54 protein-coding genes (2 of these 54 only partly in view) are annotated in these 55,908 nt (G+C 72.5%); 29 read left to right on the plus strand and 25 right to left on the minus strand.

Features of this window, described 5'->3' with window-relative positions; genetic code table 11:
- The 3 genes from OG435_RS30175 to OG435_RS30185 all read right to left on the minus strand — a co-directional run.
- Positions 1-520, minus strand: the 5' portion of a protein-coding gene (locus OG435_RS30175) for an N-acetylmuramoyl-L-alanine amidase (protein WP_266881079.1). 71 nt of this gene lie to the left of the window's left edge; the window shows 520 of its 591 coding nt (coding positions 1-520); its start codon is at positions 518-520; its stop codon lies beyond the left edge, outside the window.
- A 92-nt stretch (positions 521-612) separates the two neighbouring features.
- Positions 613-1,809, minus strand: a complete 1,197-nt coding sequence (locus tag OG435_RS30180; protein WP_266881080.1) for a globin domain-containing protein — start codon at positions 1,807-1,809, stop codon at positions 613-615.
- Positions 1,810-1,974: 165 nt separating this feature from the next.
- Positions 1,975-2,430 (minus strand): RrF2 family transcriptional regulator, encoded by a 456-nt coding sequence (locus OG435_RS30185; RefSeq protein WP_266881081.1) that lies wholly within the window; start codon positions 2,428-2,430, stop codon positions 1,975-1,977.
- 227 nt (positions 2,431-2,657) lie between these two features.
- Here OG435_RS30185 and OG435_RS30190 point away from each other — a divergent pair, with 227 nt between their 5' ends.
- The 5 genes from OG435_RS30190 (at position 2,658) to OG435_RS30210 (ending at position 6,895) form a co-directional block, all read left to right on the plus strand.
- Positions 2,658-4,064, plus strand: coding sequence for a family 2B encapsulin nanocompartment shell protein (locus OG435_RS30190; RefSeq protein ID WP_266881082.1), 1,407 nt, complete (start codon positions 2,658-2,660; stop codon positions 4,062-4,064).
- A gap of 78 nt (positions 4,065-4,142) precedes the next feature.
- A complete protein-coding gene (locus tag OG435_RS30195; RefSeq protein WP_266881083.1) occupies positions 4,143-5,189 on the plus strand; it encodes a family 2 encapsulin nanocompartment cargo protein polyprenyl transferase in 1,047 nt (348 codons plus the stop codon).
- A gap of 147 nt (positions 5,190-5,336) precedes the next feature.
- On the plus strand, positions 5,337-5,936 hold the full coding sequence (locus tag OG435_RS30200; protein WP_266881084.1) for a GNAT family N-acetyltransferase: 600 nt from the start codon (positions 5,337-5,339) through the stop codon (positions 5,934-5,936).
- Positions 5,937-6,048: 112 nt separating this feature from the next.
- Positions 6,049-6,633, plus strand: a complete 585-nt coding sequence (locus OG435_RS30205; RefSeq protein ID WP_266881085.1) for a dihydrofolate reductase family protein — start codon at positions 6,049-6,051, stop codon at positions 6,631-6,633.
- A 37-nt stretch (positions 6,634-6,670) separates the two neighbouring features.
- On the plus strand, positions 6,671-6,895 hold the full coding sequence (locus OG435_RS30210; protein ID WP_266882325.1) for a hypothetical protein: 225 nt from the start codon (positions 6,671-6,673) through the stop codon (positions 6,893-6,895).
- Here the strand turns inward: OG435_RS30210 and snpA are convergent.
- Positions 6,892-7,551, minus strand: coding sequence for a snapalysin (gene snpA / locus OG435_RS30215; protein WP_266881086.1), 660 nt, complete (start codon positions 7,549-7,551; stop codon positions 6,892-6,894). The genes OG435_RS30210 and snpA overlap by 4 nt on opposite strands.
- A 204-nt stretch (positions 7,552-7,755) precedes the next feature.
- Here snpA and OG435_RS30220 point away from each other — a divergent pair, with 204 nt between their 5' ends.
- Entirely contained in the window at positions 7,756-8,700 is a 945-nt protein-coding gene (locus OG435_RS30220; RefSeq protein ID WP_266881087.1) for a LysR family transcriptional regulator, read from the plus strand.
- A 9-nt stretch (positions 8,701-8,709) separates the two neighbouring features.
- On the opposite strand, the gene OG435_RS30225 is transcribed toward OG435_RS30220, so the two are convergent.
- Positions 8,710-9,519: a hypothetical protein gene (locus tag OG435_RS30225; protein ID WP_266882206.1), complete on the minus strand. Its 810-nt coding sequence runs from the start codon at positions 9,517-9,519 to the stop codon at positions 8,710-8,712.
- 146 nt (positions 9,520-9,665) lie between these two features.
- On the opposite strand from OG435_RS30225, the gene OG435_RS30230 reads away from it, so the two are divergent.
- Together OG435_RS30230 and OG435_RS30235 are read left to right on the plus strand one after the other, a co-directional pair.
- Entirely contained in the window at positions 9,666-10,625 is a 960-nt protein-coding gene (locus OG435_RS30230; protein WP_266881088.1) for a DUF4097 family beta strand repeat-containing protein, read from the plus strand.
- 1 nt (position 10,626) lies between these two features.
- On the plus strand, positions 10,627-11,550 hold the full coding sequence (locus OG435_RS30235) for a PadR family transcriptional regulator (protein WP_266881089.1): 924 nt from the start codon (positions 10,627-10,629) through the stop codon (positions 11,548-11,550).
- Between the two features lie 81 nt (positions 11,551-11,631).
- Here OG435_RS30235 and OG435_RS30240 read toward each other — a convergent pair whose 3' ends face one another.
- From OG435_RS30240 to OG435_RS30260, 5 genes are all read right to left on the minus strand, one after another.
- Positions 11,632-12,651 carry an ALF repeat-containing protein gene (locus OG435_RS30240; RefSeq protein WP_266881090.1) on the minus strand — a complete coding sequence of 340 codons (1,020 nt, stop codon included), beginning with the start codon at positions 12,649-12,651 and terminating at the stop codon, positions 11,632-11,634.
- Between the two features lie 97 nt (positions 12,652-12,748).
- The gene (locus OG435_RS30245; protein WP_266881091.1) at positions 12,749-13,261 is read right to left on the minus strand and encodes a Clp protease N-terminal domain-containing protein; all 513 of its coding nucleotides are present in this window, start codon (positions 13,259-13,261) and stop codon (positions 12,749-12,751) included.
- Entirely contained in the window at positions 13,261-13,470 is a 210-nt protein-coding gene (locus OG435_RS30250) for a helix-turn-helix domain-containing protein (protein ID WP_266881092.1), read from the minus strand. The genes OG435_RS30245 and OG435_RS30250 overlap by 1 nt, the downstream gene beginning before the upstream one ends.
- Before the next feature lie 76 nt (positions 13,471-13,546).
- A complete protein-coding gene (locus OG435_RS30255; protein WP_266881093.1) occupies positions 13,547-14,509 on the minus strand; it encodes a zinc-binding dehydrogenase in 963 nt (320 codons plus the stop codon).
- A gap of 163 nt (positions 14,510-14,672) precedes the next feature.
- Positions 14,673-15,875, minus strand: a complete 1,203-nt coding sequence (locus OG435_RS30260; protein ID WP_266881094.1) for an NAD(P)-dependent malic enzyme — start codon at positions 15,873-15,875, stop codon at positions 14,673-14,675.
- Positions 15,876-16,399: 524 nt separating this feature from the next.
- Here OG435_RS30260 and OG435_RS30265 point away from each other — a divergent pair.
- The 3 genes from OG435_RS30265 to OG435_RS30275 are packed head-to-tail and all read left to right on the plus strand — an operon-like array spanning position 16,400 to position 19,107.
- Complete coding sequence (locus OG435_RS30265; RefSeq protein WP_266881095.1) at positions 16,400-17,359, plus strand: ABC transporter substrate-binding protein; 960 nt, start codon at positions 16,400-16,402, stop codon at positions 17,357-17,359.
- 39 nt (positions 17,360-17,398) lie between these two features.
- Complete coding sequence (locus OG435_RS30270; RefSeq protein WP_430625714.1) at positions 17,399-18,340, plus strand: ABC transporter permease subunit; 942 nt, start codon at positions 17,399-17,401, stop codon at positions 18,338-18,340.
- Complete coding sequence (locus OG435_RS30275; RefSeq protein ID WP_323187925.1) at positions 18,340-19,107, plus strand: amino acid ABC transporter ATP-binding protein; 768 nt, start codon at positions 18,340-18,342, stop codon at positions 19,105-19,107. The genes OG435_RS30270 and OG435_RS30275 overlap by 1 nt, the downstream gene beginning before the upstream one ends.
- 89 nt (positions 19,108-19,196) lie before the next feature.
- On the opposite strand, the gene OG435_RS30280 is transcribed toward OG435_RS30275, so the two are convergent.
- A complete protein-coding gene (locus OG435_RS30280; RefSeq protein ID WP_266881096.1) occupies positions 19,197-19,985 on the minus strand; it encodes a class I SAM-dependent methyltransferase in 789 nt (262 codons plus the stop codon).
- Positions 19,986-20,052: 67 nt separating this feature from the next.
- On the opposite strand from OG435_RS30280, the gene OG435_RS30285 reads away from it, so the two are divergent.
- Positions 20,053-20,682, plus strand: coding sequence for a CGNR zinc finger domain-containing protein (locus tag OG435_RS30285; RefSeq protein ID WP_266881097.1), 630 nt, complete (start codon positions 20,053-20,055; stop codon positions 20,680-20,682).
- On the opposite strand, the gene sodX is transcribed toward OG435_RS30285, so the two are convergent.
- Entirely contained in the window at positions 20,586-21,053 is a 468-nt protein-coding gene (gene sodX, locus OG435_RS30290) for a nickel-type superoxide dismutase maturation protease (protein ID WP_266881098.1), read from the minus strand. The genes OG435_RS30285 and sodX overlap by 97 nt on opposite strands.
- A gap of 193 nt (positions 21,054-21,246) precedes the next feature.
- Here sodX and sodN point away from each other — a divergent pair, with 193 nt between their 5' ends.
- On the plus strand, positions 21,247-21,642 hold the full coding sequence (gene sodN, locus OG435_RS30295; RefSeq protein ID WP_030009413.1) for a superoxide dismutase, Ni: 396 nt from the start codon (positions 21,247-21,249) through the stop codon (positions 21,640-21,642).
- 101 nt (positions 21,643-21,743) lie between these two features.
- On the opposite strand, the gene OG435_RS30300 is transcribed toward sodN, so the two are convergent.
- Entirely contained in the window at positions 21,744-21,929 is a 186-nt protein-coding gene (locus OG435_RS30300; protein WP_007266501.1) for a DUF6104 family protein, read from the minus strand.
- A gap of 144 nt (positions 21,930-22,073) precedes the next feature.
- On the opposite strand from OG435_RS30300, the gene OG435_RS30305 reads away from it, so the two are divergent.
- The gene (locus OG435_RS30305; protein WP_266881099.1) at positions 22,074-23,300 is read left to right on the plus strand and encodes an aKG-HExxH-type peptide beta-hydroxylase; all 1,227 of its coding nucleotides are present in this window, start codon (positions 22,074-22,076) and stop codon (positions 23,298-23,300) included.
- Positions 23,301-23,454: 154 nt separating this feature from the next.
- On the opposite strand, the gene OG435_RS30310 is transcribed toward OG435_RS30305, so the two are convergent.
- From OG435_RS30310 to OG435_RS30330, 5 genes are all read right to left on the minus strand, one after another.
- Positions 23,455-27,369, minus strand: coding sequence for a multifunctional oxoglutarate decarboxylase/oxoglutarate dehydrogenase thiamine pyrophosphate-binding subunit/dihydrolipoyllysine-residue succinyltransferase subunit (locus OG435_RS30310; RefSeq protein WP_266881100.1), 3,915 nt, complete (start codon positions 27,367-27,369; stop codon positions 23,455-23,457).
- 257 nt (positions 27,370-27,626) lie between these two features.
- Positions 27,627-28,721, minus strand: coding sequence for a HAMP domain-containing sensor histidine kinase (locus OG435_RS30315; protein ID WP_430625715.1), 1,095 nt, complete (start codon positions 28,719-28,721; stop codon positions 27,627-27,629).
- Positions 28,718-29,461 carry a response regulator transcription factor gene (locus OG435_RS30320; RefSeq protein ID WP_266881101.1) on the minus strand — a complete coding sequence of 248 codons (744 nt, stop codon included), beginning with the start codon at positions 29,459-29,461 and terminating at the stop codon, positions 28,718-28,720. Before OG435_RS30320 ends, OG435_RS30315 begins: the two co-directional genes overlap by 4 nt.
- A 339-nt stretch (positions 29,462-29,800) precedes the next feature.
- Positions 29,801-31,594, minus strand: coding sequence for a glycoside hydrolase family 3 protein (locus OG435_RS30325; RefSeq protein WP_266881102.1), 1,794 nt, complete (start codon positions 31,592-31,594; stop codon positions 29,801-29,803).
- Positions 31,595-31,758: 164 nt separating this feature from the next.
- Entirely contained in the window at positions 31,759-33,102 is a 1,344-nt protein-coding gene (locus OG435_RS30330) for an MFS transporter (protein ID WP_266881103.1), read from the minus strand.
- A gap of 148 nt (positions 33,103-33,250) precedes the next feature.
- Between OG435_RS30330 and OG435_RS30335 the strand changes: the two genes are divergently transcribed.
- Positions 33,251-33,910: a TetR/AcrR family transcriptional regulator gene (locus OG435_RS30335; RefSeq protein WP_266881104.1), complete on the plus strand. Its 660-nt coding sequence runs from the start codon at positions 33,251-33,253 to the stop codon at positions 33,908-33,910.
- 51 nt (positions 33,911-33,961) lie between these two features.
- On the opposite strand, the gene OG435_RS30340 is transcribed toward OG435_RS30335, so the two are convergent.
- Positions 33,962-34,597, minus strand: coding sequence for a hypothetical protein (locus tag OG435_RS30340; protein WP_266881105.1), 636 nt, complete (start codon positions 34,595-34,597; stop codon positions 33,962-33,964).
- Between the two features lie 293 nt (positions 34,598-34,890).
- Between OG435_RS30340 and OG435_RS30345 the strand changes: the two genes are divergently transcribed.
- The 3 genes from OG435_RS30345 to OG435_RS30355 all read left to right on the plus strand — a co-directional run bounded on the left by OG435_RS30345 (position 34,891) and on the right by OG435_RS30355 (position 38,380).
- Positions 34,891-36,198: a hypothetical protein gene (locus tag OG435_RS30345; protein ID WP_266881106.1), complete on the plus strand. Its 1,308-nt coding sequence runs from the start codon at positions 34,891-34,893 to the stop codon at positions 36,196-36,198.
- A gap of 287 nt (positions 36,199-36,485) precedes the next feature.
- Entirely contained in the window at positions 36,486-37,355 is an 870-nt protein-coding gene (locus OG435_RS30350; RefSeq protein ID WP_266881107.1) for a sulfurtransferase, read from the plus strand.
- A gap of 239 nt (positions 37,356-37,594) precedes the next feature.
- Positions 37,595-38,380, plus strand: a complete 786-nt coding sequence (locus OG435_RS30355) for a DUF4097 family beta strand repeat-containing protein (protein WP_266881108.1) — start codon at positions 37,595-37,597, stop codon at positions 38,378-38,380.
- A 400-nt stretch (positions 38,381-38,780) separates the two neighbouring features.
- Here OG435_RS30355 and OG435_RS30360 read toward each other — a convergent pair whose 3' ends face one another.
- Positions 38,781-39,347: a DUF6817 domain-containing protein gene (locus tag OG435_RS30360; RefSeq protein ID WP_266881109.1), complete on the minus strand. Its 567-nt coding sequence runs from the start codon at positions 39,345-39,347 to the stop codon at positions 38,781-38,783.
- A 166-nt stretch (positions 39,348-39,513) separates the two neighbouring features.
- Here OG435_RS30360 and lon point away from each other — a divergent pair, with 166 nt between their 5' ends.
- Both lon and OG435_RS30370 read left to right on the plus strand, forming a co-directional pair.
- Positions 39,514-41,910, plus strand: coding sequence for an endopeptidase La (gene lon, locus OG435_RS30365; protein WP_266881110.1), 2,397 nt, complete (start codon positions 39,514-39,516; stop codon positions 41,908-41,910).
- A gap of 118 nt (positions 41,911-42,028) precedes the next feature.
- Positions 42,029-42,469, plus strand: a complete 441-nt coding sequence (locus OG435_RS30370) for a MarR family winged helix-turn-helix transcriptional regulator (RefSeq protein WP_243336175.1) — start codon at positions 42,029-42,031, stop codon at positions 42,467-42,469.
- A gap of 24 nt (positions 42,470-42,493) precedes the next feature.
- Here OG435_RS30370 and OG435_RS30375 read toward each other — a convergent pair whose 3' ends face one another.
- Positions 42,494-43,267, minus strand: a complete 774-nt coding sequence (locus tag OG435_RS30375) for a protein phosphatase 2C domain-containing protein (protein WP_266881111.1) — start codon at positions 43,265-43,267, stop codon at positions 42,494-42,496.
- 396 nt (positions 43,268-43,663) lie between these two features.
- On the opposite strand from OG435_RS30375, the gene OG435_RS30380 reads away from it, so the two are divergent.
- The 5 genes from OG435_RS30380 to OG435_RS30400 are packed head-to-tail and all read left to right on the plus strand — an operon-like array spanning position 43,664 to position 49,358.
- The gene (locus tag OG435_RS30380; RefSeq protein WP_266881112.1) at positions 43,664-46,597 is read left to right on the plus strand and encodes a sensor histidine kinase; all 2,934 of its coding nucleotides are present in this window, start codon (positions 43,664-43,666) and stop codon (positions 46,595-46,597) included.
- On the plus strand, positions 46,594-47,085 hold the full coding sequence (locus tag OG435_RS30385; protein ID WP_266881113.1) for a roadblock/LC7 domain-containing protein: 492 nt from the start codon (positions 46,594-46,596) through the stop codon (positions 47,083-47,085). Before OG435_RS30380 ends, OG435_RS30385 begins: the two co-directional genes overlap by 4 nt.
- Positions 47,082-47,471 carry a DUF742 domain-containing protein gene (locus tag OG435_RS30390; protein WP_266881114.1) on the plus strand — a complete coding sequence of 130 codons (390 nt, stop codon included), beginning with the start codon at positions 47,082-47,084 and terminating at the stop codon, positions 47,469-47,471. The genes OG435_RS30385 and OG435_RS30390 overlap by 4 nt, the downstream gene beginning before the upstream one ends.
- On the plus strand, positions 47,452-48,099 hold the full coding sequence (locus tag OG435_RS30395; protein WP_430625716.1) for a GTP-binding protein: 648 nt from the start codon (positions 47,452-47,454) through the stop codon (positions 48,097-48,099). The genes OG435_RS30390 and OG435_RS30395 overlap by 20 nt, the downstream gene beginning before the upstream one ends.
- An 11-nt stretch (positions 48,100-48,110) precedes the next feature.
- Entirely contained in the window at positions 48,111-49,358 is a 1,248-nt protein-coding gene (locus tag OG435_RS30400) for a styrene monooxygenase/indole monooxygenase family protein (protein ID WP_266881116.1), read from the plus strand.
- A gap of 13 nt (positions 49,359-49,371) precedes the next feature.
- On the opposite strand, the gene OG435_RS30405 is transcribed toward OG435_RS30400, so the two are convergent.
- On the minus strand, positions 49,372-50,598 hold the full coding sequence (locus tag OG435_RS30405) for a C40 family peptidase (RefSeq protein ID WP_266881117.1): 1,227 nt from the start codon (positions 50,596-50,598) through the stop codon (positions 49,372-49,374).
- A 188-nt stretch (positions 50,599-50,786) separates the two neighbouring features.
- Here OG435_RS30405 and OG435_RS30410 point away from each other — a divergent pair, with 188 nt between their 5' ends.
- Together OG435_RS30410 and OG435_RS30415 are read left to right on the plus strand one after the other, a co-directional pair.
- A complete protein-coding gene (locus OG435_RS30410; RefSeq protein ID WP_266881118.1) occupies positions 50,787-51,506 on the plus strand; it encodes an RNA polymerase sigma factor in 720 nt (239 codons plus the stop codon).
- Positions 51,503-51,748: a hypothetical protein gene (locus OG435_RS30415; protein ID WP_266881119.1), complete on the plus strand. Its 246-nt coding sequence runs from the start codon at positions 51,503-51,505 to the stop codon at positions 51,746-51,748. Before OG435_RS30410 ends, OG435_RS30415 begins: the two co-directional genes overlap by 4 nt.
- 72 nt (positions 51,749-51,820) lie before the next feature.
- Here OG435_RS30415 and OG435_RS30420 read toward each other — a convergent pair whose 3' ends face one another.
- Positions 51,821-52,243 carry an SHOCT domain-containing protein gene (locus OG435_RS30420; protein WP_266881120.1) on the minus strand — a complete coding sequence of 141 codons (423 nt, stop codon included), beginning with the start codon at positions 52,241-52,243 and terminating at the stop codon, positions 51,821-51,823.
- Positions 52,243-52,632, minus strand: a complete 390-nt coding sequence (locus tag OG435_RS30425; protein WP_266881121.1) for a DUF6325 family protein — start codon at positions 52,630-52,632, stop codon at positions 52,243-52,245. Before OG435_RS30425 ends, OG435_RS30420 begins: the two co-directional genes overlap by 1 nt.
- A 109-nt stretch (positions 52,633-52,741) precedes the next feature.
- Between OG435_RS30425 and OG435_RS30430 the strand changes: the two genes are divergently transcribed.
- A complete protein-coding gene (locus OG435_RS30430) occupies positions 52,742-54,112 on the plus strand; it encodes an FtsW/RodA/SpoVE family cell cycle protein (RefSeq protein ID WP_266881122.1) in 1,371 nt (456 codons plus the stop codon).
- On the plus strand, positions 54,109-55,569 hold the full coding sequence (locus tag OG435_RS30435; protein WP_266881123.1) for a penicillin-binding transpeptidase domain-containing protein: 1,461 nt from the start codon (positions 54,109-54,111) through the stop codon (positions 55,567-55,569). The genes OG435_RS30430 and OG435_RS30435 overlap by 4 nt, the downstream gene beginning before the upstream one ends.
- 184 nt (positions 55,570-55,753) lie before the next feature.
- Here OG435_RS30435 and OG435_RS30440 read toward each other — a convergent pair whose 3' ends face one another.
- Positions 55,754-55,908: the 3' end of a ferritin-like domain-containing protein gene (locus tag OG435_RS30440; RefSeq protein WP_266881124.1), read on the minus strand. The gene runs 952 nt beyond the window's last position; 155 of the gene's 1,107 nt are visible here — the last part of the coding sequence; its start codon lies off the right edge, out of view — the gene reads right to left on this strand; it ends in the stop codon at positions 55,754-55,756.

Genomic DNA, 55,908 nt, shown 5'->3' on the forward strand with positions numbered 1-55,908 from the left:
GACGCCATTCGAGGTGGCCGATCACCGAGCGGGCGGTCCAGCCGTGGGCGCGGCACAGGGCGGCCGACGCGCGGGCCATCGCGTCGAGTTGGGCGGCCGGCCAGGGGTCCTCGCCGTCGCCGAGGTTCTCGCACTCGAAGCCGTAGAAGTGGCGGTTGCCGTCGGTGTCCGCGTGCTGGTCGGGTGGGAGGCGCTTCTCCGCGATCACCGCCGCCAGGACGCCGGAGTCGCCCGCGCCGGCGTGGTTGGCGCGGCCGTGGCCGACCAGGTGGACCCGGCCGTCCTTGGTGATCACGCCGTGGCAGAGCGGGCCGGGGAGGTCCGCGTGGCCGTCGCGGCAGAGCTGGACGGTGTACGCGGTCCCGTGCGTGACGGTGTGGTGCAGCATCACCCCGTGCACCGGCCCCCAGGGGTCCTTGTGGTCGCGGTTGCGGGTGCGCCAGCCGCCGACTTCGACGACGGTGAGGCCCTCGGCCCGCAGGGCGCCGATGAACCGGTTCGCGGACAGGGGTACGGACATGACCGCCTCCTTGGCTGTGAGTAGCCGGATGATTACTCAACGTGTAGTGGAGGTGGTCATTCCGTCGCAAGGGCGCGCACCCGGCGCACGGTTCACGCCGAGGCGAGCCACAGGTCGGGGCCGAAGACCTCGTAGGTGATGTCCGCGGGCGCCACGCCCTTGGCGATCAGCTGCTCGCGCGCCGCCCGCATGAAGGGGAGCGGGCCGCAGAGGTAGGCCTTCGTGCCGGGGGCGACCGGGACGGAGGTGAGGTCGAGGCGGCCTTCGAGGTCGCCGGGTTCGGCGTCGGCCTCGTACCAGAAGTGCGCGGTGGCGTCGGGGAGCTTGCCGGTCAGGGTCCGGTGGCCGGCGCGCAGGGCGTGGTCGGCGGGGGAGCGGTCGGCGTGCAGGACGGTGACCGGAGCCGCGTGCGCGGTGTCGGCGAGGTGCTCCAGCATCGAGAGCATCGGGGTGCAGCCGATGCCGGCCGAGGCCAGGATCACCGGCGCGGCGGAGTCTTGGAGCACGAGGTCGCCGTAGGGGGTGGAGACGCGCAGGGCGTCGCCGGTGCGGACCCGTGCGTGCAGGTGGTTTGAGACCTCGCCGTCGGGGCCGGCGGCGGCCGGGCCGTGGACCCGCTTGACGGTGATGGAGCGGACCGGTGAGCCGGGGGCGCTGGAGAGGCTGTACTGGCGGATCTGGCGGGCCCCGTCGGGGAGTTCGACCTGGACGGAGACGTACTGGCCCGGCTTGAAGGAGGGGGCCGGGGCGCCGTCGGCCGGGGTCAGGTGGAAGGTGGTGCAGTCCGCGGTCTCCTCGACGCGGGCGGCGACCGTCCAGTCGCGCCAGACGTCACCGGCGAGGACCCGCTGCTCGGCGTAGAGGCGCTCCTCGATGGTGATGAGGGCGTTCGCCATGAGCCAGTAGACCTCGTCCCAGGCCGCGGCGACCTCGGGGGTGACGGCCTCGCCGAGGATCTCCACGATCGCCTCGAACAGGTGCTTGTGGACGACCGGGTACTGCTCGCGGGTGACGCCGAGGGAGGCGTGCTTGTGGGCGATGCGGCCGAGCATCACGTCGGGGCGGGTGTCGGGGTGTTCGACCAGGTGGGTGGCGAAGGCGGCTATGGAGCCGGCGAGGGCCTGCTTCTGGAGCCCGGCGTTCTGGTTGCCGCGGTTGAAGAGGTCGCGGATCAGTTCGGGGTGGGCCGCGAAGAGCTTTTTGTAGAAGAGCTCCGTGATGTCGCCGATGGCCGCGCCCACGGCGGGCAGGGTGGCTCGTACGGTCGCGGTCGACTTCTCGGAAAGCATCGGTGACTCCTCGGGTCGGGGTGGATCGCAGAACTGGAATGTTGGATGCGTATTTACGGGCAGAGGTCGCGGAGGTCTGCCGCGATACGGATTTGTGTTCGAAGTGTCGGTCGGGATCAGGCTATGCGGGTCCAGTGCCGGTGCGAATCGGCCATCCGGCCCCCGTCACGCAGGTCTTCCGGCCCCCGGCGATCCGCCCGAAATGCCCAGCAGGAGCGGCCCGGTCGGGGCTGCGACCAGGTCGTTCACCGTCAGCGGGTCCAGGGAGGAGAAAAAGGCCTCCTGGGCCCGGCGCAACGCCCCGCGCAGCACGCACGCGCTCCGCAGCGGGCACGGAACGGTGCCGTCGCAGTCCACGACGTCGCCGGCGCCCTCCAGCTCGCGGATCACCCCGCCCACCGAGGCGGCGCGCCCGGCGGAGGTCAGGGTGAGGCCGCCGCCGCGTCCGCGGCGCGCTTCGACCAGGCCGAGATGCTGCAGCTTGGCGACCACTTTGGCGGTGTGGGTGTACGGGACCTCCATGGTCGCCGCCACGTCGCGGGTGGTGGGGAGGTCCTCCTCCGCGACGGCCAGGCGCATCAGGACGCGCAGGGCGAGGTCGGTGAATCGGGTCAGCCGCATGGGGTCAGCGTAGAAAACTTGCATCTTCCGTGCAAATTTAACGGGGGTCCATCACCTGGGATGGCTGAAACAGGTGGGGTCCAAGTGCCGCATGGGGCGGGAGTTGAACTCAAGAGGGTGCCCAGCCACGAACGGAGTAGTCCCACCCTTTTGTGTAATGGTCTCACCACGCTCCGTGCTGAAAGGCTCCTCCCGCAGATTCATGGAGTGATCGAAGGGGAAAATTCATGTCGGTCCAGGCAGGTTCCGAATCCGAGACTCAGGCACCGCAGCGCAGTCTGGGGACATCGGCCGCGCGGAACTTGGCAACCACGACCAAGTCCGCGCCGCAGATGCAGGAGATCACCTCGCGGTGGCTCCTGAAGATGCTCCCCTGGGTGTCCGTCCAGGGCGGCACGTACCGCGTCAACCGGCGGCTGAGCTACTCGGTCGGCAACGGCATCGTGGAGTTCATCAAGACCGGCACGCAGGTGCAGGTGATTCCGGCGGAGCTGGGGGAGCTCCCGGTACTGCGCGACTACGACGACCCCGACGCGCTGGCCGAACTCGCCGCGCGCTGCCACCAGATCGACTTCGAGCCGGGCCAGGAGCTCACCTCCTTCGGCAGTCCCGCCGACAAGGTGTTCCTGCTCGCGCACGGGCGCATCGACCAGATCGGCCCCGGCCCGTACGGTGACGACGCCGTCCTGCAGACCGTCGCCGACGGGGCCTTCTTCGGCGAGGACGCCCTCGTCGACGAGGAGGCCATCTGGGAGTACACCGCCCGTGCCGCCACCGCTGGCACCGTGCTCGTCCTCTCCCGCCAGGACTTCCAGATCCTCGCCGACCGGGTCGACTCGCTGCGCGCGCACCTGGACTCCGTACGGGACCTGCCGGAGCAGCGCACCAACAAGTACGGCGAGGCCGCGATCGACCTCTCCGCCGGCCACCAGGGCGAGGCCGTACTGCCCGGCACCTTCGTGGACTACGAGGCCCGGCCGCGCGAGTACGAACTCTCCATCGCGCAAACGGTTCTGCGCGTGCACACCCGCGTCGCCGACCTGTACAACCAGCCGATGAACCAGACCGAGCAGCAGCTCAGGCTCACGGTCGAGGCGCTGCGCGAGCGCCAGGAGCACGAGATGCTCAACAACCGCGACTTCGGCCTCCTGCACAACGCCGACTACGACCAGCGCATCCAGTCCCACGACGGGGCGCCCAGCCCCGACGACATGGACCAGCTGCTCAGCATGCGGCGCGGCTCCAAGTTCTTCCTGGCCCACCCCAAGGCCATCGCCGCCTTCGGGCGCGAGTGCAACAAGCGGGGGCTGTACCCGGAGTCGGTCGAGATCGGCGGGCACCGGGTGCCGTCCTGGCGCGGGGTCCCGATGTTCCCGTCCAACAAGATCCCGATCAGTGACGCCCGTACGACCTCCATCCTCTGCATGCGCACCGGCGAGGACGAGTCGGGCGTGATCGGCCTGCACCAGCCCGGGATCCCGGACGAGATCGAGCCGAGCACCTCGGTGCGGTTCATGGGGATCAGCGAGCAGGCGATCATCTCGTACCTGGTCACCACCTACTTCTCCGCCGCGGTGCTGGTGCCGGACGCGCTCGGTGTCCTGGAGAACGTCGAGATCGCCCGCTGGCGCTGACCCGGCCGGCGCGGAAGCCGGCGCCGGAGCGAGGGCCACCAGGCAGGACGGGACAGGACGGGACGGAGCGCACACGCCATGTCGACCACTGAGGCGATGACCACCAGCGAGGGGCAGGAAGCCGCCGTCCTGCTGGAGCGGACGAGAGAAACGGTCAACCCGGAACTGCGCCGGACCGTCGAGAGCCTGCCAGGCTCGATGCGGAACGTGGCGATGTACCACTTCGGCTGGGAGCACGAGGACGGCACCCCGGCGGAGGGCGCCACGGGCAAGGCCATCCGGCCCGCCCTGGTGCTCGCCGCCGCCCAGGCCCTACGGGGGGACGGGGCGGCGGGGGAGGCCGTACGGGGGGCGGTGGCCGTGGAGCTGGCGCACAACTTCACGCTGCTGCACGACGACGTCATCGACAAGGACGTGCGCCGGCGCGGCCGGCCCACGGCCTGGACGGTCTTCGGGATCTCGGACGCGATCATCACGGGCGACGCCATGATGGCGCTCGCGCTGCGGCTGCTCGCCGAGGACCCGCATCCGGCCTCGGCGGCGGCCTCGGCGCGGCTCGCCGCTTGCATCGTCGAGCTGTGCGCGGGCCAGCAGGCGGACTGCGCGTTCGAGCAGCGCCGCAGCGTCTCGCTCGACGAGTGCCTGACGATGGCCACGGCCAAGACCGGAGCCCTGCTGGGCTGCGCGTGCGCGCTCGGCGCGCTGTACGCGGGGGCCGGCCCGGACGAGGTCGACGCCATGGACGCCTTCGGCCGGGAGGCCGGGCTGGCGTTCCAGCTCATCGACGACCTGATCGGCATCTGGGGGGACCCCGGCCACACCGGCAAGCCCGCCGGAGCCGATCTGCTGGCCCGCAAGAAGTCCCTCCCGGTCGTGGCCGCCCTCACCTCGGGCACCTCGGCGGGGGAGGAACTGGCCGAGCTGTACGCGGGTCCCATGACCGGGGACGACGTGGGCAGGGCGGCCGCGGCGGTGGAGCGGGCCGGCGGGCGGGACTGGGCGCAGGCCCATGCCGCCGACCGGATGGGGCGGGCGGTGCAGCAGCTGTCGCGGGCCGTCCCGGACCTCGGGGCGGCGGGCGGGCTGCTGGCGCTGGCGGAGTTCGTGACGCGGCGCACGAAGTGACCGCGTAGGGGCGAGGGGGACCCCGTCGGCGAAGGGGAGGCCTGTTCCGGCACCGCACGGTGCCGGAACGGGCCTTTCTGCGTCGGTGGGGCAACTCTAGGATCGCTCACGGTTGTTGACGCGTGAGTGATGTGAAGGGTGTGACCCATGGGGCTTCAAATACGCCAGGCCGGACCGTCGGACCGGGACGCCGTGGCACGGCTGCTCGACGAGGCCTTCCGCACCGATCCCGTGAGCAGCTGGGTGTTCCCCGACCCGGAGCACCGGGCCGCGGTGCACGGGAAGTTCCTGGGCGTCTTCGTGGACGTGGCGCTGGCCGAGGGCCGGATCGACTACGCGGCGGACGGTTCGGCTGCGGCGCTGTGGCTGCGGATCCCGGAGGCCGACCCGGAGGCCGAACACGTCGAGGACGAGGTACCGGCGAAGATGCGGGCCGTCGCCGACCCGGACAACGAGCGGTGCGAGCTGGTGGGCCGGCTCACGGGCGAGGTGCACCCGATGGCGGAGGAGCACGAGTACCTGCTGATGATCGCGGTCGCCCCCGGACGGCAGGGTGAAGGGCTGGGCACCGAGCTGATCCGGCCGGTGCTGGAGCGCTGCGACCGCGAGGGCGTACCGGCGTACCTGGAGGCGAGCAGCGAGCGCAGCAAGGGGCTGTACGAGCGGCTGGGCTGGCAGTTCACGGGCGAGGCGGTGCGACTGCCGGACGGGCCGCTGATGTGGCCGATGTGGCGCAAGCCGCAGTGAGCGATCCCGGCCTCCGGCGATTCCCCGGGGACCCCTTGCGAGACCACTACGGCTGAAGTACTTTGATCGACGTGCCTCGATGGGGGCACACTGTCGAACGGAAGAGAGTCGCTTGCGCAAGCTCACGTACTTCATCGCCGCGACCGTGGACGGCTTCATCGGAGCCCCGGACGGCGATGCCGATTTCATCTACGGCTACCTCGACCCGGAGTTCATCGACCACCTCAAGGCCGAGTATCCGGAGACCATCTCCACCCCGGGGCGCGCCCAGCTCGGGATCGCGGACGCCGAACCCAAGCACTTCGACACGGTGCTCATGGGGCGCGGCACGTACGAGCCCGGCCTCAAGCAGGGCCTGACCAGCCCGTACGGGCACATGCGCGAGCAGTACGTCGTCTCGCGCTCGCTCACCGAGGCGCCGGACCCGGCGGTAGGGCTGATCGAGGGCGACCTGGTGGCCAAGGTCCGCGAGCTGAAGGCCCAGGACGGGCTCGGCATCTGGCTGTGCGGCGGAGCGGACCTCGCGGGGCAGCTGATCGACGAGATCGACGCGTTCGTCGTCAAGACGTACCCGGTCTTCGTCGGCACCGGCATGCCGATGTCGCGCGCCGGATTCGGGGCGCGCCCCCTGGAGCTGACCGGGTGCGAGGCCCTGGGCGGCGGCCAGGTCGTCACCTCGTACGCCGTCAAGCGCTGACCCCGCCGAACCGGCGAAACAGGCCTACCGTGGAGGTATGGCCGGTGAAGAGCGGGACCAGAGGGCGCACGGGACGGTCGCCCCGCGGGCCGGGCACGACCAGCAGTCGTGCCCGGCCTGCGGGAGCCCCGTCGACACGATGGTCGGACGGCGCAAATCCCTGGGGATCTTCGTCCCGGTGTGGACCCCCGGTCCCTGCCGGAACCGGGAGTGCACGGCGTACGAGCCCGCGTATGAGGAACCGGGGACCGGCGGGGACTAGCCCTTCGCGTCCAGCCCGGACGCGACGAGGCCGTTCGCCCAGAGCTGGTTGACGCGCGAGCGCTCGGCGGAGTTCGGGTTGGCGTTCTGGCAGGAGGTGCCGGGGCCGCCGCCCGACATCAGCTCGCTGCAGGGGCCCGAGTAGTGGTCCGGCAGTCCGAGCACGTGGCCGGTCTCGTGCGCGGTCACGCGGGTGGAGTTGTACTGCTGGTTCTGCCGGTAGTCCAGGAAGATGTAGCCCTGGCCGTGGCCGTTCGTGCTCGCGTACGAACCGCGCGAGTCGTTGCCCTCGTAGTACGAGAAGTTCCCGCCCGAGGACACCTCCTGCAGTTTGACGTTGGCCACCGAGCTGTTCCAGATCTGCGTGGAGCGCGCTATCTGGGTGCGGAAGCTCGGCGCGTTGCGGGTGTTGTAGGTGACGGTCACGGCCGCCAGGCCCGGGGCGGCGGCGCGCTGCTCGGCCACCGAGCGCTGCACGGCCTCGAAGAAGGCGCGGTTGGCGGCCTGGTTCTCCTTCGACTGCTCGTACGCGGCGTAGGTGCTCGGGCTGCCGGCGCCCGGGGAGGCCGAGGCGGAGGTGCCCGGGACGACGGCGCCGAGGACGGCGGCGACGCCGAGGCCGACGGCGGACAGAGTGGCCTTGCGGGAGTGACGCATGTGGGGGACTCCTGCTCATCCGGTGCGGTGGGGGGCGTTCGGTACCGGAGTCTGCGGGAGCGGGAGTGGCCGGCGGATGATGTCAGGACCCGATAGGGCCGGGTTATCGGGGGATTTCGGAAGTCCAACTCCCAGGAGAATGGCGGGATTCGAGGGGATACCGGTTACTGGTGCGGTCGGCTCGGCCAGGCCTACTCTCGGGGCATGGAGCTTGAGGTCAGGCACCTGCGCGCCCTGTGCGCCATCGCCGACGCCGGCAGCCTGCACAAGGCCGCCCGGCAGCTCGGCGTGAGCCAGCCCTCCTTGACGACCCAGCTGCGGCGCATCGAACGGGCCCTGGACGGGGAGCTGTTCCTGCGCGAGCGCACCGGATGCAGGCCGACTCCCTTCGGGCGCACCGTACTCGGGCGGGCGCGGCCGCTCCTGGCCGAGATGGCCGCCCTGGTCGCGGAGGCCCGGTCGCTGTCCCAGGGGCCCCGGCTGCGGATCGGCTCGACGGCCAGCCGCGCCCTGCCCGGCTGGCTGCGGCGGCTGCACCGGCGGCTGCCCGGCACGGAGACCGACCTGATGGTCGACGTGTCCGCCAACGCCCTGCTGCGGATGACGGCCTCGGGCCGGCTCGACGTGGCTTTCGTGCACGAGGTCGAGGGCAGCCCGCTGCGGGTGCCGGCCGGGCTGGAGTTACGGGTGCTGATGGAGCGGGAGCCGCAGTTCGTGTCCATGTCCCGGGACCATCCCGCGGCGGCGCGGGCCGTGGTGGAGCTGCGCGACCTCGCCGCCGACCGGTGGACCGTGGACCCGTCGGTGGACGGCGAGTGGGACGGTCTGCGCCGGGTCCTCGCGGGCGCCGGGCTCGACCCGCCGCTGCTGCACGCCGATTACCACACGGCCACCTCGCTGATCGTCTCCGGCGAGGCCGTCGCCCCCTGCCAGCCCACCTCGGGACCTCGCGAGGACATGGCGATCCGCCCGCTCTCGGGCGACCCGCTCGCCGTGCGTCTCCTCCTCGCGACCCGGCCCGGGGCGCAGCCGCAGATGTCCGAGGGGGTGTACGAGGACCTTCGCGCGGCCTACCGCGAAGCGGCGCTCGGGACCCCGCCCTACCGGGCCTGGCTGGCGCGCAACGCGAGCCCGCTGCTGGCGGCGTAAGGAGCCGCCCTACGCGCGGCGGCGGGCCCGGTCGTAGGCCAGGGCGGCCGCACCGTGGGTCACCAGGACGGCCCCCGCGGCCAGCCAGCCCGGGCTGCGGCGGCGGGCCGCCCACATCATCAGGGGGGCTCCCGCGGCTAGTTGGGCGGCTCCCGCCAGGCGTGCCTTGGGGCCCCGGAGCCACGGGCCCAGGGGGCTGTCCTCGACCACCGCGAGCTCCGCCCGCACCGTGTCGCGCCAGCCCGCCCACTCCACCCGCTCCGCCGCCGGGGCGACCCGGGCCGCCTCCCGCAGCCGGTCGGCCGGTTCCCCGGGGTGCAGGCCGGCCGGCAGCGCCAGCCCCGCGCGGGCCAGCAGCGCGACGACGCCGAGCAGCCGGGACTCGCCGTCGGCCGCCGCGTCGGGGCGGGTGAGGCGCTCCAGCTCCTCCAGGTCCAGCACCGGGTCCAGTCCGAGCCGCGCCGCGAGCACCCGCATGGTGTCGGGATCCGGCTCGCCGTGCGGACGGCCCGCCGCGTCCCACTCGTAGGCCGCGGACCGGCGGAATCCCGAGGACAGGACGAAGCCGGTCCGGCCCTCCTCCCACCACAGGCTCAGCACCGGCCAGTTGGAGCTCAGCGCGACCGCCGCGCCCCATCCCGCCAGGACCTCGGCCACGGATTCCGCGCCGCCGAGCCAGGGCTCGGCCTCGGGCACCAGCACGCTCCACTCGCCGGCGGGCGCCAGCAGCAGGCGTTCGCGCAGGATGTGCGCGGCGGGTCGGGCGGCGAGGGGTTCGGCGCGGCAGAGCAGCAGGCCGCCCGCCGTGGTCTGGGAGATCGACATGCCCACACGCTAAGCCAAACCTGCCCAAATCGATGATTTTGGATCATCCTGACGCGCTTGACTTCCCGCAACCGCGATATATCGTGTTGGTCAGAAGACGCGATATGTTGCGTGCAGGTACGCCGAGGAGGATCAGCACCATGGCAGAGGCAGCGCAGACTCCGCAGAGTCCGCCGAAGGTATGGTCGGTCGCCGCACCCCAGAAGCTCGCCTTCGAGGAGCCGGTGACCGAGGTCCGCGTCCGGATCTCCGGCGGCACGGTCAACGTCGTCGCCGACGACGCCGTCGCAGGCCTGGCCCGCCTGGAGGTGTCCGAGGTGGACGGGCCGCCCCTGCACGTGGTGCAGGAGGGCGGCACCCTCACCGTCTCCTACGAGGACCTCCCCTGGAACGGCTCCCAGGGGCTCAAGCAGTGGTTCGAGAGCAAGCCCTGGAAGGCCTGGTCCACCTCCGACTCCGGCCGCAAGGCCTGGGAGCGCAGCGCCGCCGTGACCCTCACGGTCCCGGCCGCCACCCGGGTGCAGCTGGCCACCGTCAGCGCCACCGTCTTCGTCTCCGGCATCGACGGCGGTACCGACATCCACGGGGTCTCCGGCGACACCACGCTCGTCGGCCTGTCCGGCCGGGTCAAGGCGCACACCGTCTCCGGCGGGGTCGAGGCCCAGTCGGTGACCGGCGAGCTCGGCTTCCACTCGGTGTCCGGCGGCCTGACGGTCGTCGACGGCGCCGTGGGCAACGTACGGGCCGACTCGGTCAGCGGCGACATGCTGATCGACCTGGCCCTCGACGACCGGCCCGCGCCCCGGCCGGTCGACATCTCCCTCAACTCCGTGTCCGGGCAGGTCGCCATCCGCCTTCCGCACCCGGCCGACGCCCGGGTCGAGGCCAACACCGCCGCCGGCGGCGTCTCCAACGCCTTCGAGGACCTGCGGGTCTCCGGCCAGATGGGCGCCAAGAGGATCACCGGCACCCTGGGCGCCGGCACCGGAACCCTGCGCGCCACCACCGTCTCCGGCTCCATCGCGCTGCTGCGCCGCCCGGCCGCAGACCCGGCCGGCGCCCCGGCCGCCCCGCTCGCGCTCGACAAGAAGGTGCTCTGACATGCCGCCCGTCTTCGCCCACGGCCGCCTCCGCCTCTACCTCCTCAAGCTGCTCGACGAGGCACCGCGCCACGGGTACGAGGTGATCAGGCTGCTGGAGGAGCGTTTCCAGGGGCTGTACGCACCCTCCGCGGGCACGGTGTACCCGCGCCTGGCCAAGCTGGAGACCGAGGGCCTGGTCACGCACGCGAGCGAGGGCGGGCGGAAGGTGTACTCGATCACCGACGCGGGCCGCGCCGAACTGGCCGACCGCGGCGGCGAACTGGCCGACCTGGAACTGGAGATCCGCGACTCGGTCTCCGAACTGGCCGCCGAGATCCGCGCCGACGTGAGCGGCGCGGCGGGCGATCTGCGGCGCGAACTGCGGGCCGCGGCCAGCGCTTCGGCCACGCAGGTGGAGGACGAGTCCTGGAAGGCGGCCAAGGAGGAGCTCCGCAAGGCCAAGGCCGAGTGGAAGGAACAGGCGCGCCGGGCGAAGGACGAGAGCCGCCGCGCCCGCGAGGAGGCCCAGCAGGCGCGGCGGCAGGCCAAGGAGGCGCAGGAGCGGGCCCGCGAGGAGGTCCAGCGCATCGCCGGCCAGCTGCAGGAGCAGTTCGCGAAGTCGGGCGGGGTCCTGGGCAGCCTGGCGGGAGCCTGGCTCGGCGTCTCCGGCCCGACGACGGCGCCGTCCGGTCCTTCGACGACCTCGGCGACCTCCGCTCAGGCGGCCGACCAGGCGCCCGCTCCCGACACGGACTGGGCGCGTGACGTACCGCAGACGGGGGAGCCGGCCCGCGACCTGGACCGGCTGCTGGACCGCTTCCGCGACGACATCCGCGACGCGGCCCGCGACCGGGGGATCGGCGAAGACCAGCTGGCGCAGGCCCGTACCCACCTGGCGGAGGCGGCCGCCCGCATCGCCGCTGCCCTCGGGCAGCGGAGCTAGACAAGATCAGGAGGGGCGGCGCGGACCGTCCCCACCGGATCCTCGCCGCGGCCGACCCCTGTACGGCCGCGGCGAGGTGGTTCAGCGCCCGGAGCCCGCGCGGCGCATCCGCGCGGCGAGCAGGAGCCCCGCGCCGGCGACGAGCGCGGCGCCCGCGCCGCCCGCGATCAGGGCGGAGTCACCGGCGCCGGTGGAGGCGAGGGGACCGCTGCCGCCCTGAGGGGTGACGGCGGTGTTGCCACCGCTGGTTCCGGATCCGGCAGACCCGGTGCCGGGGGTCGGCGTCGGAGTCGGGGTCGGGGTCGGGGTGACAGGCTGCTTCCCTTCCTCCTCCTTCTCCTTGTCCTTGGCGCGCGCCTCGTGCTGGCCCGTCTTCAGGAACTCGACGCGGTCGGCGGGAGTGCCGTTGAGCGCTGCGAGGCCCGCCTTGACCAGTTCCGGGCCCCCGCCGTCGATGATCTGCGCGATCTCGATCCGGTTGTCCTGGTCGCGCAGCAGGTGCTGGCCCGTCTTCAGGAATTCGACACGGTCGGCGGGCGTGCCCTTGAGCGCCTTCTTGGCGCCTTCCTTCAGGTTGGGCCCGGCTCCGTTGACCATCCTGGCGATGTCGACCCTGTTGTCGTCGTCGCGCAGCTCGTGCTGAGTGACCTCGTAGAAGTGGCGCAGCTTCTCCAGGTTCGACCCGTCGTTGCTGAGGACCTCGTTGATGCCTTCCTTCAGGCCGGGGCCGGCACCGTTCAGGAGGCGGAGGATCAGGATCCGGTAGTCGTCGAGACGGATCGCGTGCTGGTCGGTCTCGATGAACTTGCGCATGGCCGCGGGGCCTTCGGCGATGGCCTTGAGGCCCGCCTTCTTCATGTACTCGCTGGCCATCGGGTCAGCGATGATCTCGAGGATCGTCTTGCGGTCCCGCTCGGCCTGACTGCTCTCAGGCTGCTCGGCCGGCGGCTGCACCGCCGGGGGCTGGTCGGGCGCGGTCGGAGCCGTGGGACTGGCGGACGCGCCGGCTTCTCCGCCGGTGGCGAAGGCCGGGGACGACAGGAACACGGCGGGGGCCAGCGCGGAAACGGTGACCGCCGCGGCGATCCGGGACAACTTCACGGCAAAACCCCCAGGGGGAGGAACGTTCTTTCGCAGTGCAAGACTCACCGGCCGCGGTTGTACGGCGCACCGAAGAACCTGGGGGCATGACCGCGGCTCAGCCCGCCAGGGCCGCCTCGGCTCCCGCGTAGGTGACCCCGTGGTCGCCCAGGACCTCGGCGGGAGTGCCGGGGCGGGAGAGGAGGGAGAGGAGCAGGTGGAGGGTGGAGATGTGGCGGTCCTTGCGGCCCAGGGCGATGCGCAGGGACTGCTCGATGACCTTCTTGGCGCCCGGGGTGAAGCGGGTGCGGCCGGAGCGGCTGCGTGGGGCCGGGTCCGCCAGGGCGCCCTCGCCGTGGGTCTCCTCGACGCGGGAGACGATCTCCGTGAGGTCGATGCCGAGGTCCGCGAGGGCTTCCTCGTCCGCCTTCGACATGCCGCCCCGGCGGCGGGCCGCCGCCAGGTCGGCGGAGATCGCGGCCCGGTCGACGCCCAGCGGGTCGAGGGTGCCGAGGGCGAGCAGGGCGAGCAGCAGGTGCTCCTCGCCGACCCGCTGGGCTCCGGTGCGTTCGGCCTCGGCGACCGCGCCCGTCACGGTGGAGCGGGCGTCCTGGGTGAAGCGCTCGAACATCAGAGCCTCCCGTGCTTCTTGTGTACGGCCTGCCGGCTCACGCCCAGCTCGGCCGCGATCTCCTGCCAGGACCAGCCCTGTGCGCGGGCCCCGCGTACCTGTACGGCTTCCAGCTGCTCCAGCAGTCGCCGGAGGGCGGCCACGGCACGCAGGCCCACGCGCGGGTCACGGTCACCGGCGCGTGCGGCCAGATCGGTAGCTTCGGTCATGGGTGTCAATGTAGGTTGACGCACGGGAGCGCGTCAACCCACATTGACACCCGGGGCCCCGGGGCGGTGCCGGGTGCTAGACGGTGAGGACGATCTTTCCGAACAGGTCGCCCGACTCGAGCTTCTCGAAGCCCTCGCGGGCCCGGTCGAGCGGGAGCGTTTCGTCGATGACGGGGCGGACTCCGGTGGCCGCGCAGAAGGAGAGGAGGTCTTCGAGTTCGTCCTTGGAGCCCATGGTGGAGCCGACGACCTTGAGTTCCAGGAAGAAGATCCGGGTCAGTTCGGCGTGTGCCGGGCGGTCGCCGCTGGTGGCGCCGGAGATGACCAGGGTGCCGCCGGGGCGCAGGGATTTGATCGAGTGGGACCAGGTGGCGGCGCCGACCGTCTCGATGACGGCGTCGACCCGCTGGGGGAGGCGTGCGCCGGGCTCGTAGGCCTCCACGGCGCCCAGCTCGACGGCGCGCTTGCGTTTGGCCTCGTCGCGGCTGGTGGCGAAGACGCGCAGGCCGGCGGCCTTGCCGAGGGCGATGGCGGCGGTGGCGACGCCGCCGCCCGCGCCCTGGACCAGGACGGAGTCGCCGGGGCGGACGCCGGCGTTGGTGAAGAGCATCCGGTAGGCGGTGAGCCAGGCGGTGGGCAGGCAGGCGGCCTGTTCGAAGGTGAGCTCGGCGGGCTTGCGCAGGACGTTCCAGGCGGGGACGGTGACCTGCTCGGCGAAGGTCCCCTGGTAGCGCTCGGTCAGGATCGAGCGGGGCTCCTCGGGGCCGACTCCGTGGCCGCTCTGGCCGATGACGGAGTGCAGGACGACCTCGTTGCCGTCCTGGTCGATCCCGGCGGCGTCGCAGCCGAGGATCATGGGGAGCTTGTCCCCGGAGAGGCCGACTCCGCGCAGCGACCACAGGTCGTGGTGGTTGAGGGAGGCGGCCCTGACGTTCACGGTCACCCAGCCGGGGCGGGGCTCGGGGGCCGGGCGGTCCCCCAGCACGAGGCCGTTCAGCGGCTGGTCACGGTCGATTCGGGCGGCGTAGGCAGCGAACATGGCCGCGAGGCTACCGGGCGGTAGCCCGGGGATCCAAGGCCTGCCGCGGCCCGGCGGGCGGCTGTTCGGGGAGCCCGGCGCCGGTGGGCGGGCGAACGGAAGCGGGGCCCGGCCGGAAAATCCGGTCGGGCCCCGCTTCGTACGGCTCGGCTCAGCGAGGCGACTACGCCAGGCGGGCCACGCCGTCGGCCTTCGCCGCCGTGGCGACCGCGGCCGTGACGGCCTCGGCGACGCGGGTGTCGAACGGCGAGGGGATCACGTAGTCGGCGGCGAGCTCGTCACCCACGACGCCGGCGATGGCGTCGGCGGCGGCGATCTTCATGCCCTCGGTGATCCGGGTCGCGCGGACCTTCAGCGCACCCGCGAAGATGCCCGGGAACGCCAGCACGTTGTTGATCTGGTTCGGGAAGTCCGAGCGGCCCGTGGCCACGACCGCCGCGTACTTGTGCGCGACGTCGGGGTGGACCTCCGGGTTCGGGTTGGCCATGGCGAAGACGAAGCAGTCCTTCGCCATCGTCGCCACCGCGGCCTCGGGGACCGTACCGCCGGAGACGCCGATGAAGACGTCCGCGCCCGCGAGGGCGTCCTCCAGGGAACCGGTCTGGCCGGTCTTGTTCGTCAGGCCCGCGATCTCCGCCTTGACGTCCGTCAGGTCGGAGCGGTCGGCGGAGACGACGCCCTTGCGGTCGGTGACGCAGACGTCGCCGATGCCCGCGTCCACGAGGATCTTGGCGATCGCGATGCCCGCGGCACCGGCGCCCGAGATCACGGCGCGCAGGTCGGCGAGGGTCCGACCGGTGAGCTTCGCGGCGTTGCGCAGGGCGGCCAGCGTCACGATGGCCGTGCCGTGCTGGTCGTCGTGGAAGATCGGGATGTCCAGCGCCTCCTGGAGGCGGCGCTCGATCTCGAAGCAGCGGGGCGCCGAGATGTCCTCCAGGTTCACCCCGCCGAAGGAGGGCGCGAGACGGATCACGGTCTCGATGATCTCGTCCGTGTCCTTGGTGGCGAGCGCGATCGGAACCGCGTCGACGCCACCGAACTGCTTGAAGAGAATGGCCTTGCCCTCCATCACGGGGAGGGAGGCCTCGGGCCCGATGTCACCGAGTCCGAGCACGGCCGTACCGTCGGTGACGACGGCGACCACGTTGGACTTCCAGGTGTACTCGTTCACGAGCTCGGGCTGCTCGGCAATGGCGCTGCAGACCTTCGCAACGCCGGGCGTGTACGCCAGGGACAGGTCGTCCTTGTTGTGGACCGGCACGGTGGCCACGATGGCCATCTTGCCGCCCCGGTGCAGCGCGAACACCGCATCCGGGTTGTTGTCCGTCACGCTGTCGCTGCGAGGATTGACGATCTCCGCTGCCACTGTCTTAACCCCTTATGTCTTTGAATCGTTGAGGGTGGCCACTCCTGGTTAAGGGGTGGGCGGGCACCGCGTCCGTCTTCACGGCGACGGTTGTAGGCCCGTCTCCGCGAAGGGGAGGTTCGTACGCGCGGGCGCGCCGCACGCGCGCCCTGAGCCCCGGATGAGGGGTGTAAGGATCTGTTCTACCCGAAGAACACTCACCCAGACGAGTCGATTCCCGCTCAAGTGTCAGGTACTTGTCCCGGTTTTGGCGAAAAGTCCAAAGCTCCCTGTCCAATGGGCGAGACGCGCCGCAAATAGTGCGGCAAAAGGCCCAGGTCACGGCCGTTCGTGCGGCTCTGAGGGGCCTTGTCTGCAGTCCTGTTGGGTACGAAGCGGCTGCCGTTATCCGATTTTGACCTGACGGGCTGCCTGAATGACTCAGTCCGAATGGCAAGATGCCCCTAATCACACAAGGTCGCGACACTCGATGAGGCGTGCCGGACCGCATTTCGATGCTTTCCACCTGCCGGAGGAACCAGCTCATGACCGCAAGCACCACCCGCCGTACGACCGCCGCCCGGTCCCGGATCGCCGCGGTCGGCGCGATCGCGGTCGCCGGCGCCCTGATCCTCACCGGCTGTGGAGACCAGACGGACAAGGGTTCCGAGACGACGCCGTCGGGCAAGGCCAACGCGGCCCCGCTCTTCTCCAAGCTCCCGAAGAAGATCCAGGACGCGGGCGTCATCAAGGTCGGCACGGACGCCACGTACGCGCCGATGGAGTTCACCGAGGGCGGCAAGATCGTCGGCGTCGACCCGGGCGTCGCGGAGGCCCTCGGCAAGCAGCTGGGCGTCACCTTCAAGTTCGAGTCGGGCACCTTCGACACACTGATCGGCAGCATGCAGACGGGCCGCAGCGACGTGGTCATGTCCTCGCTCACCGACACCAAGGCCCGCCAGGAGGGCCTGGACGACAAGGGCGCCAAGACCGGCGCGGGCGTCGACTTCGTCGACTACTTCAGCGCCTCGACCGGCATCCTGGTCAAGAAGGGCAACCCGGAGGGGATCAAGACCCTCGACGACCTTTGCGGCAAGAAGGTCGCCGTCCAGCGCGGCACCACGTACGAGCAGTCCGCCAAGGACCAGTCCGCGAAGTGCAAGACCGCCGGCAAGGCCGAGGTCTCCATCGAGTCCTTCCCGACCGATGCCGAGGCCCAGACCCGCGTGAAGGCCGGCGGCGCCGTGGCCGACCTCAACGACTCCCCGGTCGCCGCGTACATCGCGCAGACCGCCGGTGGCGGCAACGACTTCGAGGCCATCGCCAACCCGACCGACGCCGGTCTCTTCGGCATCGCCGTGGACAAGAAGAACACCGAGCTGCGCGACGCGCTCAAGGCCGCCCTCGACGCGATCATCAAGGACGGCTCGTACAAGACCGCCCTCGACAAGTGGAACGCGGGCTCCGGTGCCGTGACCGAGGCCAAGATCAACGCAGGCTCCTGATCTCCGCGCACCACCGCAGCACACTGAAGGGCAGTCACTGTGACTGACAAGCTCGACAAGGTCCCGGGCCCGGCGGACACCCCGCCGGCCGGGGCCGTCCCCCCCGAGGCGATCAAGGCCATTCCGGTTCGTCATTTCGGTCGCTGGGTCAGCGCCGTGGTCGTCATCGGTCTGGTCGTGATGCTCGCCGTCGCCTTCTCGCAGGGCAACGTCCGCTGGGCGACCGTGCCGGAGAAGCTGTTCGACCCGACCATCATCCGGGGCATGCTCAACACCATCTGGATCAGCGTCGCCTCGATGGCGCTGGGCCTGGTGCTCGGTGTCCTGTTCGCGGTGATGCGGCTCTCGAAGAACCCGGTGACCAGCACCATCGCCTGGTTCTACATCTGGTTCTTCCGCGGCACCCCGGTGTACGTGCAGCTCCTCATCTGGTTCAACCTCGCCCTGATCTTCCCGGTGCTGAACCTGGGGTTCTACAAGGACGAGATGACCCAGGTCATGACCCCGTTCCTGGCGGCCCTGCTGGGCCTGGGCCTGAACGAGGGCGCGTACATGGCGGAGATCGTCCGCGCCGGCATCCAGTCGGTCGACGAGGGCCAGAGCGAGGCCTCGCACGCGCTGGGCATGACCCGGACGCAGACCATGCGCCGGATCGTGCTGCCGCAGGCCATGCGGGTGATCGTGCCGCCCTCGGGCAATGAGTTCATCAACATGCTGAAGACCTCCTCGCTGGTGGTCGCCGTGCAGTATCCCGAGCTGCTGCGGGCGGCCCAGGACATCGCGTCGACCTCGTTCGCGGTGATGGAGATGTTCTTCGTCGCGTCGATCTGGTACCTCGTCCTGACCAGTGTGTTCAGCGTCGGCCAGTACTACCTGGAGCGCCGCTACGCGCGCGGTTCACTGCGGTCCCTGCCGCCCACCCCGCTGCAGAAGATCAAGGCGAACCTCTCCCGCTTCTCCAACCGCAAGGCGGTGGCCTGATGACTTCGACTGCCATGGTGAAGGCCGAAGGCGTCCACAAGTCCTACGGAGCCGCGCACATCCTCAAGGGCATCGACCTGGAGGTCGCGCCGCGTGAGGTGTTCTGCCTGGTCGGCCCCTCCGGGTCGGGCAAGTCGACCTTCCTGCGGTGCATCAACCACCTGGAGCAGGTCAACGCCGGACGGCTGTACGTCGACGGCAAGCTGGTGGGCTACCGGCAGAAGGGCGACAAGCTCTACGAGCTGAAGGACAGCGAGGTCGCGGCGCAGCGCCGGGACATCGGCATGGTCTTCCAGCGCTTCAACCTCTTCCCGCACATGACGGCCATAGAGAACGTCATGGAAGCCCCGGTCATGGTCAAGGGCGAAAGCAAGTCGGTCGCGCGGGCGCGCGCCGTCAAGCTCCTGGACCGGGTCGGCCTCGGCGACAAGGGCGGGAACTACCCCACCCAGCTCTCCGGCGGTCAGCAGCAGCGCGTGGCCATCGCCCGCGCGCTGGCGATGGAGCCGAAGCTGATGCTCTTCGACGAGCCCACCTCGGCGCTCGACCCGGAGCTCGTCGGCGACGTCCTCGACGTCATGCGGGACCTGGCCGAGTCGGGCATGACCATGATCGTGGTCACCCACGAGATGGGCTTCGCCCGCGAGGTCGGCGACAACCTCGTCTTCATGGACGGCGGAGTCGTGGTCGAATCCGGCCATCCCCGCGAGGTCCTGGGCAACCCGCAGCACGACCGCACCAAGGCCTTCCTCTCGAAGGTCCTGTAGGGCTTCACACGCGTGAGGGGCGGTACGGAAACCCGTACCGCCCCTCACGCACGCCCGGCCCGCCCTGCGGGCCTCCGCCGGGCCGGGGCCTACTTCAGGGCCAGCACCAGTCCGTCGGAGGGCGAGCGCCAGACCGTACGGGCCTCCGCGAAGCCGGCGCCGCGCAGCGTGGCCGTGTGCCAGGACTCCGGCGGGGTGTCGCCGTCGGCGTGCTCCCCGTAGATCTCGAAGCGGGCCTTCGTGGGCCCGGCGAGCGCCGGGTCGGCGGCCGCGAGCTCCCACCACTCGCGCCAGTCCAGCGCCCCGGCGGCCTTCGCCCGGTCCATGCCGCCGTGCCGGTGGGCACGCTCGGCGGCATTGATCCGGGGGGTGGCGGGGTCGGGCATGTGGTCGGCGTTCATGAACACCCCGCCGGTGCGCAGCAGGGGCGCGAGCTGCCCGTAGAGGACGGCGAGGTCCTCGCTGGGCAGCCAGTGCAGGGCGGTGGCCGTCAGGATCGCGTCGAAGGAGCCGTGGGGGAGGGCCGAGCGCCAGTCGGGGTCCTTGAGGTCGGCCGTCACGAGGGCGACGCGGGGGTCGCCGGCGAAGTGGCCACGGGCGATCGTCAACAGCGCGGGGTCGAGATCGACTCCCGTACTGGTGGATTGCGGGAACCTCTTGAGGACGCGGTCCGTGATACTTCCCGTACCGCACGCGAGATCGAGGACCCGGGGGGCGGTGCCGACCAGCGCCTCCACCATGTCCAGCATCACCCGGAACCGCTCCTCGCGGTCCGGCATGTACCACTCCTGCTGCCGGTCCCAGCTGTCCTGCCAGGCCTGCCAGTCGGATGGTGCAGCGGTATCGGGGTGGGCTGTATCCGCCACGAATGCCTCCATGCGTAATACCCTCGAACATGTCTCAGCCGTTACCGGAGACACTAATCCGCAGCCGTAAGGACTACAAGTGGAACTGGCCCATTACTCGGACTATGCCGTGCGCCTGGTCAACACCGAGGAGCCGGCCCGCAACAAGGACTCGCTGACCTCCGTCGACGCCGTCCGCGCCCTCTTCGGCGCCAGCGTGCAGATGGCCCGCCGGGTCACGGACGGCGACGTCACCCGCTTCCGCAACGTCCGCGGCCGGCTGCGCACCGTCTTTGAGGCCGCCGACAACGGCGACCACGTCCTCGCCGTCGACCTGCTGAACTCCCTGCTCATGGAGTTCCCGGTCAGCCCGCAGGTCTCCGGGCACGAGACGATCGGTGAGCACGGCGGCCCGAACTGGCACATCCACCTGGCCGACCACCCCTCCAACGCCTCCGCCGGCTACGCCGCGATCGCGTGCTTCGGACTGGCCTTCCACCTCACCGAGCACGGCCCCGACCGGCTCGGCCTCTGCCAGGCCCCGCCCTGCCGCAACGCCTACCTCGACACCTCCACCAACCGCTCCCGGCGCTACTGCTCCGACCGGTGCGCCACGCGCGCCAACGTCGCCGCCTACCGCGCCCGCAAGCGGCTGGAGGCCGAGGAGTCCGCCCGCAGCGGACGCAGCGCCGAGGCGGCCCAGGAGAGCCACGCCCTCAGCGAACGCTGATCGCGCGCCGCGTGCTCCGGCAGGGGGCGCGGCCGGAAGCGGACCAGGGCGGTCGCCAGCACGAGCTCGTCGGGGACCGCCCCGTAGTCCGTGCTGTCGCCCGTCGCGTTGTACGGGTTGTCGCCCAGCACCCACCAGCCGCCCGGCCGCCGCTCCGCCGCCCGCTTGACGACCAGCAGGTCCTGCTGAAACGGGTGGCGCAGCACCACCACGTGGCCCGGCCGCACGGGGGCCCCGTAGCGGACCAGCACCTGGTCCCCGCTCTGCAGCGTCGGCGCCATCGAGGGGCCGCTCACCTCCACCGTGCCGAGCCGCTTCAACGGCGACTCCCACTCCCGCGTCCGGCCGCGCGAGCGCGTGCTCCCCGCCATCCGTGGCCTCCGTAACCGTGCTCGTCCACTCTTCGTGCCATCCCGCATGCTGCCGCACTCTTCCGTACATTCGGTCACCGGCCCGGGTACGTCCCTGGACTTTTGTCCCAACCGCACGGGGGCGCCCGCGAAATCGTCTTTCTCACGGAGTAATCTCCCCCTTGAGAAGACGATCACGAGGAGGACAAACTCCATGCTTTCCCGCCTCTTCGCCCCCAAGGCGAAGGTCTCCGCCCACTGCGATCTTCCGTGCGGCGTGTACGACCCTGCCCAGGCCCGCATCGAGGCCGAGTCCGTCAAGGCCGTGCAGGAGAAGTACCAGGCCAACGAAGACGCCGACTTCCGCGCGCGCGCCATCACCATCAAGGAGCAGCGCGCCGAGCTCGCGAAGCACCACGTTTCCGTGCTGTGGAGCGACTACTTCAAGCCGCCGCACTTCGAGAAGTACCCGCAGCTGCACACCCTGGTCAACGACACCCTGAAGGCCCTCTCGGCCGCCAAGGCGTCGAACGACCCGGCGACCGGCGCCAAGGCGCTGGAGCTCATCGCCGAGATCGACCGCATCTTCTGGGAGACCAAGGCCGCCTGATCCGGCTCTCCAGCCTGATCGGCCTTGTCCCGCGGGACGATGACGAAGGGGCCCGACCGCACTGCGGTCGGGCCCCTTCGGCGTGGAGCGGGGCCACGCCCCTACTCGTCGTCCTCATCCTCGTCGTCCAGGCGGGCCAGCCACGTCGCGAGGCGTTCCACCGGGACCTCGAAGTCCGGGTTCAGGTCGACGAAGGTGCGCAGCTGCTCGGCGAGCCACTCGAAGGTGACCTCCTCCTCGCCGCGCCGCTTCTCCAGCTCCTCGATGCCGCGATCGGTGAAGTACAAGTCGGGCTCCGTGCGGTGGTCGGGTGTTCGGGTGTCTCCCGTCAGGATAATCCGCCGCCCGCCGACGCCGGACCTGACCGCTTTCCGCCGTTCGCGGAGCCCCATCCCCGGGCAGGGATGGAGGGTCCGCGGCGGGAGGTATGCATGGATCACCCCGAGCCGAGCGACAGCGTGCTGAGGGCCCTCGGTTCCACCGAGCCGTCCGCCGGGGGAACCGCGCTGGTGTGCGGCGTACGGCGGGCCCGGCGGCTACGGCTGCTGCGGGAGCTCGCGGAACTGACCGGAGCCCGTGCCGGGGAGGCGGCCGAGCGCTGGGCCCTGCTGGAGGAGGCCGGGCGGCGCGACCCCGGTGCGGTGGGCGACGTGGTGCACTATCCGGCCACCGGACTGTGGGCCGAGGAGACGCTGGACCGGCTGCGCACGCGGCACGGGCCGCCCGCCGACCTCGGGCACCTCGGGGCACTGGCCGCCGCCGCGGCGCTGCGCGCCGGGATCGGCTTCAAGATCACGCTGCGGCCCGGGCACGGACGCCTCGTCCTGCCCACCCTCGGGCTGCTGCGCCCGGACCGGCCGGGCCCGGTCTCCCTGACCGAGGGATCGTGGGACCCCGGCAACCCGGAGGCGCTGGCCCTGCACGCGCTGCCCGACGGGCGGACCGCCCTCGACGACCTGGACCCGTACCGCGCCCCCGGGACGGTGCCCGCCGCCCGCCGGCTCACGCCCAAGGGGCACAGGCGCTGGGACACCCAGTGGTCGGGGGCCCTGACCCTGCTGCGGCGCTACGACACCGCCCGCGCGGAGGAGGCCGGGAGCCTGCTGCGCTGTCTGGTCCCGCTGTCGGGCAGCTCCCGGTCCCACGGCGGAACCCTGCCCGCGGCGGCGGGCTCCGTCCTGGTGCGGGCCCAGCCGCCGCCCGTGCTGGCCGCGACCCTCGTGTTCGAGGTGCAGCACGGGAAGCTGGCGGCCCTCTCGGAGACGCTGCCGCTGCACACCGCCGACCGCACCGCACGGTACTGGGCCCCCTGGAGGGACGATCCACGGCCGCTGGAGGGCCTCCTGAGGGGCGCGTACGCGCATCTCGGGCTGGCGGGCTACTGGCAGCGCGCGGCGCTCTACGGGGCCAGGGGAGCGTGGGCGCAGCACGCGCGGGTGCGGGCGCAGGTGGCGGCTGTGCTGCCCGTCCTGGAGGCCTGCCCGGAACTCACCGCGGGCGGGCGGGTGTTCGTCGGAGCGATGGCCGCGGCCGAGCGGGCCATGGACGGGGTGCCGGCGCCGGGGTCCCGGTACGCGGTGGCTCGCGCGGCGGTGGAGCACGACCGGGCCGCGTGGTGCGCGGCGCACCCGAACCTGGCACCGTACGCGGCCGGCTGACGGGGCGGGGCCGCTGCGCGGGGCCGTCCCCTACCCGCCCTTCCACCGTTCCCCGGGGCTCCGCCCCGGACCCCGGTCCTCAAACGCCGGACGGGCTGGACGCGCCGGAAGGCCCGGCCCCCTTGGGGGCCGGGCCTTCCGTGAGGTGTGAGGCCTAGGCTTCGAAGACCTCGTTCAGGAGGAGCTGCTGCTCCGCCTGGTGGCGCTTGGCCGAGCCGACCGCCGGGGACGAGCCGTGCGGGCGGGAGATGCGGCGCAGGCGCTCGCCGGCCGGGATGTCCGCGCCGACCGCCAGGTCGAGGTGGTCGATCAGGTTGAGGGCGATGAAGGGCCACGCGCCCTGGTTCGCCGGCTCCTCCTGGGCCCAGATGTACTTCGCCGCGTTCGGGAACTTGGCGATCTCCGCCTGGAGCTCCGCACCCGGGAGCGGGTACAGGCGCTCGATGCGGATGATCGCCGTGTCGGTGATGCCCCGCTTCTCGCGCTCGGCCTCCAGGTCGTAGTAGACCTTGCCCGCGCAGAAGACGACCTTGCGGACGGCGTTGGGGTCCACGGTGGAGTCGCCGATGACCGGACGGAACGCACCGGTCGTGAACTCCTCCGCCTTCGACGCCGCCGCCTTCAGACGCAGCATCGACTTCGGGGTGAAGACGATGAGCGGCTTGTGGTGCGGGTTGTGGACCTGCCAGCGCAGGAGGTGGAAGTAGTTCGACGGGAGCGTCGGCATCGCGACCGTCATGTTGTCCTGCGCGCACATCTGCAGGAAGCGCTCCGGGCGGGCGGAGGAGTGGTCCGGGCCCTGGCCCTCGTAGCCGTGCGGCAGGAGGAGCGTGACGCCGGACGTCTGGCCCCACTTCTGCTCGGCCGAGGAGATGAACTCGTCGACGACGGTCTGCGCGCCGTTGACGAAGTCACCGAACTGGGCCTCCCACAGGACCAGAGCGTCCGGGCGGGCCAGCGAGTAGCCGTACTCGAAGCCCATGGCCGCGTACTCGGAGAGCAGCGAGTCGTAGACGTTGTAGCGGGCCTGCTCGTCCGACAGGTAGAGCAGCGGGGTGTAGTCCTCGCCCGTCTCCCGGTCGATGAGGACCGCGTGGCGCTGGCCGAAGGTGCCGCGGCGGGAGTCCTGGCCGGACAGCCGGACCGGGGTGCCCTCCATCAGCAGCGAACCGAAGGCCAGGGTCTCGCCCATGCCCCAGTCGATGGTGCCGTCGTCGATCATCGCCGCGCGGCGCTGCAGCTGCGGCAGCAGGCGCGGGTGGACGGTGACCGTGTCCGGGACGTTGACCTGGGCCTCGGCGATCCGCTTGACGACCTCCTGGGAGATCGCGGTGTTCACGAAGACCGGGAACTCCTGCGCGACCTGCGCGGGCGCCACCGGGGCCGCCGCGGGCTGCGTGGCGGCCTCGCGGACCTCCGCGAAGACCTTCTCCAGCTGGCCCTGGAAGTCCTGGAGCGCCTGCTCGGCCTCTTCCAGGGTGATGTCGCCGCGACCGATGAGGGACTCGGTGTACAGCTTGCGCACCGAGCGCTTCTTGTCGATCAGGTCGTACATCAGCGGCTGCGTGAACGCCGGGTTGTCCGACTCGTTGTGACCGCGGCGGCGGTAGCAGATGAGGTCGATGACCACGTCCTTGTTGAACGCCTGACGGAACTCGAAGGCCAGGCGCGCGATGCGGACCACGGCCTCCGGGTCGTCGCCGTTCACGTGGAAGATCGGCGCCTCGATCATGCGGGCCACGTCGGTCGCGTACATCGAGGAACGCGAGGACTCCGGGGCGGCGGTGAAGCCGACCTGGTTGTTGATGACCACGTGCACGGTGCCGCCGGTGCGGTAGCCGCGCAGCTGCGACATGTTCAGCGTCTCGGCGACGACGCCCTGGCCCGCGAAGGCCGCGTCGCCGTGCAGGGCGACGGGCAGGACCGTGAAGTCCGTGCCGCCCTTGTTGATGATGTCCTGCTTGGCGCGGACCACGCCCTCCAGGACCGGGTCCACCGCCTCCAGGTGCGAGGGGTTGGCGACGAGCGAGACCTTGATCTGCTCCCCGTCCAGGCCCGTGAAGGTGCCGTTGGCACCCAGGTGGTACTTGACGTCGCCGGAGCCGTGCATGGACTTCGGGTCGAGGTTGCCCTCGAACTCGCGGAAGATCTGCGCGTACGACTTGCCGACGATGTTCGCCAGCACGTTCAGGCGGCCGCGGTGGGCCATGCCGATCGCGACCTCTTCGAGGCGGGCCTCGGCGGCCGAGTCGATGACGGCGTCGAGCAGCGGGATGACGGACTCGCCGCCCTCCAGGGAGAAGCGCTTCTGGCCGACGTACTTCGTCTGCAGGAAGGTCTCGAAGGCCTCCGCCGCGTTCAGCCGGCGCAGGATCCGCAGCTGCTCCTCGCGCTCAGGCTTGGAGTGCGGGCGCTCGATGCGGTCCTGGATCCAGCGGCGCTGCTTCGGGTCCTGGATGTGCATGAACTCGACGCCGGTGGTGCGGCAGTACGAGTCGCGCAGCACGCCGAGGATGTCGCGGAGCTTCATCATCGACTTGCCGGAGAAGCCGCCGACCGCGAACTCGCGCTCCAGGTCCCACAGGGTGAGGCCGTGCTCGGTGATGTCGAGGTCGGGGTGCTTGCGCTGCTTGTACTCCAGCGGGTCGGTGTCGGCCATGACGTGGCCGCGGACCCGGTAGGAGTGGATCAGCTCGAAGACGCGGGCGGCCTTCGTGACGTCGTCGTCGTGCGAGGCGTCGATGTCCCGGAGCCAGCGGACCGGCTCGTACGGGATGCGCAGCGCCTCGAAGACGTCGTCGTAGAAGCCGCTCTCGCCGAGCAGCATGTTCGCGACGATGCGCAGGAACTCGCCGGAGGCCGCGCCCTGGATGACCCGGTGGTCGTAGGTCGAGGTCAGGGTCATGACCTTGGAGATGCCCAGCTTGTTCAGGGTGTCCTGCGAGGTGCCCTGGAACTCGGCGGGGTAGTCCATGGAGCCGACGCCCATGATGACCGACTGTCCGGGCATCAGGCGGGGCACGGAGTGCACGGTGCCCAGGCCGCCGGGGTTGGTGAGGGAGACCGTCACCCCGGTGAAGTCGTCCATCGTCAGCTTGCCGATGCGGGCCCGGCGGACGATGTCCTCGTAGGCCTGCCAGAACTCGAAGAAGTTGAGGGTCTCGGCCTTCTTGATGCCGGCGACGACGAGCTGGCGGTCGCCGTTGGGCTTCACCAGGTCGATCGCGAGACCGAAGTTGATGTGCTCCGGCTTGACCAGGGTCGGCTTGCCGTCCTTCTCCGCGAAGGAGTAGTTCATCGACGGCATGGCCTTGATGGCCTGCACCATCGCGTAGCCGATGAGGTGGGTGAAGGAGATCTTCCCGCCCCGGGCGCGCTTCAGGTGGTTGTTGATGACGATGCGGTTGTCGAACAGCAGCTTCACCGGGACGGCGCGGACGGACGTCGCCGTCGGCACTTCCAGGGAGGCGTTCATGTTCTTGACCACGGCAGCCGCCGGGCCGCGGAGCGTCACCAGTTCGGGGCCTGCGGGGGCCTCGGTGGCGGGCGCGGCCTTCTGGGGGGCTACGGAGGGGGTGGCCGGAGCGGCCTGGGAGGCGGGGGCTGCCGGTGCGGCGGCGGCCGGGGCCTGGGAGGTGACAGTCACAGCAGGGGCACCAGAGGGGGTGGCAGGTACAGGGGCAGGTGCTGACACGGGCGTCGTGGCCGCTGCGACGGGGGTGGCGGGCGCGGGGCTCGCCGTCCCTGTGGCGGCGGCGTCGGAAGCCTGCGGCGTCGCGGCGGTGACGGGGGTGGCGGCCTGTGCGGAGGCGCCGTCCGTCGTCGTCGCGGCAGGGGTGGCGGGCCGGTCCGTGGGCTTATCCGCCTTCACCGGAGCGACAGCGCCCCCCGGCTTGTAGTCGGCGAAGAAGTCCCACCAGGCCCGGTCGACCGAGTTCGGGTCCTGGAGGTACTGCTGATAGATCTCGTCGACGAGCCACTCGTTCGCGCCGAAGCCTGGGGCGGGGTTCTTCCCGCCTTCTCCTGCTTCGGTCGTGGTGCTCGGGTTACTGGGGGACTGTGGCGACACGGCGGCAACCGCCCTCTTCCGCTTCACAAGGTATGGACAGCGGGAATAAAGGCTACGCCTCCCGGGCCGTGAGATGCAGACCGGGCGGGACTTACGTCGCGTAGGTCACATCGAACGGCGGGTTTCACCACCAGGAATGGCGGGAAACAAGCGTGGTTCGGGCAGGAGGCACCGCGGTTGCGGCCCCCTGGCTTCGCACCCCTGACGGACCCCGGCGCGTGTGGCCGAGATCATGTCCTTCCCACTCGAACCCTACGTCAACTCGGCGCTTGCGAGCTGCCCGGAAGCGTGACAAGGATCCGGCAGCCCCGTGAGGATTCGGCCACGCCGATGTGCCCTCCGTGCAGACCGACGGCCCAGCGGGCGATGGCCAGGCCCAGGCCCGTGCCCCCGTCGCCGCCCCTCGCGCTGCCCCGGTTGAACCGCTCGAAGACCCGGTGGCGCTCCGCCTCCGGAATCCCGGGACCTTCGTCCCGGACCTCCAGTTCCAGGCTGCCGGGCGCGCCGCCCGCCCGGGCGTGGACCGTGACCCGGCCGTGCGGGGGGCTGTGCTTGACCGCGTTGTCGATCAGGTTCGCCACCACCTGGTGCAGCCGCTCGGCGTCCGCGTACGCCGTCAGGTCCGGCGGGGACACGTCCAGGTGGAGGTGGACGTCGTTGCGGGTGTGCCCGCCCGAACCGGAGGACAGCCCCGGCCGGCCGGCGGCCGCCAGGCCCGACTCCTTCAGCACCCCCGACAGGTACGGCCACACCTCGAAGCGGCGGGCCCGCAGCGGCACTACCCCGTTGTCCACGCGGGAGAGGTCCAGCAGGGTCTCCACCAGCCGGCCGAGCCGCTCGGTCTGCTTCAGGGCCGTGCGCATGGTCTCCGGATCGGCGGCGGAGACCCCGTCCACCACGTTCTCCAGCACCGCCCGCAGGGCCGCGATCGGGGTGCGCAGCTCGTGCGAGACGTTGGCGACGAGCTCCTTGCGGTGCCGGTCCACCGCCTCCAGGTCGTCCGCCATCAGATTGATGGTGGAGGCCAGGTCGCCCAGCTCGTCGCGGCGGCCCGCCCCGCGCACCCGGCGCGTGTAGTCCCCGTGGGATATCGCACGGGCCACGGTGGTCATGTCGTCCAGCGGCGCCGTCAGGCTGTGCGCCACGAACTGGGTGATCAGCATCGAGGCGATCACCGAGAACACCGTGATGAAGCGCACCTCGGTGGCCGTGCGCAGGGCCACCATCAGCAGCCCCGTGGTGATGAAGACCGACACCACCACGAGCGTGCCCAGCTTGGTCTTGATCGAGAACGGGGAGAAGGGCCGCAGCACCCCGGGCGGCCGCTGCCCCGGCGGCCGGTAGCCGCTCACGGCTGCGCCGGGGTCTCCAGGGCGTACCCGACGCCGTGAACCGTACGGATCCGCTCGGCGCCGATCTTCCGGCGCAGCGCCTTGATGTGGCTGTCGACCGTACGGGTCCCGGATGCGTCGGCCCAGTCCCAGACCTCGGCGAGCAGCTGCTCCCGCGAGAGCACCGCCCGCGGGGTCCCTGCCAGGCACACCAGCAGGTCGAACTCCGTCGGCGTCAGGTGCACGTCCTCGGTGTGCACCCGGACCCGGCGCTGCGCGTGGTCGATCTCCAGATCGCCGAGGCGCAGCGTGGCCCCGCGCGGGGCGTGCGCGGCCACGTTGGCCCGCTCCACCCGCCGCAGCAGTACGTGGACCCGCGCGGCCAGCTCGCGCATCGAGAAGGGCTTCGTCATGTAGTCGTCGGCGCCGACCCCGAGGCCGACGAGCATGTCGGTCTCGTCGTCCCGGGCCGTGAGCATGAGCACCGGAACCGGCCGCTGGGCCTGGACCCGGCGGCAGACCTCCAGGCCGTCGAAGCCCGGCAGCATGACGTCCAGGACCAGGAGATCCGGCAGCCAGCCCTCGGCCGCGGCGACGGCCGCCGGCCCGTCCGCGGCCGTCTGCACCTGGAAGCCCTCGGCGCGGAGCCGCGCCGCGATGGCCTCCGCGATGGTGTGGTCGTCCTCGACGACGAGCACCCGCCGCTGCGCGCCGGGGGTGGCCGCGGCGCCGTTGTGGGTGGTGGTGTGCGTCTGTTCCATGTCCCGCCCCTGAAGATCCCGCGTGGTAGGGGTGCAGCGTAGAGGAGCGGTCGGGCTCCGGCTATGACGGGTTCGCTGCGCGGGTTCGTTGCCGGGGCCTCTGCCCCCCGGCCTGCGGCTCAAACGCCGACGGGGCTAGATCTTGGCCACTGCCGGTCCGCAGGTGAGGGCGGTCGACGGGCAGATCCAGCCCCGCCGGCGTTTGAGGCGCGGGGTCCGGGGCGGCGCCCCGGGGGCTCGGGCGGAGCCCGGGCCCGGCGGGTCAGGGCGGAGCCCTGGGAACGATGGAAGGGCGGGTAGGGGACGGCCCCGCAGGGCTCCGGGGCTCCGGCTACGGGGCTACAGGGTCAGGCCGTGGCCGTGCGGGAAGACCGGGTCGGCGGTGTCGTTCGGGACGTCGGGCCGGGAGGCCGCCACCGCGGCCATCGAGCGCGGGAGCTCGAAGGGCAGGCGCCCCTCCGCGGCGGCCCGGCCGAAGGCCACGTCCAGGAGGGCGGCGTCGGACGCCCCGTAGTCCGCGATCAGCGCGGCCGCCCGCTCCGCGATCTCGGGGATCACCGCGGCCCGCTCCAGGTTGATGCAGACCAGGGTCGGGACGGCGTCCAGGAGGGACAGGATCCGGTCGAGTTCCGGCTCGGGGAAGGCCAGTGAACCCGAGTGGAAGAAGGACTCGAAGATGTTCGTGCGGGGCTCGTGCGGGGTGCGCAGCCGCAGCACCGCCAGGGCCGCCTCGGCCGGGTCGGACACGACGTCCCCGTACGCCGCCGCGACGTCCGCGTCCACGTCCCTGACGTACAGCTTCGGCCGGCCGGACACGGGCAGGGTGTTCCCGGTGTTGGTGAGCACCGTCAGGGAGCGCCGCTGGGCCGCCGCGCCGACCGCCGTGAAGTCGGCGCGGCCGACCGTCTCGGCCGCCGCGTCCGGGTCCACGTACGGGTTCTCGAACAGGCCGAGGACGAACTTCTCGCGCAGCAGCCGGCGTACGGACGCGTCGATCCGGGCCTCGGTGACCCGGCCCGAGCGGACCATCTCCACGATGACCGCGGGGCACTGCTCGCCGCCGAACTGGTCCGAGCCCGCCTCCAGCGCGCGGGCCGCCCGCTCGGACACGCTCAGGTGCTCCAGGCCCCAGGCGCGGGCCGGGTGCGGCTCGCCGAAGATCGTCGACTCGGTGAGCAGGCCCCAGTCGGTGCACACGATGCCCTGGAAACCGAGCTCCTCGCGGAGCAGGCCGGTGACGACGCCCTTGTTGAAGCCGAAGCCGACCTCTTCCCAGTCGGTGCCGATGGGCTGGCCGTAGTACGGCATCATCTGCGAGCAGCCGGCCGCGATGGCCGCCTTGAACGGCTCCAGGTGGTGCTCGCGCATCCCGCCCGGGTAGATCTGCTCCTTGCCGTGCGCGAAGTGCGGGTCCTCGCCGTCCTTCTGCGGGCCGCCGCCGGGGAAGTGCTTGACCATCGCGGAGACCGAGGACGCGCCGAGCGCCTCGCCCTGCAGGCCCCGTACGTACGCCTGGACGAGCTCGCCCGTCAGCTTCGCGTCCGAGCCGAAGGTGCCCGACTGGCGGGCCCAGCGCGGCTCCGTGGCCAGGTCGATCTGCGGGTGCAGGGCGACACGGAAGCCGACGGAGAGGTACTCGCGCCGCATGATGTCGGCGAACTCGAAGACCAGCTCCGGGTCGCCGATCGCGGCCATGCCGATCGCCTCGGGCCAGGCGGAGAAGGCGCCGGCGTTGAAGGAGGCGCCGACGTTGTCGGTGAAGGAGTGGCGGGGATCGGTCGACAGGGTCACCGGGATGCCGAGGCGGGTGGCGGCGGCCATCTCCTGGACGGCGTTCTGCCAGGTCGCCATCGCGCGGGCGCCGTAGCTGCCGAGGAGGTTGAAGTGGGTGAGGTGGCGGCCCTCGATCAGCTCGGGGGTGGTGAACGGGAGGATCGAGCCGTCGGTCTCGGTGACCGGGGTGCCGTCCGGGTTCATCATCAGCATCGAGTGGAAGAGCTGGCCGGCCTTCTCCTCCAGGGTCATGCGGGAGAGCAGGTCCTCGACGCGGTCGTCGACGGGGAGGGTGGCGTCCCGGTAGGGGAGGGGGGCGGGGGTGCCGGGGGTGCTCGGGGTGGCCGGGGCGGTGTTCATGACGGTGCTCCTGAGGAGGTCGGTCGCGCGGGAGGTCGCGGGGGTGGACGACTGTGCGGGTGCGGGTGCGGGTGCGGGTGCGGGTGCGGGTGCGGGTGTGGGGGCGGGCGCGGGCGCGGGTCCGGGTGCGTGGGCGGCGGCGGGTCCGGTCGGGTGGCGGGCCGTCACTTGACCGAGCGGATCAGCTGGACGAGGGCGGCGCCGACGGCGGCCGCGATGCCGCCGACGAGGAAGAGGGAGCCGTAGTTGCCCCCTCCGCCGAGGGCGAGGACGAACGGCGCGAGCATCGGCACGAGGGACTGCGGGAGGGCGTTGGCGATGTTGAGGACGCCCATGTCCTTGGCGGCGGTCTCCGGGTCGGGCAGGACGGCGGCGGCGAGCGCCACGTCGACCGCGAGGTAGAGGCCCTCGCCGAAGCCGAAGACAGCCACGGCGAAGAGGAACATTCCGAAGGTGCCCGCCGTGGCGATCAGCAGCAGCCCGACGCCGATGACGAAGGCGGAAGCCAGCACGAAGGGCTTGCGGCGGCCGGTGGCGTCGGACAGCCAGCCGCCGGCGAGGGAGCCGACCACGACACCGCCGACGGTGACGAGGGTGGTGGTGAACATCTTCGAGGCGACCTCGCCCTCGGCGACCCCGAGGCGGTCCATCAGGAAGTACACCTGGTAGCTGGTCACGCAGGCGATGCCGATGAAGACCAGGAAGCGGCTGGCGAAGTTCCACGAGTAGTCGGGGTTCTTGCGCGGATTCACCCAGAAGCTGTGCAGGAACTCCCGCCAGCCGTACGGGGCCACGGACTCGGCGCGGGCCGGCCGGTCGGGCATCACGGCGGCCAGGACGCACACCCTGAGGACGCCGACGACGGCCGGGACGATGAAGGCCAGCGCCATGTTGTCCGTGAAGAGCCGCGCGAGGAAGCTGCCCGCGACCATCGAGACGGACAGCATCATGCCGACCATGCCGGAGACGCGGCCGCGCTGGTGATCCGGGATCAGGTCCGGGATGCAGGCGGTGACCATGCACAGGGCGGCGTTGCAGCCGAGCTGCGCGAGTGCCCAGCCGATCAGCAGCGTGGTGACGTCGGAGCCGAGGCCCACGACGGTCAGTCCGACGGCGGCCACCATCATGCCGCCCACCAGCCAGGGGCGGCGACGGCCGAACCGGCTGGTCGTGCGGTCGGAGAGGGCGCCGAAGAGCGGGTTGCCGACGAGGGCGAGCAGCGCTCCGACGGAGAGCACCTTGCCGAGGGCGGCGCCGCGCTCGGCTTCCGGGACGATCTGGGCCACGCGCAGGGCCAGGGTCACGACGATCGGGGTGAAGACGGCGATGCAGACGCCGAGCTGGGCGGCGACCAGGCCGAAGATCAGCTTGGCGGGGGCGTCGGCGGGGGTGCCGGCCGCGGCGGTGACCGGTGCGGTGACCTGGGCGCCGGCCGGGAGGGCCGGTGTGGCCGGATCGGGTCGGTCGGTGGCTTCGAGTGCGCTTCCGGGGTCCTGCGTGAGCGGCATGGGGGCTCCAACGTCTCCGCGTCGGCCTCGTCGCCGACCGGGCGGTTTCACCGTAGGCGCGAAAACCATGCACCCACTAGGTTTTCGTGGAGTGAGCTGGATCACTGCATCGGGATGGCCGGAAACAGTCGGGTTTAGGGTGGTCCGCATGGCACAGGACAAGGGCCGAACGGCCCCCAAGGCGGCGGCCGCCCGGGGCGGCTACGCGGTGGGCGACGCCCGTCGCCAGAAGATCCTCGACACCGCCGTCGAGCACTTCGCGCAGTGGGGGTTCCACGCCTCCTCGCTCGCCCGGATCGCCAACGACTGCGGGATCACCCAGGGCGGCCTGCTCCACCACTTCCGCGGCAAGGAGGACCTGCTGCTGTCCGTGCTGGCGCAGAGCGAGCAGCACGACGTCGAGCGGCTCTTCAGCGGCCCCGGGGAGGAGGCGCCCCCGGTCGCCGCGCACTTCGCCGCGGTGGTCGCCCTCGCCGAGGAGAACGCCCGCCGGCCCGGGCTCGTACGGATGTACAACACGCTGGTCGGCGAGTCCGGGAACCCGGGCCACCCCGCGCACGCCTACTTCCGGCAGCGCTACGACCGGGTCCTCGGCTACAGCGTCGGCCTGCTCCGGGCGGGCGTCGAGCGGGGCGAAGTACGGCCGGACACGGACTGCGGGGCCGTCGGCCGCGAGACCATCGCTGTGATGGACGGGTTCCAGATCCAGTGGGTGCTGGACCCGGAGGGCGTGGACATGGCGGTCCTGCTCCGCGGCTACCTGGACCGGCGGTTGCGGGAGATCACGGTGGCGGGAACGGGGCTGTGACGGGGCGGTGGCCGGGGCGGTAGGGGTGGTGCCGGGCTTTCTTCAGCTGTGTCAGCGCGACTCGAAGGACGGCAGCGCGCCCAGGACCCCCTGCAGGGGCCGCGGCAGCGTGGTCTGGTCGGCGGCGACCTCGTAGCCGCCGTGCCGGAAGGCGTACGTGAACGAGTCGAAGACCGGTTGGGCGGGCATCGAGATCCGCGGCAGGCGGGGGAAGTCCGCCTCCTGGAGTGCGGTGCGCAGCTTCGCGAGGGCGGACGCCGAGAGCTTGCCGTGGTCGACCGTCTCGGCCTTGGCGTTCAGTCGCAGGAACGATCCGTCGCCCTTGATGATCAAGGTGCTGGTCTTTCCGGCGAGGCCCCCGCTACGGGTGACCGCGACGAGCGTCTCGTCCGCGCGGGGCGGCGAGGCGCTGGGTGCGGGGGCGGAGGTGCTCGGGGCGGGAGGCGGGGCGGGAGCGGTCGTGCCGGTGCCCGGGGCCGGGCTCTGGCCGGCGCTCTGACCGGGGGACGGAGTCCCCGGGGCGTCCGTCGCCGTCCCGGAGGGGTCGGCCGTGGCGGTGCCGGTGCCCGTGCTCGCGTTCGTGTCCGGCTTCGGCTTCGGTGAGGCCCCGTCCCCCGACCCGTCGGAGGAACATCCGCCCAGGGCCGCCACCACGGCCAGCGCCACGGCCGCCGTCGCCCAACCCACTCGCCCACCACGTGCTCGCACGCCCCACCCCCGCAGGTATCCGGCTCGAACCCCGAGTATGGAGTCAGCACCACCCGCACGGATAGCACCCGGAGGCCGACATCCGCCGCTTCGCCCCTTGGCGCTGGCTGCCGCCGCTCACCGCTTTCGCCCTCGGCCTCTGGGGCCTTTCGCGGGGCGGCTCCCTGTGGCGCGACGAGTCCGTCACATGGCAGGTCGCGCACCGCCCGCTCGGGGAGCTCTGGGAACTGCTGGGCCAGGTCGACGCCGTCCACGGCCTCTACTACCTGCTGATGCACGGGGTCTTCGCGGTCTTCGCGGCAACGGGCACCACCGCCTCCGACCCCGGCCTCTGGCCCCTGCGCCTCCCCTCGGTGGCCGCCACCGCCCTCGCCGCGTCCGGCGTGGCCGCGGTGGCGCACCACCTGGCGGGCGGGCGGCGCGGCGGGGCCGCCCGGTCCGGGGGCGCGGAGCCGTCCGGGGACGCCGGCCGAGTCGGCGGTGCCGCGGGCCGAGTCGGCGGTGCCGCGGGCGCCGGCCGGGCCGGGCACGCCGACCTTGCCGACCGGGTCGCGTTGTTGTCCGGGGTCGCGTACGCCCTGCTGCCGCCCGTGCAGATGTACGCCCAGGAGGGACGCTCGTACGCCTTCGTCGCCGCGGCCGTCGTCTGGGCCGCGTACCTGATGCTGCGCGAGCGCTGGGTCGCCTACGCCGTGGTGCTCGTGCTGGGGTGCTGGCTGCACGAGTTCGCCGTACTGGCCCTGCCCGCGCACGCGTTCGCCGCCCGGCGCTCGCGCGGCTGGCGGTTCGCGGCCGGGGCCGTCGTGGTCGCGCTGCTGCCGCTCGCCCTGGTCAGCGCACGGCAGGCGCAGCAGCAGCTGGGCTGGCTCGGGCGGCCGAGCTGGCAGGACTGGGCGGCGTACGGAGTCCTCGCGGCCGCCTCGCTGCTCCTGGCCCGCGGAGCCGCGCGGGAACTCGTACGGGTCGCCCTGCCGCTGGCGCTGCTGCCCCCCGGGCTGTTGCTCGCGATCTCACTGGTGCACCCCTGGTACGTGGACCGGTACGTCCTCTACGCCCTCGCCGGCTTCGCCCTCCTCGTGGGGGCGCGGCTCGCCACGGCGCGGGGGTGGTGGGTGTGGCCGCTGGTCGGGGTCCTCCTCGTCCCGGTCGGGTTCTGGTCCGCGTGGCTGCGTACCCCCGAGAGCCGCAAGGACGACGCGCGGGCGGTGGCGGCGGCCGTCCGCGAGGCCGCGCGCCCGGGGGACGCGGTGCTCTTCCTCCCCTCGCGGCGGCGCGAATGGCTGCTGTCCTCACCACAGGTCTACGGGTCCCTGCGCGACCTCGCCCTGTCCGGCACCCCGGCGGCTTCGCGGAGCCTCCAGGGCGTGGAGCGGACCCCGGAGGAGATCCGGGTGGCCCTGCTCGACCCGGCCGTCGACCGGGTGGTCGCCCTGCTGGACCCGGCGGGGCAGCCGCTGGACGGCTACCCGGCGGAGGCGGTGAAACGCCAGACGCTGGTCTCCCACTTCGACCTGTGCTCCGTGCGGGACGTGCGCGGCGCCCGAGTGGCCCTCTTCGCCAAACCGGGCGACTGCCCGTAGCCGGGGCGGGGGCCACCTGTCCGCTCCCGGCCGTGCCATGCCCCCCCGGCGCCGAGGGGCCCGATCAGGGGGAGGGCCGTTGCCGCTCCGGGGATCTGGGAACCCCCGGGCCCTTCGGTCTCCGTAGATGAGCGCCCAGGGCCCGTGGTGCCCTGCCCCGGGGGCGGTGGGCCGGGGGAACCTGCCCCCAGGGTGGGTGCGTTCGTGGGAGGCGGGGGAGCGGGAGGGAGGATGGGCGGTGGGCCGCGGAGCTTGCCGGGGTCGTCGACTTCTGCCGGAGGTGCCGTATGGATGCAGCCCGCCCCCGATTCAACTCCCCCGTGCCCGTGCCGCCCGGCCCCCTCGTCGACGGGGACTGGCTCGCGGAGCGGCTCGGCATACCCGGACTCGTCGTCTTCGACGCCTCCGTCGGGCCGCACCGCGACGCGGACCGGCGCATTCCCGGGGCCCGTCCCTTCGACCTCGACGGCGCGCTGTCCGACCACACCGCCCCCGCCCCGCACACCATGCCCGGCCCCGACGCCTTCGCCGAGGCGATGCGTGCCCTCGGCGTCGACGACAGCGGCACGGTCGTCGCGTACGACGGCGCCGGCGTCTACTCCAGCGCCCGCGCCTGGTGGATGCTGCGCAGCATGGGCTTCGACCGGGTCGCCGTCCTCGACGGCGGGCTGCCCGCGTGGCTCGCCGCCGGGCGGCCGGTGGAGGAGCGCCCACCGGGGTACGAGGGCCCGCGCGGCTCCTTCACGGCCCGGCCCCGCGCCGGGCTGCTGGTGGACGCCGCCACCGTGTCGGCGGCCCTGGCAGATCCGGCCGCAGCGGTGCTCGACGCCCGGACCCGCGAACGCTTCGCCGGTACCGCACCCGAGCCCCGCCCGGGCCTGCGCGGCGGCCACATGCCGGGCGCGGTCAGCCTCCCCTTCGGTGAACTCCAGCGCCCCGACGGCCTGATGCGCCCCGATGCGGAACTCCGCGCGGCCTTCGGAGCAGCGGTGGGCGAGCGGGAGCGGCTGTACTTCAGCTGCGGCTCCGGGGTCACGGCCTGCGTGCTCGCCCTGGGCGCGGACCTGGCCGGGTACAAGGACCTCGCGGTCTACGACGGCTCCTGGAGTGAGTGGGGCGTCCCGTCCCCGGACCGACCGGTCGCGCAGGGGAGTTAGGCCGTCGCTCCCGGATCCGGCCCGGCCCGCGCCGCCCGGCACCGGACGACGCGGGCCTGACCGGCAAGATCGGAAGGATACGGCCCAGGACGGCCCGCCTCCGGATCCCGCCTCCGGCTCCGCGCCGCCCGGCAGGCGGCCCCGCGCCGTCTCCGTCCGCCGCCCGGGGGATAACCCCACCCCGGATCCGGGCACGTGCACCATGCCCCCGGGGCCACCGCGCGGGCACGATCGACACCATGACCACGAAGACGCGCCCGCGCGCCACCAAGGCCACCGTCACTGCCACATACACCGCCGCGGCCCTCGCCGCCGGTCTGCTGCTCACCGGTTGCTCCTTCGGCTCGCTCGTCTCCCGCGGCGGACCGGGGAACACAGCGAGCGCGGACACGACGGTGGCCGAGGCCGTCACCGCGGTCGACGTCTCGGACGCCGGCAGCGGATCCATCGAAGTGGTCGCCGGTTCCGGCCCGGGCGTCACCGTCCGCCGTACCGTCCACTACCGCGGCGACACCGTGCCCCAGCCCGCGCAGAGGCTCTCCGGGGGCGTGCTGACCCTCACCAACGGCAGCTGCTCCGGCCGCTGTTCCGTCGACTACCGGCTGGAGGTGCCGGCCTCCGCGACGGTCCGCGCCGAGAGCGGCAGCGGCCGCGTCACGGTGGCGGGAGTGGCCGCCGCCGACGTCACCACCTCCTCCGGCTCGGTCCGGGCGGACCGGATCGCCGGCCCGCTGACGGTCCGTACGTTCTCGGGCTCGATCGCCGCCGAGGAGCTGGCCGGCCCGGCCGCGGACGCCCGCTCGTCCTCCGGCGACGTCCGCCTCGCCTTCGGGAAGGCACCGTCCTCGGTCGCCGTGGAAACCAGCTCGGGCGATGCCGAGGTGAAGGTTCCCGCCGCCCCGTATGCCCTCGACCTCTCCACCACCTCCGGCGGGCGCGAGATCACCGTCCCCGCGGACCCGTCCGCGACCGCCCGCGTCGCCGTACGGACCACGTCGGGCGACATCACCGTCTCGGCGGCCTGATCCGCGTCTCGCCCGGATCCCCATGGGGTTTCGAATTCCCCTTCCCGCACGGCCCCGCGTGTCTCGCGTGCGGGTGCGTCCTCCTGCACCTCCACCACGAGCGGCTGAGGTGGACGAGAACGCGGGTCGGGGTGGCGCCTCGAGCAACTACTACGTCAACCTGTCCGGCTACGGGTCCTCGACGACGAGGTCAGCTCTGTCCGGTACCTGCTGGTCGTCGCGTCGGCGCCGCTGATCGGCCTGCTGACCGGCGTGCTGACCGGCGTGCTGACCGGCGTGCTCGACGGCCTCTACCCGGCCCGCCGCGCGGCCCGCGTCGAGCCGGTGGAGGCCCTGCGGCAGTGAGCACCGGCAGCCGTCCCGCGCTGCCGCCGGGCCGCCCCGGCGGTGCCCGCGCGGGTCAGCCGAGTACGGCGGTCACCTCGCGGCGGGCCGTCTCCGACAGCAGGGGGGACCACCGGGTGAACAGTTCGAGCAGACCGGCCCCGTTGCGTTCGCGGAAGGACGCGTTCACCTTCGCCAGGTCCAGCTCGTTGGCCGCCGTGAGCTCGGCGAAGTCGCGGCGCTGCTGAGGGGACGGAACGAACTCCTCGCCCGTGAACCGGTCCCGGAAGACTACCGACGCGTCGTCCGGTGCGGCGAGGCCCGGGTAGGAGGCCTTGCGGTCGCAGCTCGCGTAGAAGTAGACGAGCTGCTCGGCCTCCGTACCGATCGCCTCGGTGAGGCGGGCCCGTTCGGAAAGCTCCAGGAGTACCAGAGGCAGCCCGTCGGTGCCGTAGAAGGCGTGGCACAGTGCCGCGGCCCGGAGCGCCGGCCGTCCGCCCCAGGCGTCCACCAGTGCCTCGACGCGCAGCAGGTGGGTCAGGAGCGTGCCGCCCGAGTGCTTGGTGGTCTCCGCCCCCACCTCCTTGAGCAGGGCTATCGCCGGTGAATCGGTGGGTGCGTGCGCGTTCTCGCTGTGCATCATGCGCCCATCATGACGAGCCGCCCGCGCCCCGCGCCCGGCGCGATCGGCATGCGGACACCCTGCGGCCGTCCGAGTGTTCGCCCCCGGCGAACGGCACTTGGGGAACATTGGGGAGCTCACATGCATTGAGTCGGCATAACTCAACTTCACTGCCGGAGGGAACATCATGGCTTCGACGTCCGTAACGCTCACCCTGCCCGTGCTGCCGCTCGACGACGAGGTCGTGCTGCCCGGGATGGTCGTTCCGCTGGACCTGTCCGACGCCGAGGTGCGGGGCGCCGTCGAGGCCGCCCAGGCCGCCGCCGCGGGTGGCAAGCCGAAGGTGCTGCTCGTGCCCCGGGTCGACGGGAAGTACACGGGCACCGGCGTCCTCGGGACCGTGGAGCAGGTGGGGCGGCTGTCCGACGGGGATCCCGGGGCCCTGATCCGGGGGCGCGGCCGGGTCCGTATCGGGGCCGGGACGACCGGGCCCGGGGCCGCGCTCTGGGTCGAGGGCGAGACGGTGGACGAGACCGTGCCCGATCCGCTGCCCGGGGCCGTCGCCGAGCTCGTCAAGGAGTACAAGGCGCTCGCCACCAGCTGGCTCAAGAAGCGCGGGGCCTGGCAGGTCGTGGACCGGGTGCAGCAGATCGAGGGGGTCGGGGCCCTCGCGGACAACTCCGGGTACTCCCCGTTCCTGACCGTCGAGCAGAAGGTGGAGCTGCTGGAGACGGCCGACCCGGTCGCCCGGCTGAAGCTCGCGGTCAAGGCCCTCAGCGACCACCTCGCCGAGCAGGACGTCGCCGAGTCCATCGCCAAGGACGTGCAGGACGGCGTCGACAAGGTCCAGCGCGAGTTCCTGCTCAAGCGGCAGCTCGACGCCGTGCGCAAGGAGCTGCGCGAGCTCAGCGGGGAGAAGGAGGGGGAGGAGTCCGACGACTACCGGGCCCGGGTCGAGGCCGCCGACCTGCCGGAGAAGGTACGGGAGGCCGCCCTCAAGGAGGTCGACAAGCTGGAGCGCTCCAGCGACCAGTCCCCGGAGGGGTCCTGGATCCGCACCTGGCTGGACACCGTCCTCGAACTGCCCTGGAACGAGCGGACCGAGGACGAGTACGACATCCGGGGAGCGCGCGCCGTCCTGGACGCCGAGCACGCCGGGCTGAGCGACGTGAAGGACCGGATCACCGAGTACCTCGCGGTGCGCAAGCGCCGCTCCGAGCGCGGGATGGGCGTCGTCGGCGGCCGCCGCGGCGGGGCCGTACTGGCGCTCGTGGGCCCGCCCGGTGTCGGAAAGACCTCCCTCGGGGAGTCCGTGGCCCACGCCATGGGGCGCAAGTTCGTCCGCGTGGCCCTCGGCGGCGTCCGCGACGAGGCCGAGATCCGCGGGCACCGGCGTACGTACGTGGGCGCGCTGCCCGGCCGGATCGTACGGGCGATCAAGGAAGCCGGGTCCATGAACCCGGTCGTCCTGCTCGACGAGATCGACAAGGTCGGCTCCGACTTCCGGGGCGACCCGGCGGCGGCGCTGCTCGAAGTCCTCGACCCGGCCCAGAACCACACCTTCCGGGACCACTACCTGGAGGTGGAGCTGGACCTGAGCGACGTGGTGTTCCTCGCCACCGCGAACGTGCTGGAGGCCATCCCCGAGGCCCTCGCCGACCGCATGGAACTGGTCCGCCTCGACGGCTACACCGAGGACGAGAAGGTCGTCATCGCCCGCGACCACCTGCTGCCCAGGCAGCTGGAGCGCGCCGGCCTGGCCGTGGAGGAAGTGGTCCTGGAGGAGGACGCGCTGCGCAAGCTGGCGGGGGAGTACACCCGCGAGGCGGGCGTACGCACCCTGGAGCGTTCCCTCGCCCGGCTGCTGCGCAAGGTGGCCTCCCAGCACGAGCTGGGGGAGCGGGAGCTGCCGCTGCGGATCGGCGCCGACGACCTGCGGGCACTGATCGGGCGGCCGCACCACGTACCGGAGTCCGCGCAGGACCCGGCCGAGCGGCGGACCGCGGTACCGGGCGTGGCCACCGGCCTCGCCGTGACCGGGGCGGGCGGCGACGTCCTGTTCGTCGAGGCCTCGCTGGCCGATCCCGAGACGGGCGCGGCCGGGCTCACGCTGACGGGCCAGCTCGGAGACGTGATGAAGGAGTCGGCCCAGATCGCGCTCAGCTTCCTGCGCTCCCACGGCGCCGAGCTGGAACTCCCGGTCGCCGACCTGAAGGACCGGGGCGTGCACATCCACTTCCCGGCGGGCGCGGTGCCCAAGGACGGCCCGAGCGCGGGCATCACGATGACGACGGCGCTGGCCTCGCTGCTGTCGGGCCGGCAGGTCCGCACGGACGTGGCCATGACCGGGGAGGTCTCGCTGACCGGGCGGGTCCTGCCCATCGGCGGGGTCAAGCAGAAGCTGCTGGCCGCGCACCGGGCCGGGCTGACCACCGTCATCATCCCGAAGCGGAACGAGGCCGACCTGGACGACGTTCCCGCGGAGGTGCTGGCAGGACTGTCGGTGCACCCGGTGACGGACGTACGGCAGGTCCTGGAGCTGGCCCTGGCCGCGGACGAGGTCTCGGTGACCGTGGCGGCCTGATCCGGGCACCGTCCGGGCGGGCCGGTGGCCCGGGGATTCCCGCTCCGGCGGGGCCCCGGGCCCCCGGCGTACCCGCTGCGAAATACTGGTGGCCCACCCACCAGCGAAGGAGCGGGCCGTGCACGGGACCGAAGACCAGGAGTTCCTTGCCCTGGAGCGGGAGCTGTCCGTCTTCCTCCGACGGGCCCGCGCCTCCTCCGGGGAGATGGCGCGCGAGCTGCACCCGGAGCTGGAACCGGCCGCGTACGGGCTCCTCGTACGGCTGGAAGCCGCCGGGCGGCAGCGGGCGACCGAGCTCGCCGCCTACTTCGGGGTCGGCAAGGCCACCATGAGCCGGCAGCTGCGGGCCCTGGAGGTGCTGGGCCTGCTGGCCCGCGAGCCGGACCCGGCGGACGGGCGGGCCTTCCTGGTCGGGCTCACGGAGGAGGGCCGGGAGCGCTTCCTGCGGGTGCGGGGCGCCCGGCGTGAGCAGTACATGCGCAAGCTCGCGGACTGGGACCGCGGAGAAGTGGCGGAACTGGCGCGGCTTCTGAACCAGTTGAACGCAGGAGGGGAGTAGCTCCCCTTCCCGTGGCTCCCCTCCTCACAGCTCCGCGTAGGCCGCCGACGCGTCGTCGTGGCGCTTGTCGCGGCGGTGCGGCCGGCCCGGGTCCGATTCCAGCGCGCGGACCCGGTCGATCAGGGACTGCGCCCCTTCCTTGCACAGCACCGCCAGGCATTCGGCCCAGTCGCCCTCCCCGAACGTGTCCGTCCACCGGCTGGCCCCGTCCGTGATCGCCGCCACCGCCCGGACCTCCGCGCGCGGCGTCCGCCCGGTCACCGCCCGGGCCGCCACCTGCGGGTCCGCGGCCGCGGTGTAGAAGCCGCCCTCGGCGTTGCGCAGCGTGTCGGCGGAGGCCTCCGTACGCAGCAGCTCGCGCGGGATCCGGTCCAGCCGGTCGTCGAGGACCGCGCGCACCTCGCCCCCGGGCGCCTGGAGGAGGAGTACGGAATCCGAGAGCACCAGGTGCTCGACCCAGGACGCGTCCCAGCGGACCACGACCACCGTCGCCTGCGGCGTCCGGACGTGAGAAAGGTCACACGTGTCGCGATGGGCCTCCGCGGTGACGCGGATGGCCTCCGCCAGAACCCGGTCGAGGGGCATGTCCCGGCGTGATCCGGACAGTTCGGTCAATCGGCCCCCCAGCCGGGCCGCGAACCACGGCACTCCGTGCGCGCATCCGACGTCACCCGGCGGCGGGGTGACCCCGTCGAGGGCGACCAGGACTCCGCCGCCCGAGGCGGGGATCGCGGCCGACAGCCAGTCCTCGTTGGGGCGTTCCGGATTGCCGGGGGCGGAGGAGAGATCGATGCGCATGCTGACATTCTGCCCGCGCGGTGCCCCGTAGGAGCGGAAAGGACCGCTGAAGGTCCGGACCAACGCGGGGTGGGTGGGGAGGGAAGGAGCCGCCGGGGTCAGCGGGTTGCCCCTCGGCGATGTGGGCGGGCATCCTGCCAAAAGCCGCATCGATCTTTCAACCACCCGTCCACGGCGGGGCTCTGACAGCCGCTCGCGGAGTTGGTCGCCAACTCCTCCGTGCTGTTCACTCCTTCGTGTGGCCGGGCGGGCGATGTGCGGCCCCCTTCCCAACTCACTGCGAGGGTCTGAGGCGGTGCGGCGGCGGACGCGCGGAAGCGGCGCGTACTGAGCGGCACGTACCGAGCATCAGACAACGAGCACGAGCAGCACACGTAAACAGGATTGCGAGCACCGGTGCAGAAGAAGCGGCCTCGGAAGAACGGCACCGTCGCGAACGGCACCGCACCCGACGTCACCGCACCCGACCGACGAGCCCCGGGCGGCCCGGTCGCCGCGACCGCTCCCGCAGGGCGCCGCGTCCGCGTGCGCAGCAGGCTGGTCATCGGGGTCGCCGTGGCCGGGATCGCCGTGCTCGTGGCGGGAGCGCCCGCCGTCCTGTCCGCCTCCGCGGACCTCAAGGACTCCCAGCAGCTGGTCACCCTCGCCGACCGGAGCCGGCAGACCCTCACCCTCGCCCACCTCCTCGGCGACGAGCGCGACGCGGTCACCGAGTACGTGGCCAAGGGCCGCCCCGGCGGAGTCCGGGGCAAGCAGGCCGCCGCGGTCCAGGAACGCGCCGCGGGCACCGACCGCCAGCTCGCCGAGGTGCAGGCCGACGCCGACGAGGAACTGTCCGAGGCCGTCGGCCGGATCGCGGCCGTCCGTACCGAGGCCATGGAGGGCAGGGACAGCGCCCTCACCGCGCACCAGGCCTACTCCGGTGTCATCGCCGAACTCCTCGCACCGGGCAACCGGATCACCGAGCTGACCCCGCCGCGCGCCGCAGACGCCCTCGTCACCACCCGCCCGCTGGCCGCGCTCGGCCAGGCCGTGGAGCAGGCCTCCGCCACCCGCGGACTGCTGCTCGCCGCGCTGTCCGTGCCCGGCGGCGACAAGCAGCCGGGCACCGCCTTCGTGGACGAACTCACCGCCGCCGCCCAGCGGGCGCGCGTACGGGAGCAGGGCGCGCTCGACGACTTCGCGCGGGCCGCGCGTCCCGACGTACGCCAGAGCCTCACCGCCACCGTCACCGGACCCGAGGTCAAGACGGCCGACGACTACCTCAAGCGGCTCACCGACCGGCCGACCCTTTCCCCGGCCGACCGCAAGCTCGATCCCGGCGCCGTCGGACCGGCCCTCACCGCCCGCGTCGACCGGATGCGTTCGGTCGAGGCCACCCTCGCCGGCCAGCGCGCCACCGCGCTCGCCGCGCTGCGCGACGACGACGTGACCGCGCTGGAGGTCATGGTGGCCTGCCTCGGCGTGCTGTTCCTCGTCACCCTCGGCATCTCCACCGCCATCGCGCGCTCCCTCACCCGGCCGCTGTCGGTCCTGCGGCGCGGCGCGGCCCGGCTGGCCACGCCGGAGGGTTCGGTGGAACCGGTCCGGTTCACGGGCCGCAACGACGAGTTCGCCGAGGTGGTGCGCCACCTCAACGCGGTACGCGGCCAGACGGTCTCCCTGCACACCCGGATCGCCGGACTCGACGCCGACCGCCGCCGCCTCATCGGCCGCAACGAGGCGCTCTCGGCCGGCCGGGAGGCGCTGGAGGAAGAGCTCGCGCAGCTGCGGGCGGGGCTGGAGGAGCACCGCCGCATCATGTCGACGACGTCCGTGTCGCTGTCCCTGCGGACCCTGGGGCTCGTCGAGCGCCAACTCGTCGTCATCGAGGAGCTGGAGTCCGAGGAGCCGGATCCGGACCGCCTCGCCACCCTGTTCAAGCTCGACCACCTGGCGACCGTGATGCGCCGCCACAACGAGAACCTGCTCGTCCTCGCCGGCCAGGAACACGGCCACGGCCAGGGCCTGCCGGTGCCGCTGGTCGACGTCATGCGGGCGGCGGTCAGCGAGATCGAGCGCTACGAGCGCGTCGACCTCGGCGCGCTGCCCTCGTACACGCAGGTCGCCGGGCACGCCGCCGACGACATCTCGCACGTCCTGGCGGAGCTGCTGGAGAACGCGACGACCTTCTCGCCGCCGGACGCCAAGGTCAAGGTGTCCGGCTGGCTGCTGGACTCCGGTGACGTGGTGCTCTCCGTCGTCGACGAGGGCATCGGGATCACCGATGACCGGCTGGCCACGCTGAACCAGCGGCTGGCCACGCCCGACGCGTACGACGAGGAGCCCGAGTCCGAACACGGCCTGGGCCTCGGCCTCTACGTGGCGGGCCGGCTCGCGGCCCGGCACGGGGTCGGCGCGGAGCTGCGCACCCAGCGCAACGGCGGCACCGAGGCCCTGGTCGTGGTCCCGGCGGCGCTGCTGCCCGCCACCCCGCCGGCTTCGCCGGTCCACGCCCTGGGCGCACTGGGCGCACCCGCGCTGCACCTGCCCGGGGCGATCGCGGAGGCCAACGAGAACACCCTTCCCTCGCGGCTACGGGGCGCTGCCGCGTCCGTGACGGAAAGCCCGGCGGAGCCCGAGGCGGCCCCGCTGTCCCCGGAGCCCGTCTTCGAGGCGGAGCCGGCCGCGGCCCCGGAGCCCGTCGCCTTCCCCGAGCCGGAGCCCGCCCACGGCGCCGCGGACGACACCGAGCGGGCCGGCGCCGAGCCGCCCGCCCGGGTGGCTGCGGAGCCCGCTCCGGCGGCGTTCGCGCCTCCGGCCGGGCAGCTGCCGCCCACGGAGCAGGTGTTCCGGGTCCCGGCGCCGGTCGAGGTGCCGGACGAGCAGGTGTTCCGCGTACGGCCGCAGGCCCAGGACGCCGCCGAGGTGCCCGCGGAGCCGTCGGCCGGGGCGCCCGCGGAGGTACCCGCCGAGCAGGCGTTCCGCGTACCGCCGCAGGCCCAACCGTCCCGGGGCCGGGACGCCGCCGACGCCGCCGACGCCGCCGCCCCACAGGGGAGCGAGCCCGAGGAGGTCCTCACCGACAAGGGGCTGCCCAAGCGGAGCCCCCGCACGGTGACCGCCGGGCGCGGGGAGGAAGCGCGTCCGGCGCCGGGCCGGGTGGACGCCGACGAGCTGCGCCGCCGTCTCGGCGGGTTCTACCGGGGAGCCCAGGACGGGCGCCGCGTCGTGGAGGCCGAGCTCGCGCAGGACGCCCGGCAGGACTCCGGTCAGGACTCCCGCCAGGACCCGCCGCAGGACCAGGGGCAGACCGACCGGGGGGACACCGCACAGGAGGCACGCACATGAACGCGTCCAGTACGTACGGACTGAGCACCCAGGCCCGCAACCTTCAGTGGCTGCTGACCGACCTCGTCGAGGAGGTACCCGGGGTCAACTCGGTGGCCGTCGTCTCCTCGGACGGGCTCCTCCTGCTGTCCTCCGATCCGGTGGCACCCGACACACCCGCTCCGTCCTCCGCACCCGCCCGCCCCGCGGGCCCCCGCGGCGCCTCCGCCGATCTCGCGACCATCGTCTCCGGCCTCGGCTCGCTCACCACGGGCGCCGCCGCCCTGATGGACGGCGGCTCGGTCAAGCAGACGATGGTGGCCATGGAGCACGGTTCCGTGTTCGTCATGGCCATCAGCGACGGCTCGCTCCTCGGCGTACACGCCACGCCGGACTGCGACATGAGCGTCGTCGCGTACCACATGGCCTTGTTCGTGGGCCGCGCCGGCCACGTCCTGACCCCCGAAGTCCGCAGTGAGCTGCGCCAGTCGATGGAGAAAACCCCGTGAGGAGTCCGGCCTCCGACCGGCTGCCGATACGCGGCGCCGACCGCCGTCCCGCCCGTGTACGCCCCTACTCCCTGACGGGCGGCCGCACCCGCTTCACCCAGGTCCTGCACGTCGAGACCTTCGTCGCGGCCCTCGACACCAAGGTGTCCGAGCCGCGCAAGGCCGACCGGATGCCGGAGATGCCGGCGATCGTCGAGGTCTGCCGCCGCATGCGGACGATCGCCGAGATCGCCGCCCTGCTGAAGCTGCCGCTCGGCGTGGTCCGCGTCCTGGTCAGCGACCTCGCCGACCAGGGCAGGATCCGTGTCTACGGGACCGGCCACGGCAGCGGCCGTCCCGACCGCGCTCTGCTCGAAAGGGTGCTCAGTGGGCTCCGCCGTCTCTGAAACCGGTCTCTTCTCTTCCTCCGTGAACCCGGACACCGATCCGGACGAGCCCGTACAGCCCTGGCAGTACGACCGCTCGCGCGCGCCCGTCGCCGTGAAGGTGCTGGTGGCGGGTGGTTTCGGGGTGGGCAAGACCACGTTCGTCGGTTCCGTCTCCGAGATCCGGCCGCTGCGCACCGAAGCGGTGATGACCGAGGCCGCCGCTCCGACCGACGACCTGTCCGCAACCCCGGACAAGCACACCACCACCGTCGCCATGGACTTCGGCCGCGTCACCCTCGACGACGACCTCGTCCTGTACGTGTACGGGACCCCCGGCCAGGAACGCTTCTGGTTCATGTGGGACGACCTGGTGCGCGGTGCCGTCGGCGGGATCGTCCTCGCCGACACGCGACGGCTGCGCGACTGCTTCCCGGCGCTCGACTACTTCGAGAGCTGCGGACTGCCGTACGCCGTGGCCGTCAACCACTTCGAGGGCATGCCTTCGTACGAACCGGAGGACGTGCGGGAGGCGTTGACCGTACCGGCGCACGTACCCGTCGTGATCATGGACGCGCGGCGCCGGGTGACGGTCCTGGAATCCCTGATGACCCTCGTGGGCCACGCCCTCGACACGACCCCCGAATAGAGAGCGTGCACATGCGCAAGATACTCGTCGTCGGCGCCGGCCAGTCCGGTCTCCAGCTCGCCCTCGGACTCCAAGCGAAGGGGTACGAGGTCACCCTCATGTCCAACCGGACGGCGGACGAGATCCGCACCGGTCGGGTCATGTCCACCCAGTGCATGTTCGACACGGCGCTCCAGCACGAGCGGGACCTCCAGCTGAACTTCTGGGAGCAGCAGGCGCCGAAGATCGAGGGCCTGGGCGTCTCGGTCTCCGCCCCCGACGGCAGCCGCGCCATCGACTGGCTCGGTAACCTGAAGGGCTTCGCCCAGTCCGTCGACCAGCGCGTGAAGATGGCCGGCTGGCTCGACACCTTCGCGCAGCGCGGCGGGCAGCTCGTCATCCACGGCGCGTCCGTCTCCGACCTGGACTTCTTCTCCCGTACGTACGACCTGGTGCTGGTCGCGGCCGGCAAGGGCGAGCTGGTCTCGCTGTTCGGCCGGGACGCGGCCCGCTCCCCGTACGACGCCCCGCAGCGCGCGCTCGCCGTGTCGTACGTGCACGGGGTGGCGCCGCGCCCCGAGCACCCGGAGACGGAGGCCGTGCGCTGCAACCTTGTCCCGGGCGCCGGCGAGCTGTTCGTAATGCCGACGCTGACCACCTCCGGGCGGGCCGACATCCTCTTCTGGGAGGGGATCCCGGGCGGACCGCTGGACGTCTTCGGCGGGGTGAAGGACCCGCAGGCCCACCTCGCGCTGACGCTGGAACTGATGGAGAAGTTCACTCCCTGGGAGTACGCGCGGGCGACGAAGGTGGAGCTGACGGACGCGGGCGCCACGCTCGCCGGGCGGTACGCCCCCGTCGTCCGCAATCCGATCGGCCGGCTGCCGGGCGGCGGGCTGGTGCTGGGCGTGGCGGACGTGGTCGTCGCCAACGACCCGATCACCGGGCAGGGGTCGAACTCCGCCGCCAAGTGCGCGGCCTCGTACCTCTCGTCGATCCTCATGCACGGGGACAAGCCGTTCGACGAGGCGTGGATGAAGGCGACCTTCGACAAGTACTGGTTCACCAGCGGCAAGCCCGCCACCCAGTGGACGAACGCCATGCTCGGCGTCCCGCCGGAGCACGTGCTGAACCTGATCGGCGCGGCCGGGCAGCTCCAGCCGGTGGCGGATCGATTCGCCAACGGCTTCGACAACCCGGCCGACTTCGACGCGTACTTCTACGACCCCGAGGACGCGGCGGACTACCTCGCCGACGTCTCGGGTGCCTCGGGCGCTTAGGCGTCTAGGGCGCCTAGGGCGCCTCGGGAGCCTCGGCCTGCGAGTAACCCGTGTCGTCCCCCGCCGTCGCGGCCTCGGGCAGCGGCGGCGGGGTGAAGGTGCGCAGCGGCGACCCGTCGGGGTCCGGCCGTACCGCGCCGAGCAGCGGATTCGCCGCGATCGGCGAGACCTTCACCTTCGCGCCCGGCCGGGGCGCCTGGATGACCTTGCCGTCGCCGACGTACAGGGCCACGTGGGTGGCGGTCGGGAAGTACACCACCAGGTCGCCGGGGCGCAGTTCGTCGAGCGGCACCCTGGGCAGCCGGGCCCACTGCTCCTGACTGGTCCGGGGGATCTCGAGGCCCGCGTGCGCCCAGGCCTGCGAGGTCAGCCCGGAACAGTCGAAGGAGGCCGGCCCCTCGGCGCCCCAGACGTACGGCTTCCCGATCTGGGCGGCCGCGTACGTGAGGGCCGTGCCGCCGGCCGCGGTGGGGTTGCGCAGCTGCGGACCGGCGCTGCCCAGCTTCCCCGAACCGATCAGCTCCCGCTGCGCGGTGGCCGTCTCCTCGGCCTCGCGGGTGCCGAGCTCGGTGAGCTGGGCGGTACTGAGCGAGGCCAGCATCCGCTCGACCTCCTTGAGCTGCGCGGCGGCCTCCTCCTTGCGCTTCTTGGTCTCGGCGGCCAGCTTCTGCTCGGAGTCCAGCGCCTTGCGGGCGGCGGTGGCGAGGGTGTCGGCCCGCTTCTCGCCCTGGGTCAGCCGCTCCAGCGCGGCAGCCCGCCGGGCCCCCTCGCGCTCCGCTACCCGGCGCTGTTCCAGGGCCCCTTGGGGGTCCCCGGCGAAGAGCATCCGGGCGTACGGGGAGAATCCGCGGGCCCCCTTGTACTGCTCGCGCGCCAGCCGGCCCGTGGTGGTCTGGGCCTCGGTGACGGCGGTACGGGCCTTGCCGAGCTCGGTGCTGAGCCGGCTCTCCTCGCGCTGCCGGGAGGTGAGGGCGGTCTCGGCGGCGTTGTAGGCCTCGGTGGCCTGCTCGGCGCGCTGGTAGAGGCCTTGGAGACGGGTGAGGAGCACTCCAACGGGCGCTGCGGGCTCGGTGGGGGCGTCCGGGGCATCCGGAGCCGTGGGTGTGTCCGGTACCGCGGGCGTCTCCGGTGCCACGGGGGCGGCGGGCTCGGCGTGGGTGACGGGGAGCGGGCCGGCCGTGACGAGGGCTGCGGCGAGGCACGCGGCGCGAAGCAGCCGACGTCTGCGTCGTCGTGACATGGGGTCACCTCCTGGCGGCCGATGCTGCCATGAGCGGTATGACAAATCGCCCAGCCGGGGCGGCCGTGCCGCGCCGCTCACCCGGTCGGCGTACGTCCGCGGCCGCACCCGATGAAACGCTTGACGCGGCTTTCGCCAAGTACGGGGTGAGGGGCCGACGGGGCCCCGCGGACCAGGGGAGGCACCGGATGAGCGGCGCATACGAGGACGGCGCGGCGGCGGGCGGCGCACGGGCGGGCGGCACGCGGGCGGCGAGCAGGGGGAAGGGCTCCGGGTGGGCGGGTGCCGGGCCACCGGATCGCCGGCAACAGGAGCTCCGGCAACCAGATGTGCGGCCACCGGATGAGCGGCCACCGGATCTCCGGACTCCGGAAGGGTTCGGCGCGTTCTACGAGGAGCACATCGACGCCGTGCTCGGGTTCGTCACCCGGCGGGTCACCGACCCGCACCTGGCGGCGGACCTCACGGCCGACATCTTCCTGGCCGCGTTGAAGGACGTGGCCGGCTATCGGCCCGACAGGGGAGTGCCGATCGCGTGGCTCTACGGCATCGCGCGCAACGTCCTCGCGAACCACGCCCGTGCGGGAGCCCGCGAGCGCGGTGCGATGCAACGGCTCAGCGGGCGAAGGCTGCTCGACGACCAGGACGTGGCGGCCCTGGAGGAACGGATAGACGCACAGCGGGCCTTCCGCGACCTGGCCGCGCGGCATGCCGCCCTGTCGGAGCCGCTGCGGGCCACGCTCGACCTGGTCGTGATCGACGGCCTCACCCCGGCCGAGGCAGCCCAGGCCCTCGGCGTCACCCAGGCCACCGTCAGGGTCCGCCTGCACCGCGCCCGGCGTGCCCTGCGCACCCCGGCCGATCCCGCGGCTTCCGCTTCGGCGCAGCACTTGGAGGTAGCACGATGAGCAACAGGCCCACCGCGTTCGAGGAGCGCCTGAAGACGGAGCTCGTGGCGATAGCCGCCGACCGGGCGGAGTCCGCGGGAGGGGCGGACCTCGTCGCCGCCCGGACTGCCCGGCGACCGCGAATACCGAAAGCCGCCGGGCCGGTGGCCACGGCGGCGAGGGTGCGGCGAGCGGCGAGGGCGGTAGCGGGCCTGGTCGCACTGCGGAAGCCGGCGCCGCTGGAGGGCCTTCCCCAGGAGTAGGCGGCCGGACGTCCCCCTGGGCCGTCTCTTTCGGATCTTGCCCGGGCCCGGGCCGAGGGGGGACCGGAGCGGTCAGTCGGCCAGGAGGCGGGCCTTGGCCGCTGTGAACTCCTCCGGGGTGAGCAGGCCTTCGCGGGCCAGGCCGGCCAGTCGGGTCAGGCGGTCCGTCAGATCGGCCCCGGGGGAGGCCGGCCCCGGAGCGCCCTGGCCGGTGTGGGGAGCCGGGCGGGCGGCTGCGGGCTCCCGGCGGGCGGAGGGGGCCGCCGGGGGCGAGGGGGCCGGGGCGGGAGGCGGGTTCGGGGTCGCGCCGGGTGCCGGGGCGGGGGCGGTCGCGTCCGGGGCCGTGCCGTCCGGGGGTGGTGGGGCCGCGGCCGCCGCCGGGTGCTGGGCCGTGTCCCAGACGTAGGCACCGCGCGCCAGGATGCCGCGCAGCAGGGGGTGGCCGGAGGGGCGCTGGGAGGGGTTCACCACGGAACCGATGGGGCGGATGAACATCAGGCCACCCCCAGCCGGTCGGCCGGGAGGCGGACCGCTCCGGCGATCCGGCCGCCGGCCGCGCGGACGGCGATGGCGGCATCCTCGGCCCAGACGTGCTCGACGACCAGGAGGAGGGCGCAGCTGCCGCGGTCCATCAGTTCAGCCGATTCCCTGACGTCCTCCGGGCCGATCAGCGGGGCCGCCTCCCGGTGGGCGAGCAGGCCCCGGAGTTCGACGAACTCGTCGAACTCCGCCGACAGCACCTCGCCGCCCGCGGTCTTGGTGGCCACCAGTCCGTCGATCAGCCGCACGACCCCGGCCTTGCGCAGCCCCATCACCGCCTCGACCGCCGCGACCCGCAGCTGTTCTTCCGGAAAGGCCAGGACGATGAACTCCGCAGGTCCCATGAGAGGAGACTCCTGATCCGCTACTTCACTTCCGACCAGTTCTGACGACTCTTCGGCACACTATGACATAAGCGGACATACGGCCCGCCTCCTTGCTACGTTTCCCCGTATGACCGCTCTGACGGCGAAGGTGACGGAACCCGCCCCGCCACCGCCACCCGACGCCCGTGCACCCAAGCGTCGCGGAGTCGAGCTGTCGCTGCTCTTCGGCGCCGTGCTCATCGCCGTCCTCGGCCACCTCTACGTGGGGCTCGCCACCACCGGGCACATCCCCGCACCCGCCGCCCACTACGCCGCCGGCCTCGCCGTGGCCGCGCTCGTCGCCCACCTCGCCGTCCGCCTGTACGCCCCGTACGCCGATCCGCTGCTGCTCCCGATCGCCGTCCTGCTCAACGGGCTCGGCCTCGTCCTCATCCAGCGCCTCGACGCCACCACCCCCGGCAACGCCACGGCCGGTGAGCAACTGCGCTGGTCCGCCCTCGGGGTGGTGCTCTTCGTGCTCGCCGTCGCGCTGCTGCGCGACCACCGGGTGCTGCAGAAGTACGCGTACCTGTCCGTCGCCCTCGCGCTGGCACTGATGCTGGTGCCGGTCTTCTTCCCGGCCGTGAACGGCGCGCACATCTGGATCCGGTTCGCCGGGCTCTCCTTCCAGCCGGGGGAGTTCGCCAAGATCCTGCTCGCCGTCTTCTTCGCCTCCTACCTCGCGGCGAACCGCACCGCCCTGGCCCTCACCGGGCGCACCCTCTTCTGGAAGCTGAGGCTGCTGCCCGGCCGGGTGCTCGGCCCGATCCTGGCCATCTGGCTGCTCTCGGTCGGCGTGCTCGTCCTGGAGCGCGACCTCGGGACCTCGCTGCTCTTCTTCGGCCTCTTCGTGATCATGCTGTTCACGGCCACCGGCCGGATCGGCTGGATCGCCATCGGGCTGCTGCTCGCGGCCGTGGGCGCGTACGCCGTCGGAACGTTCGAGCCGCACGTGAACAGCCGCGTGGACGACTGGCTGAATCCTTTCGCCTCCATCGAGCGCGGCGACGGCCCCGGCCAGCTCGCCCAGTCCCTCTTCTCCTTCGGAGCCGGCGGGCTGCTCGGCGCCGGGCTCGGCCACGGCCAGTCCTTTCTCATCGGGTTCGCCGCCAAATCCGACTTCATCCTCGCCACCGCCGGAGAGGAGCTCGGCCTCGTCGGCCTCACCGCGATCCTGCTCCTCTACGGGCTCCTCGTCGCCCGCGGCTTCCGCGCCGGGCTGGCGCTGCGCGACCCCTTCGGGCGGCTCCTCGCCACCGGACTCGCCTCGATCGTCGCGCTCCAGGTGTTCGTGATCGCCGGCGGAGTCACCGGTCTGATCCCGCTGACCGGCATGGCCATGCCCTTCCTCGCCCAGGGCGGCTCCTCCGTGGTCACCAACTGGATCATCGTCGCCCTGCTCGTCCGGCTCAGCGACAGCGCCCGCAGGCCCGGACCGGCCGAGGAGGCCGACGCGTGATCCGCTACATCCGCTGGTGCGCGTACTTCTGCGCCCTGCTGCTCGTCGCCCTGATGGTCAACGTCGGTCGCGTTCAGGTCTGGGAGGCCGCGGGCTACGGCGCGAACCCGGCCAACAAACGCCCCGCCATCGCGCGGTACGCGGAACCGCGCGGGGACATCACCGTCGACGGCCGTCCCGTCACCGGCTCCCGGGACAGCCGCCAACTCCTGCGCTACGAGCGCACGTACAAGAACGGCCCGCTCTACGCGCCCGTGACCGGCTTCGCCTCCCAGACCTACGGGACCAGCTTCCTGGAACGCGCCGAGGACCCGGTCCTCTCCGGCACCGACCCCGGGCTCTCGGCCTTCCCGCTCTGGTACGAGCTCTCGCGCGGCCGCCCCGGCGGCGGCGACGCCGCCACCACCATCCGGGCGAGCATGCAGCTGGCCGCGTACGCGGGGCTCGCGGGCAAGCGGGGCGCGGTCGCCGCCGTGGAGCCGGCCACCGGCAAGATCCTCGCGCTGGTCAGCAGCCCCTCCTACGACCCGGCGGTGCTCTCCGGCACCGGGCCGAAGGTCAAGGAGGCCTGGGAGAAGCTCAACGCGGACCCCGCCAAGCCGATGCTCAACCGCGCGCTGCGCGAGACGTACCCGCCCGGCTCCACCTTCAAGATCGTGACGGCCGCCGCCGCCCTCGACGCGGGCGTGGTCACCGACGTGGACGCGCCGACCGAGACCCCGGACCCGTACCCGCTGCCGGGCACCAGCACGCTGCTGCCGAACGCGGGCACGGGCTGCGCCGACGCCTCGATGGCGGACGCGGTGCAGTGGTCGTGCAACACGGTGATGGCGAAGATCGGCGTACAGGTCGGGCTGCGCGGGATGACCGAGGCGGCCCGGCGGTTCGGGTTCAACGACGCCGGGCTGCGGGTGCCGGCCTGGGTGTCGCGGTCGAACTTCGACACCGACATGAGCCCCGACCAGCTGGCCCTGTCCTCGATCGGGCAGTTCAACACCAAGGCCACCCCGCTGCAGATGGCGATGGTGGCGGCGGCGGTCGCCAACGGCGGGGAGCTCAAGGCCCCCTACCTGGTGGACCGTACGACCCAGGACGACGGCGACCCGGTCCGCCGGGCCGACCAGCGCAGTCTCGGCCGGGCCATGACCCCGGTGACCGCGATGCGGATGCAGGAGCTGATGGTGAAGGTGGTCGAGAACGGCACCGGCCGCAACGCGGCGATCCCCGGCGCCGTGGTCGGCGGCAAGACCGGCACCGCCCAGCACGGCGTCGGCAACGCGGGTACCCCGTACGCCTGGTTCATCTCCTGGGCGGGGCCCCGGGGCGGCCGACCGCCGGCCGTCGCGGTCGCGGTGGTCGTCGAGGACGCGTCGGCCGTCCGCGGGGACATCAGCGGCAACGGCGCGGCCGCGCCGATCGCCCGGGCGGTGATGGAGGCGGCGCTGTCGGCCCGGTGAAACGGCTCGGGCGGGGCGGTGGTTCCGTGATGACGGTGAGGCCGTGGCCCGACCTCGTGCGCGCTCGCCCTCAGCACGAATTCCCGCCGGAGAGCGCGTCGTAGCAGCCGCATCGCGGGAGCCGCGCCGCCCGGGCCGCGCTCCCGCCCGACGGAATCCCGCCCGACCGGTTCCGCCCACCGCCCTAGGTGCCCGCGCCCTCCGTGATGGCCTCCGCCACCTCCGCCACCCGCTGCTCCTCCTCGGCCGCGAACCGCTCCCGGTCGAGGGCCTCGGCGATCTCCTCGTCCTGGCTCATCAGCAGGTCCAGGTTGGAGTTCCCCATCTCGAAGACACCCA

The sequence above is a fragment of the Streptomyces sp. NBC_01264 genome, assembly GCF_026340675.1.
Taxonomy (GTDB): domain Bacteria; phylum Actinomycetota; class Actinomycetes; order Streptomycetales; family Streptomycetaceae; genus Streptomyces.

Bases quoted from the DNA above. Each gene is read 5' to 3' on its own strand.
- OG435_RS30355 (WP_266881108.1), top strand. From the start codon at position 37,595: ATGACCACGAAGACGCGCCCGCGCGCCACCAAGGCCACCGTCACTGCC.
- OG435_RS30220 (WP_266881087.1), top strand. From the start codon at position 7,756: ATGGAGCTTGAGGTCAGGCACCTGCGCGCCCTGTGCGCCATCGCCGAC.
- OG435_RS30265 (WP_266881095.1), top strand. From the start codon at position 16,400: ATGACCGCAAGCACCACCCGCCGTACGACCGCCGCCCGGTCCCGGATC.
- OG435_RS30235 (WP_266881089.1), top strand. From the start codon at position 10,627: ATGCCGCCCGTCTTCGCCCACGGCCGCCTCCGCCTCTACCTCCTCAAG.
- OG435_RS30350 (WP_266881107.1), top strand. From the start codon at position 36,486: ATGGATGCAGCCCGCCCCCGATTCAACTCCCCCGTGCCCGTGCCGCCC.
- OG435_RS30430 (WP_266881122.1), top strand. From the start codon at position 52,742: ATGACCGCTCTGACGGCGAAGGTGACGGAACCCGCCCCGCCACCGCCA.
- OG435_RS30410 (WP_266881118.1), top strand. From the start codon at position 50,787: ATGAGCGGCGCATACGAGGACGGCGCGGCGGCGGGCGGCGCACGGGCG.
- OG435_RS30230 (WP_266881088.1), top strand. From the start codon at position 9,666: ATGGCAGAGGCAGCGCAGACTCCGCAGAGTCCGCCGAAGGTATGGTCG.
- OG435_RS30320 (WP_266881101.1), bottom strand. From the start codon at position 29,461: ATGGAACAGACGCACACCACCACCCACAACGGCGCCGCGGCCACCCCC.
- OG435_RS30245 (WP_266881091.1), bottom strand. From the start codon at position 13,261: ATGTTCGAGCGCTTCACCCAGGACGCCCGCTCCACCGTGACGGGCGCG.
- OG435_RS30275 (WP_323187925.1), top strand. From the start codon at position 18,340: ATGACTTCGACTGCCATGGTGAAGGCCGAAGGCGTCCACAAGTCCTAC.
- OG435_RS30425 (WP_266881121.1), bottom strand. From the start codon at position 52,632: ATGGGACCTGCGGAGTTCATCGTCCTGGCCTTTCCGGAAGAACAGCTG.
- OG435_RS30210 (WP_266882325.1), top strand. From the start codon at position 6,671: ATGGCCGGTGAAGAGCGGGACCAGAGGGCGCACGGGACGGTCGCCCCG.
- OG435_RS30305 (WP_266881099.1), top strand. From the start codon at position 22,074: ATGGATCACCCCGAGCCGAGCGACAGCGTGCTGAGGGCCCTCGGTTCC.
- lon (WP_266881110.1), top strand. From the start codon at position 39,514: ATGGCTTCGACGTCCGTAACGCTCACCCTGCCCGTGCTGCCGCTCGAC.
- OG435_RS30325 (WP_266881102.1), bottom strand. From the start codon at position 31,594: ATGAACACCGCCCCGGCCACCCCGAGCACCCCCGGCACCCCCGCCCCC.
- OG435_RS30375 (WP_266881111.1), bottom strand. From the start codon at position 43,267: ATGCGCATCGATCTCTCCTCCGCCCCCGGCAATCCGGAACGCCCCAAC.
- OG435_RS30360 (WP_266881109.1), bottom strand. From the start codon at position 39,347: ATGATGCACAGCGAGAACGCGCACGCACCCACCGATTCACCGGCGATA.
- OG435_RS30345 (WP_266881106.1), top strand. From the start codon at position 34,891: ATGCACGGGGTCTTCGCGGTCTTCGCGGCAACGGGCACCACCGCCTCC.
- sodN (WP_030009413.1), top strand. From the start codon at position 21,247: ATGCTTTCCCGCCTCTTCGCCCCCAAGGCGAAGGTCTCCGCCCACTGC.
- OG435_RS30190 (WP_266881082.1), top strand. From the start codon at position 2,658: ATGTCGGTCCAGGCAGGTTCCGAATCCGAGACTCAGGCACCGCAGCGC.
- OG435_RS30330 (WP_266881103.1), bottom strand. From the start codon at position 33,102: ATGCCGCTCACGCAGGACCCCGGAAGCGCACTCGAAGCCACCGACCGA.
- OG435_RS30415 (WP_266881119.1), top strand. From the start codon at position 51,503: ATGAGCAACAGGCCCACCGCGTTCGAGGAGCGCCTGAAGACGGAGCTC.
- OG435_RS30185 (WP_266881081.1), bottom strand. From the start codon at position 2,430: ATGCGGCTGACCCGATTCACCGACCTCGCCCTGCGCGTCCTGATGCGC.
- OG435_RS30195 (WP_266881083.1), top strand. From the start codon at position 4,143: ATGTCGACCACTGAGGCGATGACCACCAGCGAGGGGCAGGAAGCCGCC.
- OG435_RS30280 (WP_266881096.1), bottom strand. From the start codon at position 19,985: ATGGAGGCATTCGTGGCGGATACAGCCCACCCCGATACCGCTGCACCA.
- OG435_RS30420 (WP_266881120.1), bottom strand. From the start codon at position 52,243: ATGTTCATCCGCCCCATCGGTTCCGTGGTGAACCCCTCCCAGCGCCCC.
- OG435_RS30250 (WP_266881092.1), bottom strand. From the start codon at position 13,470: ATGACCGAAGCTACCGATCTGGCCGCACGCGCCGGTGACCGTGACCCG.
- snpA (WP_266881086.1), bottom strand. From the start codon at position 7,551: ATGCGTCACTCCCGCAAGGCCACTCTGTCCGCCGTCGGCCTCGGCGTC.
- sodX (WP_266881098.1), bottom strand. From the start codon at position 21,053: ATGGCGGGGAGCACGCGCTCGCGCGGCCGGACGCGGGAGTGGGAGTCG.
- OG435_RS30180 (WP_266881080.1), bottom strand. From the start codon at position 1,809: ATGCTTTCCGAGAAGTCGACCGCGACCGTACGAGCCACCCTGCCCGCC.
- OG435_RS30255 (WP_266881093.1), bottom strand. From the start codon at position 14,509: ATGTTCGCTGCCTACGCCGCCCGAATCGACCGTGACCAGCCGCTGAAC.
- OG435_RS30335 (WP_266881104.1), top strand. From the start codon at position 33,251: ATGGCACAGGACAAGGGCCGAACGGCCCCCAAGGCGGCGGCCGCCCGG.
- OG435_RS30405 (WP_266881117.1), bottom strand. From the start codon at position 50,598: ATGTCACGACGACGCAGACGTCGGCTGCTTCGCGCCGCGTGCCTCGCC.
- OG435_RS30400 (WP_266881116.1), top strand. From the start codon at position 48,111: ATGCGCAAGATACTCGTCGTCGGCGCCGGCCAGTCCGGTCTCCAGCTC.
- OG435_RS30385 (WP_266881113.1), top strand. From the start codon at position 46,594: ATGAACGCGTCCAGTACGTACGGACTGAGCACCCAGGCCCGCAACCTT.
- OG435_RS30200 (WP_266881084.1), top strand. From the start codon at position 5,337: ATGGGGCTTCAAATACGCCAGGCCGGACCGTCGGACCGGGACGCCGTG.